This is a genomic window from Paenibacillus sp. 32O-W (assembly GCF_007679495.1).
In the GTDB taxonomy this organism is placed as follows: Bacteria; Bacillota; Bacilli; order Paenibacillales; family NBRC-103111; genus Paenibacillus_L; species Paenibacillus_L residui.
In genome coordinates this window covers 1-40,592 of the sequence record NZ_VEGP01000053.1, presented here as the reverse complement: position 1 = coordinate 40,592, position 40,592 = coordinate 1, and the positions used below count along the sequence as shown (strand labels likewise).

The window sequence follows — 40,592 nt, the reverse complement described above, 5'->3', positions numbered from 1 at the left end:
TTGATCATTTTCGCCCATTCGCTTGAATCTACCTGTACAAAATACAGTTAGACGCGCCATTCCGTTTGCACGGCACCTGCAGACGGTAAAATAGACGGATTTTCAAGGTAGTTACAGGTTCTTAAAGTCACACGTCAAGGCACAGCTGCGGCTGTGTCTTTTTGTAAAAGGTTTGAAGTTCATTAGAGCATTAATATAACCAGTTTCTAATTGGCATAAAAAGCTTCCTCTAATACCGGGTTATTCGTCTTCGAGTAGTTCATTAGGAGCTTTTTTATTGATTTTTGCCGGAAGCTCCAATATAATTTTTGTATAATCATTATAAAAAATATTAATATTATTTATATATAATATAAAGGGGGTTTATGTCTTGGTTGAAAATATGGAGTGGTACCGCGCTTTTTATTTTACCGCTATTACCGGCAGCTTATCCAAGGCGGCGGAAGAGCTTTTCATCACTCAGCCGGCGGTCAGCTATTCGATCAAGCAATTAGAAACCCGTCTGGGGGGAAGATTATTCTTTCGTACTCCCAAAGGCGTTAAATTAACGGCGGAAGGGGAGGTGCTGTTCAAGTATATTGAGCAGGCATATCATTTCATAATGACAGGAGAAAAGCAGATCGCCGCTATGCATAATCTGTTGAGCGGGGAAATAAAAATCGGGGCCAGCGATACGCTGTGCAAATATTATCTGCTGCCTTATGTCGAAGCTTTCCATCAAAATCATCCCGATATTAAAATCAAAGTGACCAACCGCACGTCCAGGGAATCGATAGAGCTGCTGAAGCGGGGGAAGGTCGATCTGGCCGTTGTCAACCTTCCTCTGGAAGATAAGCAGGTAACGATTCGGGAGAGCCTGGAGCTGCAGGATTGTTTCGTAGCCGGGAGCTCCTATCGGGAGCTGGCGGAGAGCGGTCCCGTCTCTTTGGACACGCTGCTATCTCATCCCATTATAATGCTTGAGCAGGGAAGCAGCATCCGTCGTTATATCGATCGGTATGCAGAAGAGAACGGGAAGGAGATTTATCCCGAGATCGAGCTTGGAAGCATCGATTTGCTAACCCAGTTTGCCCGAATCGGATTGGGAATAGCTTGTGTGATTCGGAATTTCGTTGAGGACGAGCTGAGAAGAGGGGAGCTGCTGGAGATTCGTCTGAAGAAGCCGATTCCTCCGCGGAAGATCGGGATAGCCGTGCTGAAGGAGGTTCCGTTATCCTCTGCCGGACAGACCTTTATGGATATGCTGCCGTAATCCTAGAGCCGGATATAATCGTACTCGCAGGTGGGTAATCTAACCCTGGGAGGCGATAGCATGATAAGCGGGTATAAACTGCGGAATGAGGATGATTTCGAGAGGGCGATGAAAGCCGGCCGGACGGTTTCCGTCTGGCAGAAAGGTTATTGCATGGATGATGGAGGGGCGATTCAATGGGTTGCCTCCGATGCCGTCATCATTAATGGAGCCCGTTATGACAAAGCCTGTAACGAATTTCGGATCGTCTGATCCGAGCGCGCGCCAATACAGGACTATGAAGCCCCAGAGATAGTTATCTCTGGGATTGCTTTCCTACCGAAAACAAGCTTAACACGATGGTTAGAATCACATAAGTCCAGAAACCGTTAATTTCAAATCCGGTTAAATAAGTATCCAGCAGCCACAGCTTGATCGGGGTCAGCACTACCGAAGCCAGAAGCAATAACGGGGTCGTCACGCATCCGACACCCAGAGGTATCGCAGCGAAGGATACGATCAGCAAGAAATTAAATAAGTAGCCTATAACAAACATAAATAAAGAAGCAATGATCAAAGTCTGCAAGTCGGAGATGGCGACATATTCGGAGAAATACTCGCTTCCGACCCAAAATACGGCTAAGGTGACAAGTAAATTGATAAGATTTCTCATTCTATCCTCCCCAATTCGTTAAATAGAGTTATGGTTTTGGCTCAATTTCAAAAATCAGTGCTTGATTTTCTACCTTCGGAATAACTAACTGGTCATCTGCCCGGCTCCCGTCCGGTTTCAATCTCGCTAACGAATCTGGGTAACGTTATTGTCTTAAAAACGATACCATTTCAATTATAACGAAACTCACAATCGTTATTTGGGAGAAATCCTGCTCCATGGCCTTCTTTTTTTGGTCAATAGCGATATGGAGTTTCGTAAGAAAATGGAATAGCTATGTTTTGGCCGAATAACGTTTCCAGGTTTCGTAAGAAAATGCATTTTGTTTGACCGATACTCCTTCACACACGTTGGAGTGAAATGTTTCCCCGCCACATCCTGCTCTGTAAAGAATAGCCTGGAAATGAAATGAAACATCGCATAAATAGCCGGCAAAATGCCGATAGAAGAGCAGCTTTGTCATTCGGATGAAGCGAAGTCCCGTTGACATATTGGCTTAAATCTACATTAGCGAATAAGAAAATTTCGCCCATTCATACTGGCTTAACATTTGCACGAACGGATGGCCCAGCATCAAAACCAATATGTTCATCCCAATCCTTTGCCCGATATATAGTTATTATGGAGCCACGGACTTGTGATCATCCGTGTCCTAAGCGTTATCTTCGCGTATAGTAATACGCTCATTACCTGTGCCGGTTTCAATCAGGTTGTTCTACGCCGGAGGAACATTTCAGAAGGAAATAAAAAAACAGAAAAATTAGTTGACAGTTCCATTTTTACTTGGTATTATATTAATTGTCACTGAAATCACATGACCTGATAGCTCAGCTGGGAGAGCGCTATCTTGACAGGGTAGAGGTCACAGGTTCGATCCCTGTTCAGGTCATAAGTACAATAAGATCAAGGGTTTGGACGATTTTACTACCATTACGAAAAATGGTAGTCTTGTCCAAACCCTTTTTCGTTTCCTATAACCATTATCTTATTGATTCTAAATTGGTAAGGTAGTGGTTTTTATTTTGCTGAAATTCAGCTTAGAGGAATTTAAAAATAATATCGCAACATTTCCCCCAGAACGCTAACCTCTTACATGGGAGTGTTGAATGAGGACCCCGGGAGCATTCAGTAACAATGATCTTCATGTACAAAATACTATCTTTTGGCCGATCTTGCAAGGCCTATTTACGTAATTACAAAGACAGCGGGCCGAATGTAACACTGTGTTGTGAGAACTGCGGTCATCGACTACATAAACATGGCAGGTATTACCGTTACGTTGCCGGCAAAACCGAATATCTCCGCATCCCGATTTATCGTTGGCTATGTCCGAAATGCGACACGTCTGTGAACGGTGAGCAAACGGCGCTTATGCGAGAGATCGCAAGCCACGTCTACACAGCCCCAGATGGCCAGACTAAAAGAGTGAGCCTGCTTATTCACACTTACCTTGGAACGGTATGTCCAAGCTTACCGGTAGGGTGGATGGGAAGCATTGCTTCCAGCACCGCGTGCAGACAAACTGCAATCGCGCGAGATCGCCGATGATGTGCTGCACAAGGCCATTGCCTTGAAGCAGGAGCATCCGGGTCGCAGTGTCCGTCAGATCATCACCATCCTCGAGTTGGCGCCCGTCACTGTCAGTTCCGAAAAGACCGTCAATGAAAGTGGCTAATGACAAATAACTCTTAATATTCGACCAGATGCTTCTAAAAACCTGCTCACATAGGAAAAAGGACCTGCCTAAGCAGTGCCTTAAGTAAAAATTTTATGCATTATGTTTGACATCCAAATCGCCATAAGTTATATAATAGAGTCAGGGAAAGCTTTCACCCCACAAAAATACTAGATTTGCATAACTTAATCAAAATATAATTATAACAGTAGATAGATATATCAAGGGAGGACCGGAAAATCTTGTGTGCTTGCATGCACATGGGATGTCCGGTCCTTTTTTCATTCTCGATGCTACAGTCCATCTTCCATAATATCGTTAAGGAGGGTAAGGTTGAAACGCGAGACAAACGAAGTTACACAGTTCTCAATTAGGCAAGCTCTATGTCGATGTGCCAGAAACAGCGATATAACACCATATTTCAAGGCATATATTTATGCACAGACCGAGAGCCATGAGGAGGATGCAGAATTGATGATGAACTTTCAATCTACTACCTTGAAAATCCGTCTATTTCACCGTCTGCTGGTGCCTTTGTAATGGAATGGCACGTCTAACTGTATTTTGTACAGGTAGATTCAAGCGGATGGGCGAAAATGATCAAACTAACTGGATAAATTACAGTTAGAGTGGGCAACTTTGGGCGAAACGGCTGTTTTGGCGCAAACTAACTGTAGATTTTCCATTTAATATTCCTATTTCTCCAGAATATAGAAATATAACTGTATGAAATCCATTTAGTTTCAATTTTCATACTAATGAAGGTAGCGTCAAGAAGTTTGTGTAAGCCGGCAGGGTTATCCATCGGGACGATGGATAAGAAATATTTTAAGCTCGGTGGAGGACGCAGCCCAAGCGGAGGCGCGGGAAGCGGTTTTTTATTCTACTTCCGGGCCATCATCCGGATGACTTTCCTCTAACAGATCAAAATGAAGCACGATTTTCAGGCTTAGTGCCAATAAAAATGGACGCCATGCAAAATAGCTGTGATTTAAAATTTTGGTGTAGCATAAAGCTACACACCTTTCTTTGTTTGGAGTGGTTAATTGACACTTCCATTTTACCAAACAAAGGGGTGTTTTTCTGTCAAGACCCTATTATATTTTTGGGATTTTCCCCGTCAATCTGAGTCTGCGAAAGTTGAGGTATCAAGTTATAAAGTTATAAAGTTATAAGGCTGTGGATTCCATTGGAATTTTAGGTTTGACAAAGAAAGGCTGTTCCTATTCACGTTATTTTTTGTGAAGGGAACAGCCTTTCTTCAGTGATTGATGGAATTTTCGTAATTTATGATTATGAAGTAATCGTTTTCATATGATCCAGCGCATTAGTAGACCTTGCCGTTCAGTCCCCAGACAATGGTCGTCAGCAAGCCATGTTCGGATGCGACGGCCTGTTCTCCTGTATTCATGAGCATGAAACAGTTGGTACTATAGTTGTTCTTGGCCATTGCTTCTGAGAAGCATGCTTGCCCGAACAGTGCTGCCGGCTGATCACCTGCAATGTCGGCAAGGGGGATTTCCTTGCCAGAGAAGAGGGAAGGAGCCGTATAGGCGTAAACTTCCGATGATGAACAAACCTCCGGCAGCATGGATTTTGGAACGTCAATATGTCCAGTCATTCGTCATCCCACTTCAACTCATGGAAGTCACACATTAACGTGCGGGAGGCATTGGAATAATCGGTGACATGAGCTTTGCCTTCCGTCAGTTTTCAGACGAGCCAGGAATCGATTGTACCAAACAGCAATTCACCGTACTTGGCCTTTGACCCTGCACCCTCGACTCCTGCTGCCTCACATGAATAAACAAAATGGCGCGGTAACTGATCGTACCCTGATCCAATGCTAAAATGTATGAATCCATGTTGATCACTTCTTGGCCTTGGCTGATGCAGGCGGTTCATAATGCTTCCACAGTTCGCGATTGGAGGTGGTGACGGTAACGGCACCGAGTTTTAAAGCTGTCTCCACATCTTCGATAGTTCGGATAAATCCGCCTGCAAGTATAGGGATTTGCAATTTCCACTGTGCCATGACTTCTTTGGTCATCATCAGCACGGCAGCCGGCAAAACTTCGATGAAATCCGGCTTTGTCTTTTCCAGCAAAGCATAGCTTTTGGAAAGAGCGTTGTTGTCGATCAAAAAAATACGCTGAATGGCGATCACGCCTTTTTCCTTCGCCTTAAGGATGACGTTCGCTTTCGTTGACAGCAATCCATAAGGTTTAAATTCCTGACAAAGAAATTCAGTGCCGTATTGATCATTCTGCAAGCCCTGGATTAAATCCGCGTGCAAAAAAAGCTTTTTGCCATGTTGATTGGCCAGTTGAAAGATCGACTTTAGCCTGGCAAGATGGATGTCCAGCATAATGATATATTCATAATTGCTGGATAGCAGAATCTCAAAATCTTTCATCTGTCTGACTGCCGGCATAATAGGCTGTTGAATAAAAACCAACGGATGGCCCCCTTCCGCATTTTTCTCTCGTCGACTCTCTTCAGCAAGACGAATGGTACATAATTCATTATATCAAATCGCCATCATATAGCCGGAGCCTGCTATTGAACGGCTTCTTTGGCAAATCGCAGAGCTTGGTTGGCTTCCTCCTCAAATTGGGCAATCTGCGATTCATCCCATTCGAACAGTTGGCTCATATAAACTACGACCGGCCGAACCCAGGCCTGTGCCCGCTGATGATCGAAGTTAACGGCTGAGGAGCGGCGATTGATAAAGTCTGCCGGTCTTGTGACCATTTCTTCTTGAATTCCGTACATTAATCCTGCCAGCACAACAGGTTCAAGTTGGAGACTTTCAGCTGTTTGCTTTGTTTCTTCCTTTTCCATCAATTCAAATACTTTGTTAATATTAGTTCCGTAACGAAGAACCCATCGGGAAGCGGCTTGTTCCGGCACACCCAACTGTTTGGCATAGCGGACTTTTTCGTCTACGAAGCGGTCGAAGCTTCCGCCGAAATCTCCGCCGGCCAGCGTGACCTTATCGGTGCTGCAAGGCGGATAGATTCGCCCGGTTTCATCCGATAGTTGGCTCGCAACCAGATCGACAATGCGCTCGGCCATTTTGCGGTAGCCGGTAAGCTTGCCTCCTGCGATCGTAATGAGACCTGAATCCGAGATGAAGATTTCATCCTTGCGCGAAAGCTCGGATGGAGATTTGCCGTCTTCATGGATGAGCGGACGCAAACCGGCCCAGCTGGATTCCACATCCTCCGGCTTAAGCGCAATAGAAGGGAACATGCTGTTGGCACATTTCAAAATGTAATCGCGATCCTCTGTTGTCATCCGCGGATGCTCCAGATTGCCGTCATAATCCGTATCTGTTGTACCAATATATGTTTTGCCGTCACGAGGTATGGCAAAAACCATTCGTTTATCCGGGGTGTCGAAATAGACCGCCTGGCGCAAAGGAAAGCGTGATTGATCAACGACGAGATGTACGCCTTTGGTCAAATGCAGCCGTTTGCCTTGCTTGGAGCCGTCCAGTTCGCGAAGCGTATCGACCCACGGACCTGCGGCATTGACGATCTTCGATGCTTGGATCGTGATTTCCCGGCCGCTGTGGAGATCCTTTGCTTTCACGCCGTAAATCTTACGATTGATGTCATAGAGGAAATTCTCCGCTTTCACATAATTGATCGCAGTAGCGCCGCGCTGAACAGCGGCTTTCAGAATTTCAATCGTTAAGCGGGCATCATCCGTTCGATACTCGACATAATATCCGCCGCCAATTAGGCCATCCTTTCGCAGAAGCGGCTCTTTCGCCAACGTTTCTTCTTTGGACAGCATTTTTCTTCGCTCTTCCTTCTTTACGCCGGCGAGCCAGTCATAAACATAAATTCCGATGGAGGCCATCAGTTTGCCGTAGGTGCCGCCCTTAATAATAGGCATCAGCATCCATTCCGGCGTCACGATATGGCGAGCGTTCTCATATACAATCGCACGCTCGCGGCCAACTTCACGCACCAACCCGATCTCACCCTGCTTAAGATAGCGGAGACCCCCATGAACCAGCTTGGTGGATCGGCTGCTTGTGCCGGCGGCAAAATCCTGCATCTCGATCAAGGCAACTTTCATCCCCCGGACAGCACTGTCCAGAGCGATTCCAGCGCCTGTCACTCCGCCGCCAATGGCGAGCAAATCATACTTCTCTGCCTCAAGCTGTTGAAGGAGTTCATTACGGGCAAGACTAGAGAACGAATTCTTCATGATTTACTGAACATCCTTTCAGAAGAACATGAAAGGACCGCAACAAGTCCATCGCGGCTAGCGATGGACAGTTGCGGTCCCCTCATAATCTCCGACCAATTTTTAACTTTCTTATATCATAGGCTAATTTTGAGTATTTTTCAATAGGCGCCGGATCAGTTTTATAGGGCAGTCCTATACAAGTTTTTTTACAGTATTGATTTATGCAATTTTATATAATATACTCAAAATTAAGTTAATAGTTGGTTTTGACTTGGAGATGACCGTTTCATACCTCATACATCTTTTAGTATGGGTACGTTTCTAGTCTTCTTTTTTATTGACTTTAGAGGGAGGATAGGCTGAAAAACTTTAAAGCTTCATATGACTTGTAAGCGCTTCACATCTTGAGTTTGATTTATTTAATGATGTGAAGAACACTCCAAAATGATGAAGAAAGGGGCTTGACACATGTCTGCAAATGAAACCGTGATTCATCCGATGACAAATAATAAAATTTCTTGGGTCAAAAAAAAGAAAGCAGGAGAAAATATTTTAGCTTATATCTTTCTGGCACCGTCCATATTTCTATTTATTGTCTTTCTGTTTTACCCCATGTTGAGATCATTTTATCTGAGTATGACTATTACGGATCCGCGCGGACGGGTCGCAGAGTTTGTCGGTCTGGAGAATTTCATTGATTTGCTTACGACCGGTCAGTTTTATTCCAATCTGAGGGTAACATTGCTGTTTATTTTATTTACAGTACCGACCTCGATTATATGGTCGCTGTTTTTGGCGGCGATTACCAATAACAAATTAAAAGGCATGAAAATTTTTCAGTTTATATTTTCATTGCCGATCGTCATATCGGTTGGTACGGGATCCATTATTTGGTTCCTGCTCTTTCATCCGACTGCCGGCATGCTGAACTATTTTCTCAGTTTGATCAATGTCAGCCCGATTCCTTGGCTAACCGATCCGTCCTGGGCCTTGATCTCCATCTCGATTATGACTATTTGGATGAATATGGGTTTTCTGTATATTGTATTGTCCAGCGGTCTTCAGGGGGTTCCGGATGAACTTTTTGAAAGCGCTAAAATAGACGGTTCCGGTCCGGTCCGGACTTTCATTCGAATCGTTCTGCCTTTGCTGTCGCCGACTTTATTTTTTGCCTTGATCGTATCGGTGATTAATGCGTTTCAGGCTTTCGGACAAATTCATATCTTAACCAAAGGCGGCCCGGTGAATTCAACCAATGTCATCGTGTACTCCATCTACCAGGATGCGTTTATTAACTTCCGATTCGGAATAGGTAGCGCGCAAGCGTTAGTGCTGTTCATCATTATTTTGGCGCTCACTTTGTTTCAATTCCTGGTACTGGAAAGGAAGGTGCATTACCAATGATCGCGAGAAGACTTACCCATACCCTCTTATATATCTTACTCATATTGCTGGCCCTCGCGGTCTTGTATCCGCTTATCTTCACGGTTTTGTCATCCTTCATGACCGAGAAGGAAGCGAATGCTTTTCCGCCGCCATTAATTCCATCCCAACTTTATTTAGGGAATTTTAGCAATGTGGTTCAAACGTTTCCGATCGTTCGCTTTATATTGAACAGTTTTATTGTATCTACAGCGATTATGTTGAGCCAGGTTCTTACATCCAGTCTTTCCGCATACGCTTTTTCATTTTTGAATTTTAAGGGCAAATCCATTCTGTTCACGCTCTTCTTATCGACGATGATGATTCCATGGGAAGTTACGATCATTCCGAATTATTTATTGATTAAAGATTTAGGCTGGATGGATACCTATCAAGGGTTGGTCGTGCCTTTTATGGCCGGAGCGTTCGGGGTGTTCCTGCTTCGCCAGTTTTTCCTGCAACTGCCTCATGAGCTGTTCGACGCCGCCAGAATAGACGGATGCGGTCATCTCAGAAACTTTTTCTCCATTGTGCTTCCGCTGTCTCGCCCGGCACTGGCTACTCTCGCGGTTTACGTATTTCTAACCCACTGGAACCATTATTTATGGCCGCTGCTCATCACGAACTCGCCGTCCATGCGAACGGTCCAGATCGGGGTCGCCATGCTGCAATTTGCTGAAGTCATGTCCTGGAACCTGATCCTGGCGGGTGTGACACTCGTTCTGCTGCCCTCGTTCATCTTGCTGGCTCTCGGTGTGAAACAATTGGTTCGGGGGATTACCGCAGGTGCAGTAAAAGGTTAGCTGAACATGGTGATGCGTCTGTTCATAAAACGGACTTGTCATAGAGAAGAAACGATCTTTATTGAGAGGGAACGTTTCTTACCAAAAATGAATGGAACGAAGAAAGGGGATTGGAAGATGAAGAAAAGAAAAGTACTAGGCTTATGTCTGGTCATCATGATGATTTTCCTATCTGCGTGCAACGTGAATATGGGAGGAGGAACGGAAAGCAAGAAGCCGGAAGGCACCCAGTCGGGAGGCCAGGCAGCAGGTGGCAAAACGAAGGTCATCTTCTGGCATGCGATGGGCGGGGCTAATACCAAGGTCGTTGATCAAATGGTCGCTAATTATAATGCTTCTCAAGACAAGGTGGAGGTCGAGGCGATTTTTCAGGGAAGCTATGATGATCTGCTCAGCAAATTAAAGACGTCGATGGGGTCGAACGAAGGTCCTGCTGTCGTGCAAATGTATGAGATCGGCAGCCGCTTTATGATCGATTCCGGCACCGTTACGCCAATGCAAACGTTCATTGATCAAGATCATTGGGATGTATCTCAACTCGAGCCTAACATTGCGGGCTACTATACGTTTGACGGCAAGCTTTACTCGATGCCGTTCAATACGTCAAATCCGATCCTTTACTACAACAAAAACCTGTTTAAAGACGCTGGCCTGGACCCCGAAAAACCGCCGACAACGTTCGAAGAATTGAAAGAAGCGGCAAATATCATCTCCAAGAAAGGTAAAGCCGTCGGCGCAAACTTCGCGATCTATGGCTGGTTTATGGAGCAGTTCTTTGCGAACCAAGGCGCAGACTATGTGAACAACGGTAATGGCCGCGATTCCATGGCCACCGAATCCCTTGTAAATTCGGAGGCAGGCGTAAAAGTACTGACTTGGTGGAAAGATTTAATCGATACGGGGGCTGCCAACAACTTGGGGCGTAAAACCGATGATTCCAAAAAGGCATTTGCTGCTGAACAAGTGGCGATGATTCTGGATTCTACGGCTGCTCTGAAGGGGATCGTCGATACGAACAGCGGTAAATTCGAAGTCGGAACCGCTCCGCTTCCGAAACCGGCTGATGCCAAAGAAGGCGGCGTCATCGTCGGCGGAGCCAGCTTATGGATGATGAATGACCGTTCGGAAGAAGTACAGAAAGCGGCCTGGGACTTCATCAAATACCTGGCCTCGCCGAAGGAGCAAGCTTATTGGCATATTAACACAGGGTACTTCCCGATCACGATCAAAGCATATGAGGAGGAAAGTGTGAAGGAAAATCTGGTTAAGTTCCCTCAGTTCAAGACTGCGATCGATCAGTTGCATAATACGAAGCTGAATACGGCAACTCGAGGCGCTGTTATGGGCGTCTTCCCGGAAGCGAGACAAATCGTCGAGGGAGCGATCGAAGAGGTGCTTAACAACAAGAAGTCGCCGCAAGACGCCTTGGATGCCGCAACCAAAGAGATAACATCCAAAATCCAACAGTATAATAAAACAGTGAAATAATAGCGTTGGCGCATTGTCCGTTAGTCAACCCCCTCCTGATGATCTCTAAGGAGGGGGTTGACTGGATTTGAGCCCTTATTTCTCAACTTCTCTTGTTCTGTTTCTTAAACCGGCAAGACCGATCAAACCGAGAAGGCCCAGCCATCCCCAATTATTTCTATTATTGTTATCAGCGAAGGCCCTGGTATTATTATTTCCATTCCAGTTATTCATGGTTCCGTTGTTATTGGCATTCATAGTTCCGTTGTTATTGTTATTCGCGTTTCCGTTGGTTGCCGTATTTATAATACGCGCATTCGTCGGAATCATATCTGCTGCGAAGGCATACGAAGAGAAGCTTAGAATCAAAACAGCGATCAGCGTAATTGCAGTTAATTTTTTCATGGTCAGTATTTTCTCCTTTCGTGTTTTAAGCATTAACGGGCTCAGGTCTTTTTATTTGTAGCGGTGGCGGGACCAACCAGCCTTTTGCCTTATTCATCTCAAGAAGTCTGAGACCTAGAGCTGTTTTGGTCGCGTGATATTTAGCAAATAATGCTCCAATATCCTCTCTGATGGACTTGCCCATAATTTGGCTGCAAGCAACCATACTTGCTGCATTGTCTGCTGCGATAAGAGCTGCGATTTCCTGGTCGCTGATTCTTGCGCCCATAGGAATATCAGCAAGCTTGGTCTCGGGCCTTTCAGGCAGTGCCGGGGAAGGCACAATATCGTTGTTCGTTAGAATGGCGTCACATTCTTTGGCTTCCAACTCTGCCTGTCCGATTAAATCATTCAAAATCGCTTTTAAGTCTTTGTCTCCTGCGTGGAAAGAGTAAGCTCGATAGACTGAACTGCAGCCTTTGGCCTTCATTGAAAACGACCACACATCATAAATTTCGCCGTAATGAAGGGGCTCTTCTTTCGGATTTCCGCTTAATATGCCCACGGTAACAGCTCCTTGTGATTTGGTGGTAATCCATCATTATATTTCCCGTTTTCTTGATTATTATGCCTATTAGTCAGAACGGCTATAATTATTGGTGATGTACCTCACTGTTGCCAAATAGCTTGTCAGCCACTTTTGGTCTGCGTTCGAATATGGGAATCATTGAGTCAGAGGTGGAAGGAGAAGAAGCGCGTGTGAACTTGTTATGCCTTTGTCTTATAAACTCAACTTTCGCAGGGGAAAATCGGCTTTTCAGGTTGATGTGATGAACAAAAGATAAGCTCGTTTATAGAGATTGCATAATAGTGAACATCGTTTCGTTTGCTCAAGGGGGGAGCGTTGTAAACAGCAGCGGTAGCTAAAGCTGTAACGGTTGCTACAGTTGTTATTCCCGCAATAATGCATGCTCAGAAATTGTAACGGTTGCCATCGCCGCTATAGGTGTCTTTTTCCTCTCAAATCTATGGAAAACATTGAAATAACATCACCTGCAACCGTTAGATTTTGAAAATGGATAAAATCAGCGAATTAACAACCATGGCAACCGTTAGACAACGTGGAGCGGCTGATTCCCCGGAATCCCGATCAAGCCTCAAGTACGTGATGAAAAACAGAGACCGGATCAGACGGCGGAAATCACAAAGTAATATCTGCATCAACTTAAGCAATGAATCTCTAAATTGCCTAATCAACAAAATTAAAAGGATCAGGCGATCTCAAGCTGCGAAAGTGGAGTTATAATTTCAAAAGCGTCACGGATTCAGGTCTGTCTTTGCCTGGTTCCGTGACGCCTTTTTTGGTGGGGATGATGTTGAAAAGATTGCGGAAGAAGAAACTTAAACATGGTTAGAAACCGCGGTCCGCCCGGTTTTTCTTTGAACATGCAGGAGCCTCAAGAGAAGACAGACGGCTCCCATAGCCAGCCCCGAAATTAATCCGATCCAGTAGCCAAACGCCCCAAGCGATGTATAATTGGCTAGCAAGTAACCCGTCGGCAGCCCGATGACCCAGAAAGAGATCAATGCGACTATGAAGGTAACGTTAACGTCCTTATATCCGCGAAGAGCTCCCTGAATCGGCGCCGCGATGGCGTCGGAAAGCTGGAAGAAGATGGCGAAGTACAGGAATTGCTTGGTCAGCTCAATGACGGCCGAATCGTTCGAGTAAAGGCCGGCTGCTTGTTTATTAAAGATGAACAAGGCAATCGCGCACAGAGCGGACATGATAACGGCCATGGCGATTCCGATGTAGCTGTACTGCCGGGCGTCCGCTACCCTTCGTGCGCCGACTTCGAAGCCTACCAGAATGGTTAGCCCCATTGAAATGCTCAAAGGCACCATGTACAGAAAAGACGCAAAATTAATCGCGGCCTGATGCGCGGCTATCGTAATCGTATTAAAGTTGCTCATCAGCAGAGTGACCGCGGCAAAAATCCCGGTTTCCAGCCTTTTTTATAATTTATAGAAAATGGGGTGATTCGGAATATAACACGTATAATATATCAGCAGGCTTATATGACCCATTGAGCATACATAGTCTCAAGACGTGCTCCCGGTTCAGTTCGGGTAATGAATAATAACATGGAACCGTGTGACGGTTGGAGCCAGGTTCCGGTAGACGTGCGGCCGATCGGCGGGAAAATGAATCGCGCTGTGGGCGCAGACTTGGAAGGATTCATTTTCGATTTCGACTTCCAAGTTCCCTTCGAACACGAGAATCCATTCCTCCACCCCTTCATTGTGGGGCTCCGATGGATGTACACACCCGGGGTCAATTTCCACGGAATATACTTCAAATTGTTTGGCGGAATTGAATGGGAATAACGGGTAAGTCCGATAAGCTCCCTCTTCAGAAAGAAAAGGTTCGAGAGCTTCCGTGCGGACGACTGAAATTTCGGGCGATTCTTCTTCCACCAGGGTAGTGAATGAAATTTTGAGCCCGGTCGCGATTTTCCAGAGAATGGAAATCGTCGGATTAGTATCGCCCCGTTCTATTTGTGCCAGCATAGCTTTACTGACGCCGGTGACTTCCGCCACCTTGTCCAGGCTCAAGCCCCGGGCTTTACGAATTCGATGCAAATTTCTTCCAACTTTAATATGAATTTGTTCCATAAGCTGTTCAGCCTCTCCTATGCCGCATCTTTCTATAGCTATTGCTTCAATTTCAGGCTTCCGGCGGAAGCTCCGCTTCGCAAATCCTCCTCAGCCCGAATATACGAATCGCCCCCATTATACACAATCCATTCGCAAAAAAATAGAAAAAAAGCAAGCAAGCCGTTAAGTTTTCCACTCTCGAAGGCAAATCGCCAAGGGATTAATACCTCTCTGTGCATAATCTAAAAATAAAAGTAAAAAAAGAGTTGTTCAATATAACACATATTTGTATAATATAACAAACAAGGTCAATGTCCTTATTATTCCATTTTCCAAAGAGGGAGGAGGGATGTTCTGTGAAACAGATGGAGGCTTTAGTGAAGGATAGACCAGGCCCGGGAGCTTCTCTTGCCAAAGTTCCGGTACCCGTCTGCGGACGCGATGAAGTGCTAATTAGGGTGCAGGCCAGTTCGATATGCGGGACCGATCTCCATATTTACAACTGGGATGAATGGGCGAGGAATACCGTGGCGGTTCCTAACGTGTTCGGTCATGAATATGCGGGGGTGGTTGAACAAGTCGGAAGCGAGGTAACGAACGTTAAGCCCGGTGACTATGTGACCTCGGAAGGCCATTTCGTTTGTGGAGTATGCCGGGCTTGCCGGACGGGAAACGCGCACGTATGTACGCGAACAAGAAGCTTCGGGATTACCGTTCCCGGGTGCTTTGCCGAATATACGGTCGTTCCCGCCAGCCATGTCATTCATAATCACCCGGACCTGCCGCTTAAGACAGCATGTCTGCAGGATCCGTTGGGCAATGCGGTTCATACCGTACTGGCCGGGAGCATCGTTGGAAAAAGTGTGGCCATAGTCGGAGCAGGCCCCATCGGATTAATGGCGATAGCCGTAGCCAAGGCATGCGGAGCCGGAACCATCTTTGCGGTAGATGTAAACGGATACAGATTAAAGCTGGCCAAGCAAATGGGAGCGGATATCGTGCTTAACAGTCTGGAAAACCCCGATTTTGCCGATCCGATACGCAGTTTGACGGATGGGGAAGGAGTGGAGGTGCTTCTGGAGATGTCAGGCCATCCGGGAGCGATTCGGGAGGCTCTGTCCGCCGTCGCCAATGCCGGCCGGGTCTCGCTTCTCGGAATTCCGACCAAGGAGGTGCCTATCAATTTAGCCCAAAGCATCATTTTTAAAGGGCTGCGGGTGGAAGGTATCACCGGAAGACGAATGTATGATACCTGGTACCAGATGAAGGGTCTGCTGGACAGCGGAAGAATCGATCTTCAGCCGTTGGTGACGCATACGTTCAAGCTGGAGCAATACGAGGAAGCGTTCGAGCTGGTCCGTTCCGGACAATGCGGGAAGGTTGTATTTCTCCATGAGGGGTAAGAGCCGGCTGTTTTTGCTAATGGAATTATATGAATACGAAATCCTGGGAGGGGAAGAGGATGTATTCCAGCTTCGAGCAAGAGCTGACGAAGATTAAGGAGGAAGGAAGATACAGGCCGCTGACGGTTTGGGATAGTGCGCCGGGAACGTGGATGACGCTGAACGGCCGGAAAATCCTGCAGATGTCGTCCAACAATTATTTGGGGCTGACCGGCCATCCCGAGATGAAGGAGGCGGCCAGACAGGCGCTGGAACGCTATGGAGCAGGCAGCGGTTCGGTCCGGACGATTACAGGTACTCTCGATATTCATGATCAACTGGAGGAGGAATTGGCCAAGTTCAAGGGGACACCCGCGACCTTGGTGTTCCAATCGGGCTTCACCGCCAACCTGGGAATATTGGGCTCGATTCTGAGCGATCAGGATCTGGTCATCAGTGATGAATTAAATCATGCCAGCATCATCGACGGCATCCGGTTGACCAAGGCAAAGCGGAGTATTTATGCACATAAGGATTTGAATCAACTGGAAGCTATTTTGCAGACGTCAGGGTCCTACCGCCGTAAGGTCGTCGTGACCGACGGGGTATTCAGCATGGATGGGGATATTGCTCCGCTTCCCGGCATTGTTGGGCTGGCGGAGAAGTATGGGGCGATCGTATATGTAGACGATGCTCATGCCAGCGGGGTATTAGGCAGGAACGGCAAAGGCTCCACGGATCATTTTTCGCTGCACGGCCGAGTGCACATTCAAGTCGGAACGCTGTCCAAAGCGGTTGGTGCCGTCGGAGGCTACATGGCCGGGGAGCAGGTGCTTAAGGATTACCTGATTCACAAGGCCAGGCCGTTCCTGTTCAGCACATCCCAGCCGCCTTCGGTTGCGGCAGCCTGCCTCGCCGCGATCCGTATCCTGCAGCGGAGCGAAGATTTGATCGAACGACTATGGGCGAACGCGACTTATTTCCGAATGAGTCTGAAGCAAATGGGCTTCGACACCGGAAGCAGCGAGACACCGATCATTCCGGTGATCATCGGCGACCCGAAACGAACGATGCAGTTTTCGGATCGAATGCTGCAGGAAGGAATTTTCGCTCAAGGGATCGTTTATCCGACGGTCCCGATGGATAAAGGACGGGTGCGTTTTATCGTAACCGCCTTGCATACGATGGAGGATCTGCAGTTTGCCCTTGACCGGCTGCAGAAGGCCGGTCGGGATTTCGGCCTGATTTAACGGCGGCGGCCCGGGAATGATACTTATACTGCAAGAAATGCTCTGGAAAAGCGGCTAACGTCCTCCGTGATCTATACGGAACGGCCCCCTGGGAAGTTGAATAAGCAAGTAATAGGAAAGTTATTTGCGAATCAAGGGGGGATGAGAGGGTGACGAGAGAACAATTTATTAAGCGAATCGCTCCTATAGCCGTGCAATTGCGGGCCGAGGGCTCGCCGATTTTTCCGTCCGTCCGGATTGCCCAATCGATATTGGAAACCGGAGGCACGATAAATCCGTGGAATAATTTGGTCGGATACAAGGTGGGGGGAGGGGCCATAACCCCTTATTGGCAGGGAAAATCGGTAAGGAAGCTTACCTGGGAGGTCTACGACGGGACCAGACAGGATCGCGTTCCTGCCGATTTTCGGGCTTATGACAGCATAGAGGACGGATATAGGGATCAGGATCTCCTCTTCGAGAAGGACAGATATCGGCGCGTCAGGGAAGCCGAAAATCCCGAGGAGCAGGCGGATATGCTGTATATGTCGGGATATGCGACCGATCCGAATTATGCCGTAAAGCTGAAGATGCTGATGGCCTCTTACGGTTTGGGCCGCTATGACGAAGAGGCCGTACAGCTGCGGAAGGAATGGCAGGAGCGGCTTCAACAATTGGAGCAACGGAAGCAAGCGCTCCAAGCCCGGCTGCAAACGTTACGGCAAGCGCTGGCCATGACGGAAATTCCCGAATGGGCTAAGGAGGCCGTGGAGAGAGCCGTTCAGTCCCGATTAATCGATACGCCCTTGAATGGCAGCTACGATTTCTACCGATTATTGACCATTCTGAAGAGAAGAGGAGTTATATAGTGCGCTGGCTCGAGGAAATGCCGGTATAAGGTGTTTTGTGGATTTTAATTTCCAGCCAGCCTCCTTTGCCGTTAACGATCGCCTTGGCATTGAAAGCTGCCTCGAAAAATTTCTTCTTGTCTTCGAACTGGTGCAGGGCCATTCCCGGCCTCAATTCGTATTCAAAGACATAGTACTCATCATCGATTTTCTCGCTGAAGCGGATCAGGGCAGGAAACAGCTTGACGGTTCGCTTGCCTCGATCGATTTTGACAAACAAACCGGTACGTTCAAAAGTAGCTCTCATCTTGCGAACGTTACGGTTCTTGTTGGATGAATACCATAAATAGAAGAAAAAGGTGAGAATGACGGAGAGTGCAAGCAGTTTCCCCCGGTTGGCTTCCAGGAAAAAGGAAATCGTGTCCAGGGATGAATCGAACGGATTAAGAAGCATCCGGATCACCCCCAGCGCATAACGGTCTCCGGAAGCCTCCATCAGAAGCATTCCGCATAGCCGGGAGATTCCCTAGCGGTCTCATGGTCAGAACCCCTTTCCCAGCAGACATTTACTACAAGAATATGTTGTCCTAATGAAAATAGTCCACTGGAAAGGAAGAAAAAGCTACTCCCAAGGAAATGAAATGCCGAATGTTTCGGCCAGCTGCTTGCTTTCGATCCGGCGCTTGCTGCGCGCTTCCGCGCGGGCGGGAGCGGAGTCATGCAGCAGCTTCTCCTGCGGGGTCTCCGGGATGGCCTTGGGAACCTCCGTCGGCCGGCCATCGTCTCCCAGAGCGACATACGTTAAAAATGAAGTGGCACAGACCATTCTTTCCCCGGTGTGTAGGTCCTCCGTAAGCACTTTGACAAAGACCTCCATCGATGTCCGTCCGGCCCAGGTTACGAAGGCTTCCAGCGATACTTCGTTGTCTACCCGGATTGGCTGAAGAAAATCAATCGAATCTGTTGAAGCGGTGACGACCGGACGTCTGGAGTGGCGCATGGCGGCCCGGGCTGCTACGTCGTCAATGTAAGCCATCAGCTTGCCGCCGAACAAGGTATGATGGTTGTTGGTATCCGGCGGAAGCACATAACTGGACAGGACTGTACGGGACTGTTTAACTGGTTTAGCATTCATCATTCATTCTCCTTGATCTGGTTGGTATAGTCGTTTTAAGGTAAGAGGCGGGCTTTAAGTTGTTCCGAGATACCAGAAGCCCCGCTTACCGGCAGAAGAGGTGCTGGAAGGGCCCAGAAGCGGTAGCAAGGAAACTACTCCCGCTTCATCATCTGCTCGTTGAATTGCCGCGAGCCTCCTTTTGGAATCGACAACGTTTGCCATTCGGAGGATTTGATCATTTTAGCGAGAAAAACGATTTGTCCGATATGATAGCCGTAATGGGAAACTTGACGCTGGATTGCCTGGATGACCGTATGCGGTTCATTGCGGATATAAACGGTCTTGAGCAAATCATCTTCCGTCAGCTCTTCCAGGGCACGGAAGACCGCTGCCCAGCCTTGCTCCCACATGCTTGTGAGCTGTTCCTTGTCTTCCTGGCGGGCGATGAATTCCTCGTCCCGGTTCCGGTCCGGCTTCTCGCCGTCTGCAGTCAGAAAATCGGTAAACCGGGAAAGCATATTTCCATACATATGCTTGACGATGATGCATACATTGTTGGATTCAGGGTCGGGCAGCCAATGCAATTCATCGTCGGTAAGCTGGGCGATTGCTTTATCTCCGTTGGTTTTCATACTCTTGAAAGCCTGGATCGATTCCTTTAGAAATACGTTGCCCACGGTGAGCGGTTTAGATTCCATCACAAGAAGCACCTCCATCTAAAATAACGGACTCTAATTTGACTTTAACACAGCGCTTTTGCCGCGGCAAAGCATAATGCATATCCCTTGGCCGAGACGGAAATTACTCCGTTCGCGGAAATTGAGAATTGATTTATCCGACGGACAACAAACAACAAATGAATGAAACTATGCTATAGTTAATGTTGTAATGGTTATAGCAAATGTGAACCAGAACGAAAGCGCTTTAATCGTTCCCCAAGTAGACTGATTACAGGGAGAGAACTGATTATGAAACTGATCACTGCAGTATTGATTGGAGCCGGCGCGAGAGGTGCTCAGGGATATGCTCCCTATGCTCTCGATTTTCCTCATGAGCTCAAATTCGTAGCGGTAGCGGAGGCGAATCCGGTCAGAAGGGCCAAGTTTGCGGAAGAACACGGAATTCCGGAGGACCGCTGCTATGAAACCTGGGAAGATTTGCTTAAGCAGCCGAAGCTTGCGGACACCGCATTCATCTGTACCCAGGACCGGATGCACTATCATCCTACGCTTAAGGCGTTGGCGGCGAAATACCATGTGCTGCTCGAAAAGCCGATGTCTCCCGATCCGCGCGAATGCCTTGAAATGGAGAGGGCGGCCGCCGACAACGACCGGCTTCTGACCATTTGTCACGTTTTACGATACACTCCTTTCTGGTCGACGATTAAACGCCTTCTGCAGGAAGGAAGAATCGGCCAGGTGGTTTCAATACAGCTTAACGAGAATGTAGGTTACTGGCATATTGCCCACAGCTTCGTCAGGGGCAACTGGAATCATTCGGAGAAGTCCAGCCCCATGATTCTGGCCAAATCCTGCCATGATATGGACGTTCTGTCCTGGCTGATGGATCAGCCGTGCGTCCGGGTGAGCTCATTCGGCTCCTTGATGCATTTTCACTCCGGCAACGCTCCCGAAGGATCAACGGATTATTGTATTAACGGATGTGCGGTGGAATCGACATGCCCGTATTCGGCTCCGCGTTTCTATTTAGGAGAAGGCAAGGCTTGGGCCCGCCATTTCACCGAGGAGCTGACCCGCGAGAATATCGTTCGGGGCTTGAAGGAAACTCCCTATGGCCGCTGCGTCTATAAAAGCGACAATAACGTGGTCGATCACCAGGTAGTTAACATGGAATTTGCGAATGGGGCTACCGCGATGTTCAGCATGTGCGGATTTACCCGTCATCAGGAACGGATTATTCAAATAATGGGGACGAAGGGAGAACTGCGCGGTTTTCAGGATAAGATTACGGTTTCCGACTTTGTTACCCATGAGGAAACACAGATTACGATCCCTCCGCAGATAACCGGACATGGCGGAGGAGATTCCGGCATCGTCCGCAGCTTCCTGCAGGAGGTGAGAAGCTACGGCAGCGGGGGAGAAAGCCTTACTTCGGCTTCCGCATCCGTACGCAGCCACCTGATGGCGTTCGCCGCAGAGGAATCCCGGTTAAATAACGGTAAATCAATTGATCTGTCCGAATATGCAAAACAGCTTATGAACTCATGATATCCCGGTTTAAACGGATGAGAGGCGTATCCTTCGCGATAGGCCTCTTTTCTATTGCCGTGTTGTCCCCATCGGCTTAGCTCATTATTGATTTCGAGAGCAAGGTTACCTTAAGATAAGGAAAACTATAAAGGGAGAGAAAATAACTATGATTCCATATGGAGCATCCGTCTGGCAGGAAATTCGCTTCACCGGTTTTACTCCTACCGTGGAGGAGCGGCCTCCATGGATAGATATTTACTTAAAGCTGGAATGGGAAGAAGGCACGGTATTGCCCGAAGGTCTGTCCGATCCGAGCGGGCTGGTCATCTGTAATTCCGACCGCATGATTGTTCAGATCATAGTACTGGATGAGGGCTGCGATAGCGAGTTTCAATTTACGCCGGGAGAGAAGGACCAGATTATCCGGTATTTGCTAGAAACCGGACTGGCCTCAGGCTGCATCGAGGAAAGCGTCCGCTAGAATGCAGCTTGGCTGTAACGATTTCGCTTTATGGATATAGAGCGTAAGAAGCTATCGGCATCCGGCTGGACCGGTTTCCTTTGTTTAGCGGATCGGAAATAGGGGCATAATGTTTTCAAGGTGGGTCCTTTGGCAAAAATAAGCATAACAGAATTTTAATTTCCGGGGCTCCCCGCAAAGTACCAGGAATACGCTTCGAAGGTCCCACGTCACTTTGTGGGGTATTTACAGGGCTCCCCGCAATGTACTGTGCAAACCTTTATCGAAGCAAAGCAAGAAGAGCGACCGCGTTTAGAAGAAGGTCTAGACGCCGACTCCGTTGGAGTGCGGACGGAATACGCTTCGAAGGTCCCACGTCACTTTGTGGGGTATTTACAGGGCTCCCCGCAAAGTACCAGGAATAAGCTTCGAAGATCACACGTCACTTTGTGGGGGATTTTATTAGGGGTGCTATCATGAAAACACTTATTATTATCCCTGCCTATAACGAAGAAAAAAGCATTGTCCAGGTGCTTGCCTCCGTTAAACAAAATCATCCGGCCGCAGATATTGTCGTTGTTAACGACGGGTCCAAAGACCAAACCGGGGCACTGGCCCGTTCTACCGGATTGGCTCACGTCATTGATCTTCCGGTCAACGTAGGCATCGGCGGGGCGGTTCAGACCGGGTACCTGTTCGCTTATCGTCATGGATATGAGGTGGCGGTCCAGATTGATGCCGACGGCCAGCATAATCCGGCGGATGTCGATAAAATTGTGAAAGTCATCGAATCGGGGGAGGCGGACTGCTGCGTCGGTTCCCGATTTCTCCAGAAAACGGCTTATCGCTCCTCCTGGTCCCGCCGGACAGGGATTCGTTTTTTCGCATGGCTCATTCGCGGAGTAACCGGCAAAACGATCACAGACCCCACATCCGGCTTCCGGGCCGTCAACAGACGGGTCATTGAGCTGTTTGCCGAATATTATCCGGACGATTATCCCGAAGTGGAGGCCGTTGTGCTTCTCGAAAGGAAAGGTTTCCGGGTGCGGGAAGCGTCCGTATTAATGAATGAACGCACCTCGGGCAAATCTTCGATTACCCCTCTCAGATCACTGTATTACATGCTGAAGGTATCTCTTGCTGTGCTGATGACACGTATAAGAAATGTGAGCTGAATTCCATGAACATTTTTCTGTTATCGGTCCTGTTCAGTCTGTTATTTCTGTTCATTACGCTGGAGTTGATTCGACGGCAAAAAATAGCCGAGAGATACTCTCTGCTCTGGCTTATCCTCGCTCTCATTATGCTGGTATCCAGCTTCTTCCCCGAATGGCTTAACGCGGCTTCGCGGCTCTTGCATATTTATTATGCGCCCTCCCTTCTATTTTTTATCGGGCTTATTTTCTCGTTGCTGCTAATCATGCATTTGACCATCGTGATCTCCAAGCTTCAGCGTCAAATGACGAGAATGATTCAGGAGGTGGCCCTGTTGAAAGCACAGAAGGAAGGGGAGGAGGCTTCGTATGACCGCTCTTCTCATCGTATTGGTTAATGTTCTGATGCTGGTTACAGGGCAATTGCTGTGGAAAATCACCCTTAACCGGTATCCGGTTAAATCTTGGGACGGCCTGGTCACGATTATGCTTCAGCCGGCCATGATTCTCGGTTGTCTCTTATTTGCGGGGGCCACTTTGATCTGGTTCTATGCTTTAAGCCGCTATGACCTGAGCCGAATTTACCCGCTTCAATCGATGGCTTATGTATTGGGCGCCTTGGGAGGGGTTATTTTCCTGAAGGAATCGATGTCCCTCTATCAATGGCTGGGGATATTTTTGATCATAGGGGGGGCGTTCCTGCTCTCCAAATCATAGCGGTCGGTAGAATGGGGTGAACTTGAACTTGCAGCGAATCTACACTTGGACGCTGGCACTCATCATGCTGCTCGCGCTCGCTCTTAGACTGTTCTACGTCTGGAACGAAACGTACGAGCCTCTGGAATGGGACCAGCTGGAATATACGAAATTGGCAGTCCAATGGCTGGAAAGAGGGATTTACGCCTATCGGGATACGGCTCCGAATACATTGGTAACCCCCGGATGGCCGGCTATGCTCTATGTGCTGTACGGCCTGTTCGGCTATGATCCGTTGGAGCCGACACTGATGATCATTCGTACTCTCAACTGCTTTATTTCTGTTGTGGCCATATTTTTTATCTATAAGCTCGGAACCCGCTTGTTCCATCCGCTGACCGGGTTAATAGCCGCTGCGATCGCCGCGGTCTACCCGTCCTACATATGGTCTACGTCGCTGATCCTGACGGAGGTTCCTTTTCTGACCGTATTCACCGCTTTTCTGTTCATGCAGGTCAAGATCATTCAGGAGAACCGTCCGCGCGACCATCTGATTATGGGGCTGCTGCTGGGGGCCTGTGTGCTGATTCGGCCCAATGTTTTGCCGCTTGCCGTTGTGCCCTACGTGTTCCTCTGGATCAATCACCGTCAGTTATTTTTGCCGCAAATCCTGAGGGGAGCCGGGGCTTTCGCACTCGTCATGCTTCCCTGGTGGATACGCAACGCCATCACCTTCCACGAATTTATCCCCATTGCAAAGGGGGAAGCGGGAAATCCGTTTCTGGGCGGTACGGATCCGTATTTCAGAGGTACCATCGAATGGACGAAGGTCGACGAGAGCCGTCAGTTCCAGGAAGGACTGGAGCGCATCCGGCAAGGCTTGAAGGAAGATCCCTGGCTCTGGATCCGTTGGTTCACCGTCGGCAAATTCAAAGTATTTTACAAAACGATGTGGGTGGGGCCTTATCAAAAATTTGTTCCGGAGGCTTATTTTTGGCTGCTTAGAAAGCTCCATTATGGTATCGTTTATATTGGGTGGCCGGCTCTGCTTGTCTTTAGCCGGTTTCACCGCTCGTTCGCTTACTTGGCGGTAAGTCTGCTTATTTTTTACGGCGTGCATGCGTTGTTTATTCCGGTGGACCGATATTTATACGGAATGCTCCCCTTCTTAATGATTGGGACCGCTCAGGCGGGAGTTATGGGGCTGCGTTGTTTGCGGCAGATTTGGCGAAGCCGGCGGCCTAAAGAGGCTTCGGCGTAGTACGGACGGTCATCGCTATAAATGATAAATTCCCCGCTGGACGAGGCGTATCCAACGGGGAATTTGGGTTGTTTTATTTTGCCGCAATACAGGGCCGGTATCGCTAACGGCTACAAATGGACTCGGGGCGAACCTCCTCCGGCCGGAGTAAGCTCATCGGGAGTTGACTTCCTTAAAAATCTGTTCGGAGCAAAATTCAATAATATCGCTTCTGCGTACAATTCCAATAAATTTATCCGTATCATCCACAACCGGAACGAAGTTCTGAACTTTGACTAGGCGGATTAGGTCCTGCATATTGGAGTCAATCCGGACGGATTTGTTCTGCATCTTTAACGGGACTTCGGCTAGGGTATGCCTGTGTGCATTGTCAAAGTTGACTTCCCTGTTATTTTTGAAAAACCAAAGCAGATCGCCTTCCGTGACACTTCCGACATATGTTCCGTCATCCTTCAGAATCGGGACGGCGGTGTAGCGGTGGTACTCCATCTTCTCAATGGTTTGACGCAGAGTAGTATGCAATGTTAAATGAATGACTTCATGCTTGGGCAGTAAAAAGAAAGCTATGTTCATAGGCCGAGCTCCTTTATCCTTTTCTCTCTCTCCCTGAGTTCATTTTATCAAAATCCCGTTCAAGAAGGTAGGGCGCGCAAAGGTTTCCATTAGAAAAAATTAGGAATGGAGGGAACATCGTGAAAATAGTGGAGGTACAAACGCAGGAGGAGCTGGATCAGTGTCTCTCCGTGCGGAAAGAAGTGTTCGTTATAGAGCAGAAGGTTCCGGAGGACTTGGAGATAGATGAATATGACCGATCCCCCGGGGCTTGCTCGCATTGGCTCGCCTTGGACGGCAGCAATCCCGCCGGTACGGGGAGATGGATCTTCTATGGGGAAGAAGCAGATACTGCAAAGCTTCAGAGGCTGGCGATATTATCCCGGTACCGGGGAACAGGCTTGGGAAGCCGGCTGCTTAATGCTCTGGAGAATTCGGCCAGGGAAGCGGGAGCGCAATATGCCGTGCTGGACGGGCAGTGTCACACGGAAGCTTTCTATGTCAAGCATGGCTACGTTACGGTTTCGAAGGAGCCTTTCCTGGAAGCGGGCATATGGCATGTGCGGATGAGGAAGCGGCTGTAGCTTGGTCAAAGTTCGTTGAGCGGGATAATAGGACGGCGGAAGGAACAAACTAATGGAATCATAAGGAAAGGGATGATTTCATGCAGCAGGGTGAACAGAACGGCACAACGATTTCTACAGGACAAGCCGCTTACGGAATGGAAAACCGCCAGCAGCCGGATTCCGACTCGATGCTTAGGCAGGTTACGCAGATGCAGCAGCAGCTGGAGGTATTGAGACAGCAGCTTCTACAAGGCGCAGGCATGCAGACGGGCGGAATATCGCCGGCCAATGTCATGTCAAACCCGGAAGGGGCTATGTCCACTTATGGAGGAGGGGCTAACCCTTCCGGTGCGGTTCCTAACGGCTTGACGCAGTCCTCCGGCATGCCGTCCCTTCAGGGAGGGGGTTCATTCCCGTCCGGATCGCAGGTAAACGGGGGAGCAGGGCAAAGAGAGGCCTTCATCGCCGTTCGTAAAAATGGTGATGGGGATTTAAGAGAATTTATGACGTCCTCCGGCCGGGTATTGTCGTACGAGCAGGCTCTGCAGGAGGTTCAGATGGGACGAATCCAAGGGGCCAACGTCTTCAAAGGACGGGATGGAGATTTGTACATTCGCGGAGATGCCGATGGCGACCCGAGCAACAATCTGGATAATTTGCCCGGCTTCTAACGGGCACAAGGGTGTTCTACGCTTCAGCAGCGTAAGAACACCCTTTTGCTTTTGCAATCAGGCTCTGTGTAATAAGGCGCGCTTAGTCCAGGGGATAGCGGTAAAGCTCATGCTGGTGAAGGAAGGTCATGGGCCCCGTGCGGCCTATGTAGTTTTCCATGTCATCGCTATAATGCATTAATTGGATCTTCTCCTGCAGCTCTTCCGGCAAGGTGAGCAGCTCTTCCAATGTAGTATGGACACCGGGTGCGCCGTAAAGCTTGCATTCATGTAAAAAGTAGCGCACTCCCCGATCATGCAGCTCCTCAAGCCGTGCCCGGTTAAAGCGGGTATCCGCACTGTAGTACAACCGGTCGTTGACCAGCAGCGAATAACTTGACTTGTAGCGAACGTGCTCGGAAGGCAATATTTCCAGCCGGAAGTCTTCCGACAGCTTTGCGGCCGATCCTTCGGCTATTTCGATAACCTCGAAATAATCGTCCAGCGAATTCAATCCGGCCTCCGGATTAATCATTCCGCCCTTCAATGAATTCTCCCACAGCACGTTGCGAAGGGTGGAGGGAACGAACAGCTTTGGCTTCTGTCGATAGACGTAAAGCATTTGGAAAGCAAACTCTTCCAGTCCTCCTATATGGTCCGCATGCTGATGAGTGATGAAAACCCCGTCAATGGACGTAAGCGGGACTTTCATCTCGTGAAGCGAACGGATGGCGGTTGCCCCGCAGTCCACCAGTAAAGTGAAGTCTCCGATCGTCATTAATGCGTTGTTGTTGGCATAACGGGTGGAGAAGGCACCGCCTGTGCCAAGCATCCTTAATTGTAATTCCATATATTGCTTTTCCTCCTTCGGCCGTTTGTTGAAGACCAGTACAGTAGTAAATTTTTGGATTCGAACTCTATTGTATCTCACAATGGATTCGGGATACAGAGTTTAATAAGGGAAGATTGGGCAAAAAAACGTTCCTGCGTACCCGTAATCCCTGATCCTTCCCGGGTAAAACTACTTAATAGCACAGACAGGAAAGTCTTCTCTCGAATATTCTGATAGCAAGGAGGCCAACCAGTACTGCTGGCTTACGGGAGGTGATGGCTTTCCATGGATATACGGTGGGTCGGCAATGAACATACCAATTCCAGCAGCAGGCAAGGGTATGTTCCGTTTGTCATTGTCAATCATATCTCGGCCGGCACGATGGCCAGCATGGATTATTGGTTTACGGATCCGGGCAACCGGGTTTCTTCCGCTCATTTCGGCGTCTCCAAGACCGGGACGATTCATCAATATGTCGCCATAGAACGGATGGCCTGGGCCAACGGCCTATCATCCGATCAGATGTCTTGGGCGACTGCGCCGATTGTGCGCCAGATGAAAGTGAATCCGAATTTATATACCGTTTCCATAGAACATGAAGGGATGGACGGTGCTTTAACCGAGGCGCAATTTCAAGCATCCGTTTGGCTGCACCGTTATATACAACAGTATATTTTGGACAAATGGGGTAAGGATTTTCCTTTGGATTCGGAGCATGTTATCGGACATTTTCAAATTAATCCGGTTAACAAGCCTAATTGCCCGGGACCCCAGTTTCCCTGGAAACGGCTATATTCCGCGTTAACTCCAAGCGAAGGAGGGACAGACCCTATGGCAAATCTAACGGACCGGATTGCGGCGTTGGAAATGGAAACGAAACAGCTTGAACAGAGACTCAAGCAGCTTGAAGACTATTTCCAGATGGACGCGATTCCGGAATGGGCTCGGGCCAGCGTGGACAAAGCAGTCCAATCGGGATTGATCGATACGCCATTGAACGGCTCCTACGATTTTTACAGGCTGCTGGTCATTCTTGACCGTAAAGGGTTGCTCTAAGCCACTTAATCTCTTGCGATCGTCAGAATGAAAGCACAGGCCTTTTTCCAAAGCAAGCTTCGGAAAAAGGCCTCTAAAATGAACCGGGAACATGATATAATTCAAAGGATCGTTGCTGCTCGCTCGGGGCAATAGGGTCCGAAAGGCGGGCTTGGCTGCATGTACCGACGGCTTGACCGGCATCCCGCAACCATGGACCGGACCAGTTGCGTAATACGCGTAATACGAAGCTTATATCGGAGGACAAAGATGATGCTCATTATATGGCTTGCGCTGCCAGTTCTGGCTGTGCTTATTTGCGCGGGAATCGCCGGGTATGTAGGCTGGAATCTTACACACCCCGAGAGAAGACCGCTGAACGATTCCCCTGCCAATTATCAATTGAAGTATGAGGACGTCCGCTTTCTCAGCAAACTAAAGGATGTTCAATTAAAGGGATGGTTTCTGCCCGCCAGTACTTCGGTACCTAAAATGACTATCGTCTTCGCTCACGGCTACTCTATGAACCGTCTGCAGGATGATGTACCGGCCCTACCGCTGGTCAGGTCTCTTGTCGAAGCCGGTTTTCAGGTGCTTTTGTTTGATTTTCGTAATTCCGGCGAATCCGAAGGAAACCTGACTTCAGTCGGACAATTGGAGAAGGAAGATTTGCTGGGCGCCGTCGAATGGGTCAAGGAGCATCATCCGGGTCCGATCGGGCTGATCGGCTTCTCCATGGGGGCGAGCACCGCGCTGATGGCCGCCGCCGAAGACGATTCCATTGCAGGGGTGGTGGCGGACAGCCCGTTCAATCATTTAACGAGGTATTTAAAAAAGAACCTTCCCACCTGGTCGGATCTGCCGGATTTTCCTTTCACCAGACTCATTCTCGCCCTGCTGCCGAGGTTGACCGGATTAAACCCGGATTCGGTCGATGTGCTTGCGGCTACCGAGCGGATCTATCCCCGGCCGATCTTGTTCATTCATTGCGAGGATGACGATAAAATCCCGTATACGGAAAGCGAAGCGATGCTGGAGAAATATCCGGACAGGTTTGCAATGTGGAAGCCGGCTAGAGGCAAACACGTAGGCGGATACCGGGAAAGCCCGGAAGAGTATACCGCCAGGGTTATCCGATTTTTTGACGGCTTGTGCTGAAATCAGTGGCGATTTATGCTCACCCGGATCGGCATGAAGCGCAAATAAGGACCCGTGAGCAAGGATCGGCCTGAAGAGGATACATAATTATTAGAAAGCCAATGATCGGATTAGTAAGGCAAGTGGGCGTTCCTGTTCCGCCGGACTGGAAATATTTCGCGCGGCCATCGCAACTTTTGCGCCCCGATGTGAGTATAAACAAGCAATACTAGCAAGATGGAGGGTTCCCGCTGCATGAAAACCAAATCCAAACGGATCGTCATTCTGACCACACTTATCTTTACACTCGGGACGGTAACCGCCTTTGGTGAATCCTTGTGGGGAAGCTATGAAGGCTACAGTAAAGCAAGGGTATTTATAAATGACAACCAGATTAACGTTCCTCAAGATGATGTGCCCGCATTTATTATCAATGGAAGAACAGTCCTTCCGCTGAGACTGCTGGCTGAATCCCTGCAAGCTACCGTATCATGGGACAACAAGACGCAGACGGCCAAAATCTATAAACCGAACATCCATATGTTCGTTTCGCTGGATGTGGATAAGGATTACACGATCAAGAAGCCTTTCGGCAAGGTGGCCCATGGCGAAACCCGAAACTTCGTCGTATCTACCCAGGTCGATACGCTGAAGATGAAGCCCAGCGGTTTCAAAATCACAATTGAAGCTCCGAACGGAGAATTGGCGACGGATGCCGTGGAGGTTCCGCTTGAGGAATCCAGTGAGAGCTTCTGGTACACCTGGCCGTTTAAAGTTAGCTTCACGCAAGCCGGAAATTATACCGTAAACTTCTCTCTGCTGGTCAATGGGGAGTACACGGTCGTTTCCAAAAAAACGATCGTTTCCGAATAGGGAAGAATGTTTGACCTTAATCAGTCAATAGTGATACGATACAAAGAAGCAATTTACTTTATAACGAAATGAGGCGATGTCATTGACCGATCATAACAACCAGGATTGTGGTTGCGGACATGACCATAACCACGAACATGATGAAGATATATTTTTAGTAACCGATACAGATGGCGTAGAGCATGAGATGGTGATGGTATACACCTTCGAGGCTGACAATCAGGCTTACGCAGTTTTGTTGGACCGGAATGCGCCGGATTCCGACGGGGTCATCTTTCGGATTGAGGAAGAGAATGACGACGCCTATCTGGTAAGTATAGAGGACGATGAAGAGTGGAATCGTGTCGTCACGATATATAATGAACTGGCCATGGAAGAAGCAGATGGACAGGCTTAATGGATAGTCTCGACAGTGAAAGAGGGCTGCCCGGCAATCATGCCGCTGCAGCCCTTATTTCGTTATCCGAATGAGCGGACGAAATCACTTGCGGGGGTTGTAATACATGACTCTCCCATTAAACAGGTGCAGCTCCGCCTTCCACTTGCGACCCAGGTGCTTGCAGAGCTCATTGGCTTTGCACTTGTCCCCGTGGGTGGAATCATCGGGAAGAACCGCCTGCACATACGGAATGCTCTGATCCTCGCGGGATTCGCTGCCCAGACCAAGGACAATATAACGGTATAAGCTGTCGATTCCTTTCAGGTAGAACCATCGGTTCTCACCCTCGGCTCGGGTTTCAATCGTGTATGGAAACGCTGCCCGGGCATAGTCCCAACCTAGCTGCCTGCCGGTCTGTGCCAGTTGTTCTTTGTAGCTCAGCAGGGCATCCTTCAACTCTTCCAAGGTTAAAGAGGAGATGCTCGACCCTTCAACCAGCTTAATGAAAGCGCTTTGAGCCATATATAAACACCTGCCTAATGTAATCTCTCCCCCATGATAGCATTCCGCTTACCGATTGACAATAACTCCCTGGCGGATCAGGTTCTTGCAGACGGAATAACTCCGTGCTCGGCAGCCTTCCCGGTCTTCGACGGAAGGCAAGCGGCTTTACAAAATAGAAGAAAGACCGGGATATATCCCGGCCTTCGTTAACCACATTAGAAAGTTTAAGTTCGTTAAAGCATTAAAATGGAACAAACTTTCTAATTGGCATAAAAAGCTTCCTCTAATACCGGGTTATTCGTCTTCGAAGAGGCTCCGTTAGGAGCTTTTTTTATGCAATCCAATAATCCATGTTGTACAAGCCTATGGTTACTACCCTGAACAGGGTCTCTAGAAAATGGCTTCCGTCTCAACAATAACCTTGACAAACTCGACATTGCGGTCTTCCGGACCTTTGACCGGCAGGCCGACCTGAACGTGATCCATAATGTAATCGATATTCTCCTGGGAGATTACCTCGCCGGGCAGCAGAATCGGAATGCCGGGAGGATAAACATAAATAAACTCCGCAATAATTCGTCCGGCGGATTCCTTAAACGGGATGATTTCCGTATCCCCGTAGAAAGCATCGCGCGGCGAAAGGGACAGCTGCGGGATTTCCGGAATCTGCACAACCAGCTCCCGGACTTCATTCACATTGCGATGCTGATCCGCGAGAGCAGTGAGCGCCTGCACCAGAACCTGGATCGATTCCTCCGTATCCCCGGGAGTGACCAGGCATAGAATGTTGTACATGTCGCTCAGCTCGACCTCGAGGTTGTAGTGCTCGCGCAGCCAGTTCTCGGCATCATAGCCGGTGATGCCCAGATGGCGGACATGAACCGTCAGCTTCGTGGGGTCGAAGTCATAGGTAGCTTCTGTCCCCAGAATTTCCTCTCCGAAGCAATACAGGTCCGGAATTTGGTTGATCCGCTTCCGCGCTTCGTTGGCGAGGCGGATCGTCGTCTCGGCAATTTCTCTGCCGTTCAGGGCCAAATTCCGCCTGGAGACATCCAGGGAGGCGAGCAGGATATAGGAGGTGGAGGTCGTTGTCAGCATACTGAAGATGGTCTGGACGCGTTTAGGACTAACGAGCCCTTCTTTTACATTGACATTCAGTATGGAGCTTTGGGTAAGCGAACCGCCAAGCTTGTGAACGCTCGTTGCGGCCATATCGGCTCCGGCTTCCATGGCCGATACAGGCAGCTTCTCGTGGAAATGAATCAAGGCCCCATGGGCTTCATCCACCAGAACGGGAATGCGGTAGCTGTGTACGAGCTCTACGATCTCTTTCAGGTTGGCGCATACGCCGAAATAAGTCGGGTTTATGATCAAGACGGCTTTCGCATCCGGATGGATCTCGAGAGCCCTTCTGACCGAACGGGTCGTAATTCCGTGATCAATTCCCAGATTTTCATCGCGGGCCGGTGACAGGAACACCGGTTTCGCGCCGCAGAAGATAATCGCAGACATGACCGATTTGTGAACATTGCGGGGAACGATAATTTTATCCCCTTCGGAACAGACCGACATAATCATGGTCATGATCGCTCCGCTTGTACCCTGTACGGAAAAAAAGGTATAATCAGCATGGAATGCATTGGCAGCCAGTTTCTGCGCTTCCTCAATGACGCCCATCGGCTGATGCAGGTCGTCCAGTGGGGCGATGTTAATCAGATCGATGGAGAGAGCGTTGTCTCCTATAAACTGTCTGAAATCGGGGTCCATCCCGATGCCTTTTTTATGTCCGGGTATATGAAATTGGATCGGATTGCGTTCCGCATGCTGAACAAGAGCGGAGAACAACGGGGTTCGACGATGATCCATTGTAACCTTCTTCCCTTCCGTATGAATTTCAACCAAGGGGCCTGTCCGTAATGCCCGTTTTGACCTGATTCCGTAACGGGTTCACTAAGCTCCCCTAAAGTGGTAAACAAAATGAGTATATCAAAATAGCAAAAGGATGCAAGAGAAATTTCTTGATCGGACGATGGACGAATAATGAAGAAGGCCATTGCCGCATGCTCGCTAATTATTATGGCCTTTCCCCGCAACAACTATTGGATGATCAGGCCAGATCACGTTCGTGCAAGAGGAGGAACCCAATTATGAAGAAACAAATGATCATCATCATGCTGCTGTTGATGACCGTGTTCATAGGCTTCGGCATTATTATACCTGTGCTGCCGGTCATCATCGGGGGCGGCGAAGGAGAGGGCATCCATCTAGCTCTGCTTCTTTCGCTGTACTCTGCCGTCTCCTTCGTCATGTCGCCTTGGTGGGGCGGCGTCTCCGACCGAATCGGCCGCAGGCCTGTCCTGCTAACCGGGCTGATCGGCTTCAGCCTGAGCTTCTTTCTGTTCGGTATTGCCGGTGATAACCTGTGGCTCATGTATGCGTCCCGAATTATAGGGGGTGCTTTCTCCGGGGCCGTTACCTCATGTGCGGTAGCCTATGTCGCGGACATTACCAGCGAGGAGAATCGGACGAAGGGTATGGGGCTCGTCGGGATGTCCATCGGGCTCGGATTTCTGTTTGGCCCCGCCTTGGGAGGAATATTAAGTTTATGGGGCACGCATATTCCCTTCCTGGCCTCGTCATTACTTTCTTTGTTAACCTTTGTGTTCGCTTTCCGTTTTCTAACGGAATCGCTGCCGCAAGCCGTCCGCAAGCAGAGGTCGGAGCAGCCGCGAACTTCGAGATGGACGGCCTTCCATGGGCCGCTTAAATATTTGTATATTCTGTCTTTCTTTGTCACGTTTACACTCGCCGGTTTGGAGACGACCTTCCAGCTGTTTCAAATGATGAAGATTGGCATCGGCTCTTACGAGGCCGGCTGGATGTTCTTTGTCAGCGGATTGGTCGGTGCATTAATTCAAGGCGGCGTAGTGCGCAGGTATATCAAGCCGGGAATGGAGAAGACGGCGATCCGGATCGGACTGCTGGTGTCCGCCATTGGCTTCGTGCTTATTCTTTATTCGACTAACGTCGTGACAGCGGCCATCTATCTTTCCGTATTTGGCGCAGGGAATGCACTGATTCGTCCGTGTGTTATCTCCCTGATAACCCAGAAAACGAATGTGGGGCAGGGAGTGGCCACCGGTCTGAATTCATCGATGGACAGCCTCGGCCGGATTGCCGGTCCGCTGATCGCTATGGCCTTGTATGGCTTGGAGGCTTCTCTGCCGTTTATCGTTGGAGCGGCACTTTGTGTGGCTGCCTTGACGCTGGTAGCCCAGTTTGTCCGTCTGGATAAGCGTTACAGCAGGTCGGAGAACGAAGCCACCCTCCAATAAGGGAAAGGGACTCAAGAATCCTCCACAGAATAAAAAAAGGTGGTTGGGAAGGAAACTTCGCCAACCACCTTTTTTCTACCTGATTGAATTTTAATCTAAGCCGGCTAAGTTGATATGAATCGACCGGCCGTTACCAATGGCTTGTCCGCGTGCTCCCGGCTTCTAATGGGCAGGAGCCGGCAAGTCCTTGGCCTCTTCCTTCAGCTTGGCGATCAGCAGTTCTTTGCTTATCCCATTGGCCTCTGCAATTTCAACCAGAGTCTTCCCTTCCTTAAGCTGGGAAGATAGCGCTTCCTCGGTAATGCCGATAATGGCAGCGACTTTTCCGGGGTTGAAATGGTTCAGGGTGTCATGTCTCATCGATTTCCACCGGTCTTTGTGCAGAGCCTTGATTCCTTTCTGCTTGACCATGTAGGTGATATGATCGTTCATGTAAGCTTTGATCTTCTCAGCCTTCTCCGCAGTCAATTTGCCGGCGATTACCGCATCATTGATTTTCTGGTTTCGGAGGGCAAGCAGCTTACCGATCAGGTCGCTTTCGCTTATTCCGCGGGATTGGGCAACGTCTGACAAGCTTTTGCCTTGCTTTAATTCTTTGACGAGGTCCTCCTTGGTTATTCCGAGCAGTGAGGCAGTCTCCTTAAGAATGGGCAGCGCCGATTTTCCGTCTTTCCCGTCTTGGTTAGAGCGGTGACGACGGTCGCGCAGCTGTTTGATCCGGTCATTCTTTTCCTTGGTCCAGCTTCTTTCCAACGCTCCGGACTTGCCGGAATCTTTAGCCAATCCGTAGGCTATATTTCCGCTGAAGACGAGCGATAGCACGAGTGCCGTCGTTACGATCGTTTTTGACCTCATAACGTTCACCTTCCTTTCCTGATGGTAAGCCGGTCCTTCTCTCCCTATATGTATAAAATAACCCAAAAACATTAATTTAAATTTAAAAACAGATTAAATAACTTTAAAAGTTTGTAACTTTTTGTTACTAAACGGTTCATTAGGCCTTCGCATACATGCCGGAAATCCCGAGAAGCGGCCTCCCATCTCCGCAATACTCCTTCAGGAGCTTAAGCTGCGTCAGGTGCTGCCTATCCAAATGCCCGGTTTCGGGTTTTCCCTGCTAGAAAGCAATACGGTATAACGGGACCAAGGTTTCAAAAGTTTGCTCCGCTAACCCGATCAGCTTCTTGCCGTTCTTGAGCAGCGGGTCATTCCTTTCAATTCGCAGTCCGCACAGCACTTCCGCTTTCTTTACCTTCTTGAGCTTATCCATCCACTGAATCCAGTCTTCTTCATTCATGTCCCGATGGGGCACGGTCTCCGGCCGGGTATGGTCGTCGGACCAATAGAAGTGATCGGGGATGGCCTGCTTCACTTCCGCCAGGTTATCCAGCAGCTTATCGGCAAAAACCGCCTTGTTCGTGCTTTCATAAATGATAGCGAACTGCAGGAACAGGTGAGTCGACCACAAGCCCAGTTGGAAGTGGGGATGAGCTTTATAGCCTCTTCTGTTATTCGCCCAAGCAACCCAGGTGTCATTCGGGGGGTTAACGGTCCGCCGGGCATGCTTGGCCACATGGGGAAACATCGGTTCCCCGCATAGAGCGGACAGCGATGGGGCCAGCAGCTCGCCAAGCTCCGTTAATTTCGGCCGAATCATTCCGATAATGGCTTCCATTCTGGGCTCCAGACCGTCTATAGTCAGTGCTTTGAAATCTTGTTGGCTAAATCCTTGAAAAGTCATTGGTGATTCCTCCAGTGTGCTTGAACTGATTTATTCGTTAGTTTACATTAACTATAGCATATCTAAACCTGCGATGATGGATCAGCCTCTTCCGGCCATCCTTATTACCTGCAAGCTACCTATTCCTCGATTAACCGGAGATAGGAAAAGCCTCTCATGGAAGCCCTTTCGAAGATGCTGTCCCGTCTAAACTAATTCTCCTTGAGAGTGAAGCAGGTTCCGAATCCATTCCGGGAGCCCCCGTCCTTAAAGCGTTCGAGCTATCGCGAAGGGGAACACCAAGCTCGAAATGCCGCCGTGGATCCGTTAAATTATTCTTTTGAGAGTTTTCTCGTCATAAATAGGTTTCTATTGAAGATTTTTTGTCTAAGCTATAAACAGAAGGACGAGATCAATCCCGAAGTCTCAGCCCCGACATGCAATCTTGGACATTCAACCAAATTTCTCCCCGCAGCAAGATTTAATCATTAAACCAAGTTGCTAAAACATAATAATGGTAATAAGATATTGTAAAAGGATAAGTTGTCTGAACATTCTGTCAAGTAAGTGCGATGGGGGAGGGATCGGCCGTGAGCAATGGGCACGAAGTGGAGTATTGCAACTTAGAATTGCGGTTTGATCGCCGTCAAATCCGGAACTTCATCAAGGCGTTGATTCAGGAAGGGTTCTCATTATACTGGAATGAAAACGATACCCAGTTCATCATCTCCGTCCGCACAGGCAGGAAACTCGTCAAATTGAAATTTGAGCGGATCGGGGAACGTTTCAAGATGGTGGGAAGCTACTCTTTTAAAGATGAGAAGCTTTCGGAATTGATGGAAAAAATGATAGGCGACACAAGAGGGCATGCGGTGGTCAAGAGGTTTAAGGAAAGACAGATATTGATAGAAAGCATCATGTTCGGTGAAATAATTCGGATGGTTGAGATTTCCGGGGTGGACCATAAAATAATTTTTCAGAGGGATCCTATGGTTACTTTAGAAGAAATGACGGAAGCACTCAAGTCGACACGTATAGAAGAGCGGATACCGGTTTTGCGAATGGAATTGGATTATGAGCTGGCCAACCTGCAGGAAGCGTTGGAGCGCGGCAACTACAGTGAGATTATGGAGATTAAGAAAAAGCTGGAGGAGCTGAGCAGAGAAATGCTCACGCTGGAGATGTGAGAAGTGAAGGGAACAGTCAAGAGCTAGGCAAAAAAATCTTTCGCATGATTCATTGCGGAGATTTTTTTGATTTACGGATGTACGGTAAAAGTGGAAGGCCGGCATCGATCGATGCCGGCCCAGGTAATAACAGAAACCTATCCCCTCATTTAAAGGACGCCGTAAGGCGTTCTTTTTGTTACCACATAGGAATCTTTAAGTTCTTTACAGTGTTAATACGATGAAAATATAGATTCCTATTGGCATAAAAAGCTTCCTCTAATACCGGGTTAATCTTCTTCGAAGAGGCTCCGTTAGGAGCTTTTTTTACCGATCATCCTAAATAATTTTAATGCTGCAATTTTCGGAAGACATGATAGCTTCTTTGAGCGCATTCGGAGATGGCAATGGGGTGGAAGCCGCTGACATCGGCATACAAGGTATCGTTTAGCGGCGAGATCCACTTCTCGGGAAGCGCCGCCGCTCCAAGCGATGCGCCAAGAATGGAACCGACGGTGGCGCCGTTGCAATCGGTGTCCCAGCCGCCAAGTACGGCTGTCGTAATGCCTTTCTCGAAATCGCCTCCGGAATGAATGAGAGCAGCCGCGCATAATGCAGCATTATTATTGGTATGAACATGGTGATAGTGCTTAAATGTCTCCCATATTTTACTCACCAATTCTAATGTGTCTTCCGTTTCCTCAGCAATTTTGACCGCTATGGCGATATCTTCTGCAAGACGGCTGCGTTTCGGTATTTCACTCAATCCGATCTCGACAATTCGCTTCATATCACTTTCAACGAATGCGGCGGCAATCATAGCCGAGCAGAACATGGCGCCGTAAATACCATTCTTCACATGGGAGAAGGAAGCGTCCCGCCAAGCAAGCTTGGCTGCAAGCTGGGGCTGGCCGGCAGCACCGTATGCATAGCCGTCCACACGGATCTGGGCGCCGATCCATTCGCGGTAGGGATTCAAATAAGAACGTACCCAATGGATATGTTTCTCCCAGTCATCCGGCTGGGCGCCGCTAATATGTGAAGTGACACGAGCGAAATTAAGATAGGACTGCGCTTCAGCCGTGAATACCTGCCCGAATGATAACTGGCGATGCCACAGCTTACCCACGTCCCAGGAGTTGAAATCAAGCCCGCGTTCCTCAAGCATGAGCAGGCCAAGAACGGTATAACGAATATCATCGTCCGTTTCCATAAAGCGAATGTTTTCCCGGCAGCTGGCCAAGCTGCACCATCGGGCTATCTCGATACCGTACTCGGCCTCTGCAGTTGATTCGCCCGGTGTATAATGGCGAATCGGCCATTGCCCTGCGCCTTCGAACCACAATTTAATATTGTGCCAGCCGGGTCTGCCGCCGGAGCCTTGCATGAAGGGAAGAGACTCCAGAGGTTTTCCGAGCGCACAACCGGCCGAACGGCCGAGCCAAGCACCATGAAATTTATCCTGCCATTTAAGTTCATCCCAGTTTCCGGACAGTATTCTCGGTCCGTCCGGACGTTCGGCGCGAATGGCTTCCAATTCCGACGGCTCGATATACTTGAAATCCGCACGTGGCTCAAGAGCCATTAAAGCCCGGTATACTTCCATTAGCTTTACTTCGTCTGTGCCGGCCGCTTCCAGACGTTCGGCCATCCCTTCTACATTACAGCCTTCTTCTCCGCGCTGTCTTATTTCTTCCCGAACCAATTCCCTCAGTCCAAACCATTTCGTCATAACGGCTGCCCTCCTGAAATACGTGAAATCAACATATGCCTTGATTATAACCAGCCATGCCGGCAATGGCTTCTCAAATTAGGAAAGCGTAATTCTCATTTTTTGCTCATTCCGTAACCCCCATAGATTGCCGATAACGGATCGGAGACATGCCGACAGTCTCTTTAAAAACGCGGTAAAAGGTCGGCAAGCTTTGAAAGCCGCATTCGAATGCAATATCAGCAACAGCTTTGTCCGTTCCCGCCAATTCCCGCTTGGCCGCCTGGATACGCAGCAAGGAAACATACTCCGAGAAACGGTAACCGGTCGTTTCCAGAAACGCGCGGCTCACGCGCGAGACGCTTAAACCAAGTTCATCAGCCAATTCCGCTAAGCTGACCGGCCCGGTGTAACGCTGCTCGACCAAAGCGGCCAGCGACTGCACCTGGCGAACGGACTGTACCATATTATGCCTCTCATCATCCGTTAGCAAACCGTTGTAATGTCGCAGAAGACGGCCGCACAGCTGAATGAGAGCGCTTTTGGCCATTACCAAATAACCCGGGGACTTCTCCCGCAGTTCTTCCGCTATAGTCAGCACCCAAGGAGTAAGCTGTTTGGCGAGGGGCGAGCCGCCAATAATATGATTGCAAAAATGTGTGGAGCGATAGGAGAATGGCAGCAGCAGACCAGGATCCTCCGCCAGAAGCAGCGCGGGATCAAAGTTTATAAAAAGATAGCGGCTCGGGTCGTCGGGGGCAGATTGGGCAATATGCCGTTCCTCACTATTGACCAGGAATAAGTCGCCGGGATTAGCCGCATATTGTTTATTCCCGAAGAAAAAACAGCCTTTGCCTGTTAAACAAAGGCCGATCTCCAGACTTGCATGCACATGAGGCGGCTGCCGATAAGTGGCGGGAGTCCATTCGAAAGCATTGATAGCAATGGGATGATCATAAGTAATATGAAGTTTCATTATGATCCAATGCCTCCAGACAATAATTAATTTATGGGGCTAAGTATATAGGACAAGGGATGAGTTCAGCAGGTACTGCTGTTTACTTTCATACATACATTTTGGGGTATTTCTACCTTGAAAATCCGTCTATTTTACCGTCTGCAGGCATCGTTGCAAGCGGAGCGGCACGTCTAACTGGAAAATCCGTCTATTTTCACCGCCTGCTGGTGCCGTGCAAACGGAATGGCGCGTCTAACTGTATTTTGTACAGGTAGATTCAAGCGAATGGGCGAAAATG

General features: G+C 48.7%; 40 protein-coding genes, 1 tRNA gene and 2 pseudogenes. 24 read left to right on the top strand and 19 right to left on the bottom strand.

What is annotated here, in order from left to right; translation table 11 throughout:
- The first annotated feature begins 370 nt into the window (after positions 1-370).
- Positions 371-1,252, top strand: coding sequence for a LysR family transcriptional regulator (locus FS806_RS18645; RefSeq protein ID WP_144939634.1), 882 nt, complete (start codon positions 371-373; stop codon positions 1,250-1,252).
- Positions 1,253-1,312: 60 nt separating this feature from the next.
- Positions 1,313-1,504 (top strand): hypothetical protein, encoded by a 192-nt coding sequence (locus FS806_RS18640; protein WP_144939632.1) that lies wholly within the window; start codon positions 1,313-1,315, stop codon positions 1,502-1,504.
- A gap of 43 nt (positions 1,505-1,547) precedes the next feature.
- Here the strand turns inward: FS806_RS18640 and FS806_RS18635 are convergent, their stop codons facing one another.
- On the bottom strand, positions 1,548-1,904 hold the full coding sequence (locus FS806_RS18635) for a phage holin family protein (protein WP_144939630.1): 357 nt from the start codon (positions 1,902-1,904) through the stop codon (positions 1,548-1,550).
- A gap of 816 nt (positions 1,905-2,720) precedes the next feature.
- Between FS806_RS18635 and FS806_RS18630 the strand changes: the two genes are divergently transcribed.
- Both FS806_RS18630 and FS806_RS18625 read left to right on the top strand, forming a co-directional pair.
- Positions 2,721-2,793, top strand: a tRNA-Val gene (locus tag FS806_RS18630).
- A 606-nt stretch (positions 2,794-3,399) separates the two neighbouring features.
- The gene (locus FS806_RS18625; protein WP_144939628.1) at positions 3,400-3,579 is read left to right on the top strand and encodes a hypothetical protein; all 180 of its coding nucleotides are present in this window, start codon (positions 3,400-3,402) and stop codon (positions 3,577-3,579) included.
- Positions 3,580-4,912: 1,333 nt separating this feature from the next.
- Here FS806_RS18625 and FS806_RS18620 read toward each other — a convergent pair.
- The 3 genes and pseudogenes from FS806_RS18620 to FS806_RS18610 form a co-directional block, all read right to left on the bottom strand.
- A pseudogene (locus tag FS806_RS18620) lies at positions 4,913-5,364 on the bottom strand (FGGY family carbohydrate kinase); the annotation flags it as partial.
- An 85-nt stretch (positions 5,365-5,449) separates the two neighbouring features.
- Complete coding sequence (locus tag FS806_RS18615) at positions 5,450-6,037, bottom strand: glycerol-3-phosphate responsive antiterminator (protein WP_144939626.1); 588 nt, start codon at positions 6,035-6,037, stop codon at positions 5,450-5,452.
- Positions 6,038-6,138: 101 nt separating this feature from the next.
- Positions 6,139-7,803, bottom strand: a complete 1,665-nt coding sequence (locus FS806_RS18610; RefSeq protein ID WP_144939624.1) for a glycerol-3-phosphate dehydrogenase/oxidase — start codon at positions 7,801-7,803, stop codon at positions 6,139-6,141.
- Between the two features lie 480 nt (positions 7,804-8,283).
- Here FS806_RS18610 and FS806_RS18605 point away from each other — a divergent pair, with 480 nt between their 5' ends.
- The 3 genes from FS806_RS18605 (at position 8,284) to FS806_RS18595 (ending at position 11,498) form a co-directional block, all read left to right on the top strand.
- Entirely contained in the window at positions 8,284-9,189 is a 906-nt protein-coding gene (locus FS806_RS18605) for a carbohydrate ABC transporter permease (RefSeq protein ID WP_144939642.1), read from the top strand.
- Positions 9,186-10,010, top strand: coding sequence for a carbohydrate ABC transporter permease (locus tag FS806_RS18600; RefSeq protein WP_144939622.1), 825 nt, complete (start codon positions 9,186-9,188; stop codon positions 10,008-10,010). Before FS806_RS18605 ends, FS806_RS18600 begins: the two co-directional genes overlap by 4 nt.
- Before the next feature lie 117 nt (positions 10,011-10,127).
- The gene (locus tag FS806_RS18595) at positions 10,128-11,498 is read left to right on the top strand and encodes an ABC transporter substrate-binding protein (RefSeq protein ID WP_144939621.1); all 1,371 of its coding nucleotides are present in this window, start codon (positions 10,128-10,130) and stop codon (positions 11,496-11,498) included.
- A 75-nt stretch (positions 11,499-11,573) separates the two neighbouring features.
- Here the strand turns inward: FS806_RS18595 and FS806_RS27025 are convergent, their stop codons facing one another.
- The 4 genes and pseudogenes from FS806_RS27025 to FS806_RS18575 form a co-directional block, all read right to left on the bottom strand.
- Positions 11,574-11,882 carry a WGxxGxxG family protein gene (locus tag FS806_RS27025; RefSeq protein WP_144939619.1) on the bottom strand — a complete coding sequence of 103 codons (309 nt, stop codon included), beginning with the start codon at positions 11,880-11,882 and terminating at the stop codon, positions 11,574-11,576.
- A gap of 25 nt (positions 11,883-11,907) precedes the next feature.
- On the bottom strand, positions 11,908-12,426 hold the full coding sequence (locus FS806_RS18585) for a DUF3231 family protein (RefSeq protein ID WP_144939617.1): 519 nt from the start codon (positions 12,424-12,426) through the stop codon (positions 11,908-11,910).
- 836 nt (positions 12,427-13,262) lie between these two features.
- Positions 13,263-13,868, bottom strand: a pseudogene (locus FS806_RS18580) (MATE family efflux transporter); the annotation flags it as partial.
- A gap of 114 nt (positions 13,869-13,982) precedes the next feature.
- The gene (locus FS806_RS18575) at positions 13,983-14,537 is read right to left on the bottom strand and encodes a helix-turn-helix domain-containing protein (RefSeq protein ID WP_144939613.1); all 555 of its coding nucleotides are present in this window, start codon (positions 14,535-14,537) and stop codon (positions 13,983-13,985) included.
- Positions 14,538-14,884: 347 nt separating this feature from the next.
- Between FS806_RS18575 and tdh the strand changes: the two genes are divergently transcribed.
- From tdh to FS806_RS18560, 3 genes are all read left to right on the top strand, one after another.
- Positions 14,885-15,922, top strand: a complete 1,038-nt coding sequence (gene tdh / locus FS806_RS18570; RefSeq protein WP_144939640.1) for an L-threonine 3-dehydrogenase — start codon at positions 14,885-14,887, stop codon at positions 15,920-15,922.
- Between the two features lie 59 nt (positions 15,923-15,981).
- Positions 15,982-17,151 (top strand): glycine C-acetyltransferase, encoded by a 1,170-nt coding sequence (locus tag FS806_RS18565; protein WP_144939612.1) that lies wholly within the window; start codon positions 15,982-15,984, stop codon positions 17,149-17,151.
- Between the two features lie 149 nt (positions 17,152-17,300).
- Positions 17,301-17,999: a glycoside hydrolase family 73 protein gene (locus tag FS806_RS18560; RefSeq protein WP_144939610.1), complete on the top strand. Its 699-nt coding sequence runs from the start codon at positions 17,301-17,303 to the stop codon at positions 17,997-17,999.
- Here FS806_RS18560 and FS806_RS18555 read toward each other — a convergent pair.
- The 3 genes from FS806_RS18555 to FS806_RS18545 all read right to left on the bottom strand — a co-directional run bounded on the left by FS806_RS18555 (position 17,992) and on the right by FS806_RS18545 (position 19,793).
- A complete protein-coding gene (locus tag FS806_RS18555; RefSeq protein ID WP_222126713.1) occupies positions 17,992-18,483 on the bottom strand; it encodes a hypothetical protein in 492 nt (163 codons plus the stop codon). The genes FS806_RS18560 and FS806_RS18555 overlap by 8 nt on opposite strands.
- 117 nt (positions 18,484-18,600) lie before the next feature.
- A complete protein-coding gene (locus FS806_RS18550) occupies positions 18,601-19,116 on the bottom strand; it encodes an acyl-CoA thioesterase (RefSeq protein WP_144939606.1) in 516 nt (171 codons plus the stop codon).
- A 131-nt stretch (positions 19,117-19,247) separates the two neighbouring features.
- Positions 19,248-19,793: a DUF1572 family protein gene (locus tag FS806_RS18545; protein WP_144939638.1), complete on the bottom strand. Its 546-nt coding sequence runs from the start codon at positions 19,791-19,793 to the stop codon at positions 19,248-19,250.
- Positions 19,794-20,063: 270 nt separating this feature from the next.
- Here FS806_RS18545 and FS806_RS18540 point away from each other — a divergent pair, with 270 nt between their 5' ends.
- From FS806_RS18540 to FS806_RS18515, 6 genes are all read left to right on the top strand, one after another.
- Complete coding sequence (locus FS806_RS18540; protein WP_144939604.1) at positions 20,064-21,323, top strand: Gfo/Idh/MocA family protein; 1,260 nt, start codon at positions 20,064-20,066, stop codon at positions 21,321-21,323.
- Positions 21,324-21,471: 148 nt separating this feature from the next.
- On the top strand, positions 21,472-21,786 hold the full coding sequence (locus FS806_RS18535) for a hypothetical protein (protein ID WP_144939602.1): 315 nt from the start codon (positions 21,472-21,474) through the stop codon (positions 21,784-21,786).
- 455 nt (positions 21,787-22,241) lie between these two features.
- Positions 22,242-22,940, top strand: coding sequence for a glycosyltransferase family 2 protein (locus FS806_RS18530; RefSeq protein ID WP_144939600.1), 699 nt, complete (start codon positions 22,242-22,244; stop codon positions 22,938-22,940).
- 5 nt (positions 22,941-22,945) lie between these two features.
- A complete protein-coding gene (locus tag FS806_RS18525) occupies positions 22,946-23,317 on the top strand; it encodes a DUF2304 domain-containing protein (RefSeq protein WP_144939598.1) in 372 nt (123 codons plus the stop codon).
- Positions 23,289-23,636, top strand: coding sequence for an EamA family transporter (locus FS806_RS18520; RefSeq protein WP_144939596.1), 348 nt, complete (start codon positions 23,289-23,291; stop codon positions 23,634-23,636). The genes FS806_RS18525 and FS806_RS18520 overlap by 29 nt, the downstream gene beginning before the upstream one ends.
- A gap of 28 nt (positions 23,637-23,664) precedes the next feature.
- Positions 23,665-24,876, top strand: a complete 1,212-nt coding sequence (locus FS806_RS18515) for an ArnT family glycosyltransferase (protein ID WP_260982161.1) — start codon at positions 23,665-23,667, stop codon at positions 24,874-24,876.
- Between the two features lie 153 nt (positions 24,877-25,029).
- Here FS806_RS18515 and FS806_RS18510 read toward each other — a convergent pair whose 3' ends face one another.
- On the bottom strand, positions 25,030-25,449 hold the full coding sequence (locus FS806_RS18510) for a CBS domain-containing protein (RefSeq protein ID WP_144939594.1): 420 nt from the start codon (positions 25,447-25,449) through the stop codon (positions 25,030-25,032).
- Between the two features lie 119 nt (positions 25,450-25,568).
- Here FS806_RS18510 and FS806_RS18505 point away from each other — a divergent pair, with 119 nt between their 5' ends.
- Together FS806_RS18505 and FS806_RS18500 are read left to right on the top strand one after the other, a co-directional pair.
- A complete protein-coding gene (locus tag FS806_RS18505) occupies positions 25,569-26,012 on the top strand; it encodes a GNAT family N-acetyltransferase (RefSeq protein WP_144939592.1) in 444 nt (147 codons plus the stop codon).
- A 365-nt stretch (positions 26,013-26,377) separates the two neighbouring features.
- The gene (locus tag FS806_RS18500) at positions 26,378-26,665 is read left to right on the top strand and encodes a DUF3892 domain-containing protein (protein WP_144939636.1); all 288 of its coding nucleotides are present in this window, start codon (positions 26,378-26,380) and stop codon (positions 26,663-26,665) included.
- 82 nt (positions 26,666-26,747) lie between these two features.
- Here FS806_RS18500 and FS806_RS18495 read toward each other — a convergent pair whose 3' ends face one another.
- Positions 26,748-27,494, bottom strand: coding sequence for an MBL fold metallo-hydrolase (locus tag FS806_RS18495; RefSeq protein WP_144939590.1), 747 nt, complete (start codon positions 27,492-27,494; stop codon positions 26,748-26,750).
- 267 nt (positions 27,495-27,761) lie between these two features.
- On the opposite strand from FS806_RS18495, the gene FS806_RS18490 reads away from it, so the two are divergent.
- The 4 genes from FS806_RS18490 (at position 27,762) to FS806_RS18475 (ending at position 30,918) form a co-directional block, all read left to right on the top strand.
- Positions 27,762-28,532: an N-acetylmuramoyl-L-alanine amidase gene (locus tag FS806_RS18490; protein ID WP_225312710.1), complete on the top strand. Its 771-nt coding sequence runs from the start codon at positions 27,762-27,764 to the stop codon at positions 28,530-28,532.
- Positions 28,533-28,781: 249 nt separating this feature from the next.
- A complete protein-coding gene (locus tag FS806_RS18485) occupies positions 28,782-29,669 on the top strand; it encodes an alpha/beta hydrolase (protein ID WP_186328428.1) in 888 nt (295 codons plus the stop codon).
- A 234-nt stretch (positions 29,670-29,903) separates the two neighbouring features.
- Entirely contained in the window at positions 29,904-30,521 is a 618-nt protein-coding gene (locus tag FS806_RS18480) for a stalk domain-containing protein (RefSeq protein ID WP_186328427.1), read from the top strand.
- 82 nt (positions 30,522-30,603) lie between these two features.
- Complete coding sequence (locus FS806_RS18475) at positions 30,604-30,918, top strand: DUF1292 domain-containing protein (RefSeq protein ID WP_144939582.1); 315 nt, start codon at positions 30,604-30,606, stop codon at positions 30,916-30,918.
- A gap of 84 nt (positions 30,919-31,002) precedes the next feature.
- Here FS806_RS18475 and FS806_RS18470 read toward each other — a convergent pair whose 3' ends face one another.
- Both FS806_RS18470 and FS806_RS18465 read right to left on the bottom strand, forming a co-directional pair.
- A complete protein-coding gene (locus FS806_RS18470) occupies positions 31,003-31,422 on the bottom strand; it encodes a DUF1885 family protein (RefSeq protein ID WP_144939580.1) in 420 nt (139 codons plus the stop codon).
- Between the two features lie 372 nt (positions 31,423-31,794).
- Complete coding sequence (locus tag FS806_RS18465) at positions 31,795-33,270, bottom strand: aminotransferase class I/II-fold pyridoxal phosphate-dependent enzyme (RefSeq protein ID WP_144939578.1); 1,476 nt, start codon at positions 33,268-33,270, stop codon at positions 31,795-31,797.
- A 281-nt stretch (positions 33,271-33,551) separates the two neighbouring features.
- Here FS806_RS18465 and FS806_RS18460 point away from each other — a divergent pair, with 281 nt between their 5' ends.
- Positions 33,552-34,739, top strand: a complete 1,188-nt coding sequence (locus tag FS806_RS18460; protein ID WP_144939576.1) for an MFS transporter — start codon at positions 33,552-33,554, stop codon at positions 34,737-34,739.
- Positions 34,740-34,901: 162 nt separating this feature from the next.
- Here FS806_RS18460 and FS806_RS18455 read toward each other — a convergent pair whose 3' ends face one another.
- Together FS806_RS18455 and FS806_RS18450 are read right to left on the bottom strand one after the other, a co-directional pair.
- Positions 34,902-35,594, bottom strand: a complete 693-nt coding sequence (locus tag FS806_RS18455) for a hypothetical protein (RefSeq protein WP_144939574.1) — start codon at positions 35,592-35,594, stop codon at positions 34,902-34,904.
- Between the two features lie 262 nt (positions 35,595-35,856).
- Positions 35,857-36,480 (bottom strand): YktB family protein, encoded by a 624-nt coding sequence (locus FS806_RS18450; RefSeq protein ID WP_144939572.1) that lies wholly within the window; start codon positions 36,478-36,480, stop codon positions 35,857-35,859.
- 569 nt (positions 36,481-37,049) lie between these two features.
- On the opposite strand from FS806_RS18450, the gene FS806_RS18445 reads away from it, so the two are divergent.
- Positions 37,050-37,646: a hypothetical protein gene (locus tag FS806_RS18445; protein ID WP_144939570.1), complete on the top strand. Its 597-nt coding sequence runs from the start codon at positions 37,050-37,052 to the stop codon at positions 37,644-37,646.
- Between the two features lie 328 nt (positions 37,647-37,974).
- Here the strand turns inward: FS806_RS18445 and FS806_RS18440 are convergent, their stop codons facing one another.
- A complete protein-coding gene (locus FS806_RS18440; protein ID WP_144939568.1) occupies positions 37,975-39,357 on the bottom strand; it encodes an ADP-ribosylglycohydrolase family protein in 1,383 nt (460 codons plus the stop codon).
- A gap of 106 nt (positions 39,358-39,463) precedes the next feature.
- Entirely contained in the window at positions 39,464-40,312 is an 849-nt protein-coding gene (locus tag FS806_RS18435; protein WP_144939566.1) for an AraC family transcriptional regulator, read from the bottom strand.
- Positions 40,313-40,592: the final 280 nt, after the last annotated feature.

Excerpts from the sequence above, each read along its gene's own strand:
- FS806_RS18455 (WP_144939574.1), bottom strand. The coding sequence starts at position 35,594 with ATGAGGTCAAAAACGATCGTAACGACGGCACTCGTGCTATCGCTCGTC.
- FS806_RS18550 (WP_144939606.1), bottom strand. The coding sequence starts at position 19,116 with ATGATGAATGCTAAACCAGTTAAACAGTCCCGTACAGTCCTGTCCAGT.
- FS806_RS18555 (WP_222126713.1), bottom strand. The coding sequence starts at position 18,483 with ATGCTTCTGATGGAGGCTTCCGGAGACCGTTATGCGCTGGGGGTGATC.
- FS806_RS18495 (WP_144939590.1), bottom strand. The coding sequence starts at position 27,494 with ATGGAATTACAATTAAGGATGCTTGGCACAGGCGGTGCCTTCTCCACC.
- FS806_RS18565 (WP_144939612.1), top strand. The coding sequence starts at position 15,982 with ATGTATTCCAGCTTCGAGCAAGAGCTGACGAAGATTAAGGAGGAAGGA.
- FS806_RS18600 (WP_144939622.1), top strand. The coding sequence starts at position 9,186 with ATGATCGCGAGAAGACTTACCCATACCCTCTTATATATCTTACTCATA.
- FS806_RS18575 (WP_144939613.1), bottom strand. The coding sequence starts at position 14,537 with ATGGAACAAATTCATATTAAAGTTGGAAGAAATTTGCATCGAATTCGT.
- FS806_RS18500 (WP_144939636.1), top strand. The coding sequence starts at position 26,378 with ATGCCGTCCCTTCAGGGAGGGGGTTCATTCCCGTCCGGATCGCAGGTA.
- FS806_RS18460 (WP_144939576.1), top strand. The coding sequence starts at position 33,552 with ATGAAGAAACAAATGATCATCATCATGCTGCTGTTGATGACCGTGTTC.
- FS806_RS18435 (WP_144939566.1), bottom strand. The coding sequence starts at position 40,312 with ATGAAACTTCATATTACTTATGATCATCCCATTGCTATCAATGCTTTC.
- FS806_RS18605 (WP_144939642.1), top strand. The coding sequence starts at position 8,284 with ATGACAAATAATAAAATTTCTTGGGTCAAAAAAAAGAAAGCAGGAGAA.
- FS806_RS18490 (WP_225312710.1), top strand. The coding sequence starts at position 27,762 with ATGGATATACGGTGGGTCGGCAATGAACATACCAATTCCAGCAGCAGG.
- tdh (WP_144939640.1), top strand. The coding sequence starts at position 14,885 with ATGGAGGCTTTAGTGAAGGATAGACCAGGCCCGGGAGCTTCTCTTGCC.
- FS806_RS18530 (WP_144939600.1), top strand. The coding sequence starts at position 22,242 with ATGAAAACACTTATTATTATCCCTGCCTATAACGAAGAAAAAAGCATT.
- FS806_RS18525 (WP_144939598.1), top strand. The coding sequence starts at position 22,946 with ATGAACATTTTTCTGTTATCGGTCCTGTTCAGTCTGTTATTTCTGTTC.
- FS806_RS18545 (WP_144939638.1), bottom strand. The coding sequence starts at position 19,793 with ATGGAATCTAAACCGCTCACCGTGGGCAACGTATTTCTAAAGGAATCG.
- FS806_RS18470 (WP_144939580.1), bottom strand. The coding sequence starts at position 31,422 with ATGGCTCAAAGCGCTTTCATTAAGCTGGTTGAAGGGTCGAGCATCTCC.
- FS806_RS18465 (WP_144939578.1), bottom strand. The coding sequence starts at position 33,270 with ATGGATCATCGTCGAACCCCGTTGTTCTCCGCTCTTGTTCAGCATGCG.
- FS806_RS18635 (WP_144939630.1), bottom strand. The coding sequence starts at position 1,904 with ATGAGAAATCTTATCAATTTACTTGTCACCTTAGCCGTATTTTGGGTC.
- FS806_RS18610 (WP_144939624.1), bottom strand. The coding sequence starts at position 7,803 with ATGAAGAATTCGTTCTCTAGTCTTGCCCGTAATGAACTCCTTCAACAG.
- FS806_RS18485 (WP_186328428.1), top strand. The coding sequence starts at position 28,782 with ATGATGCTCATTATATGGCTTGCGCTGCCAGTTCTGGCTGTGCTTATT.
- FS806_RS27025 (WP_144939619.1), bottom strand. The coding sequence starts at position 11,882 with ATGAAAAAATTAACTGCAATTACGCTGATCGCTGTTTTGATTCTAAGC.
- FS806_RS18540 (WP_144939604.1), top strand. The coding sequence starts at position 20,064 with ATGAAACTGATCACTGCAGTATTGATTGGAGCCGGCGCGAGAGGTGCT.
- FS806_RS18450 (WP_144939572.1), bottom strand. The coding sequence starts at position 36,480 with ATGACTTTTCAAGGATTTAGCCAACAAGATTTCAAAGCACTGACTATA.
- FS806_RS18640 (WP_144939632.1), top strand. The coding sequence starts at position 1,313 with ATGATAAGCGGGTATAAACTGCGGAATGAGGATGATTTCGAGAGGGCG.
- FS806_RS18595 (WP_144939621.1), top strand. The coding sequence starts at position 10,128 with ATGAAGAAAAGAAAAGTACTAGGCTTATGTCTGGTCATCATGATGATT.
- FS806_RS18510 (WP_144939594.1), bottom strand. The coding sequence starts at position 25,449 with ATGAACATAGCTTTCTTTTTACTGCCCAAGCATGAAGTCATTCATTTA.
- FS806_RS18520 (WP_144939596.1), top strand. The coding sequence starts at position 23,289 with ATGACCGCTCTTCTCATCGTATTGGTTAATGTTCTGATGCTGGTTACA.
- FS806_RS18535 (WP_144939602.1), top strand. The coding sequence starts at position 21,472 with ATGATTCCATATGGAGCATCCGTCTGGCAGGAAATTCGCTTCACCGGT.
- FS806_RS18440 (WP_144939568.1), bottom strand. The coding sequence starts at position 39,357 with ATGACGAAATGGTTTGGACTGAGGGAATTGGTTCGGGAAGAAATAAGA.
- FS806_RS18480 (WP_186328427.1), top strand. The coding sequence starts at position 29,904 with ATGAAAACCAAATCCAAACGGATCGTCATTCTGACCACACTTATCTTT.